The organism is Streptomyces sp. NPDC058864, from assembly GCF_042742985.1.
Classification (GTDB): domain Bacteria; phylum Actinomycetota; class Actinomycetes; order Streptomycetales; family Streptomycetaceae; genus Actinacidiphila.
Map to the genome: position 1 here is coordinate 1 of NZ_JBHYMQ010000002.1, position 42,276 is coordinate 42,276.

The 42,276-nt window shown below is 73.2% G+C and carries 42 protein-coding genes and 1 pseudogene; 17 read left to right on the forward strand and 26 right to left on the reverse strand.

The annotated features are described in order from the left end of the window. Window positions 1-74: 74 nt before the first annotated feature. Complete coding sequence (locus tag ACFW3D_RS01650) at window positions 75-1,457, reverse strand: glycine--tRNA ligase (RefSeq protein ID WP_500500194.1); 1,383 nt, start codon at window positions 1,455-1,457, stop codon at window positions 75-77. 182 nt (window positions 1,458-1,639) lie between these two features. Here ACFW3D_RS01650 and ACFW3D_RS01655 point away from each other — a divergent pair, with 182 nt between their 5' ends. Genes ACFW3D_RS01655 through ACFW3D_RS01670 form a run of 4 tightly spaced genes read left to right on the forward strand, consistent with a single transcriptional unit; the run spans window position 1,640 to window position 4,780 of the window. Next, window positions 1,640-2,611, forward strand: a complete 972-nt coding sequence (locus tag ACFW3D_RS01655) for a metal ABC transporter solute-binding protein, Zn/Mn family (protein WP_500500196.1) — start codon at window positions 1,640-1,642, stop codon at window positions 2,609-2,611. A gap of 34 nt (window positions 2,612-2,645) precedes the next feature. Continuing rightward, window positions 2,646-3,407, forward strand: a complete 762-nt coding sequence (locus tag ACFW3D_RS01660; protein WP_500500198.1) for a metal ABC transporter ATP-binding protein — start codon at window positions 2,646-2,648, stop codon at window positions 3,405-3,407. Then, a complete protein-coding gene (locus ACFW3D_RS01665; RefSeq protein WP_500500200.1) occupies window positions 3,407-4,300 on the forward strand; it encodes a metal ABC transporter permease in 894 nt (297 codons plus the stop codon). Before ACFW3D_RS01660 ends, ACFW3D_RS01665 begins: the two co-directional genes overlap by 1 nt. A gap of 51 nt (window positions 4,301-4,351) precedes the next feature. Continuing rightward, window positions 4,352-4,780: a Fur family transcriptional regulator gene (locus tag ACFW3D_RS01670; protein WP_500500202.1), complete on the forward strand. Its 429-nt coding sequence runs from the start codon at window positions 4,352-4,354 to the stop codon at window positions 4,778-4,780. An 11-nt stretch (window positions 4,781-4,791) separates the two neighbouring features. On the opposite strand, the gene ACFW3D_RS01675 is transcribed toward ACFW3D_RS01670, so the two are convergent. From ACFW3D_RS01675 to recO, 3 genes are read right to left on the reverse strand one after another with little or no spacing between them, the layout of a single operon-like run. Continuing rightward, entirely contained in the window at window positions 4,792-5,163 is a 372-nt protein-coding gene (locus ACFW3D_RS01675) for a hypothetical protein (protein ID WP_500500204.1), read from the reverse strand. Between the two features lie 54 nt (window positions 5,164-5,217). Further along, complete coding sequence (locus ACFW3D_RS01680; protein ID WP_500500206.1) at window positions 5,218-6,057, reverse strand: isoprenyl transferase; 840 nt, start codon at window positions 6,055-6,057, stop codon at window positions 5,218-5,220. A 60-nt stretch (window positions 6,058-6,117) separates the two neighbouring features. Next, window positions 6,118-6,864 carry a DNA repair protein RecO gene (gene recO / locus ACFW3D_RS01685; protein ID WP_319162673.1) on the reverse strand — a complete coding sequence of 249 codons (747 nt, stop codon included), beginning with the start codon at window positions 6,862-6,864 and terminating at the stop codon, window positions 6,118-6,120. Window positions 6,865-6,920: 56 nt separating this feature from the next. Between recO and ACFW3D_RS01690 the strand changes: the two genes are divergently transcribed. Together ACFW3D_RS01690 and ACFW3D_RS01695 are read left to right on the forward strand one after the other, a co-directional pair. Next, the gene (locus ACFW3D_RS01690; protein ID WP_500500209.1) at window positions 6,921-7,283 is read left to right on the forward strand and encodes a DUF1304 domain-containing protein; all 363 of its coding nucleotides are present in this window, start codon (window positions 6,921-6,923) and stop codon (window positions 7,281-7,283) included. Then, window positions 7,283-7,597 carry a hypothetical protein gene (locus ACFW3D_RS01695; protein ID WP_500500211.1) on the forward strand — a complete coding sequence of 105 codons (315 nt, stop codon included), beginning with the start codon at window positions 7,283-7,285 and terminating at the stop codon, window positions 7,595-7,597. Before ACFW3D_RS01690 ends, ACFW3D_RS01695 begins: the two co-directional genes overlap by 1 nt. Here the strand turns inward: ACFW3D_RS01695 and ACFW3D_RS01700 are convergent. The 5 genes from ACFW3D_RS01700 to leuA all read right to left on the reverse strand — a co-directional run bounded on the left by ACFW3D_RS01700 (window position 7,587) and on the right by leuA (window position 14,555). Then, window positions 7,587-8,222, reverse strand: coding sequence for a response regulator (locus tag ACFW3D_RS01700; protein ID WP_500500697.1), 636 nt, complete (start codon window positions 8,220-8,222; stop codon window positions 7,587-7,589). The two genes, ACFW3D_RS01695 and ACFW3D_RS01700, sit on opposite strands and share 11 nt — an antisense overlap. A 50-nt stretch (window positions 8,223-8,272) precedes the next feature. Next, a complete protein-coding gene (locus tag ACFW3D_RS01705; protein ID WP_500500213.1) occupies window positions 8,273-9,553 on the reverse strand; it encodes a sensor histidine kinase in 1,281 nt (426 codons plus the stop codon). Between the two features lie 43 nt (window positions 9,554-9,596). Further along, a complete protein-coding gene (locus ACFW3D_RS01710; RefSeq protein ID WP_500500215.1) occupies window positions 9,597-11,708 on the reverse strand; it encodes an MMPL family transporter in 2,112 nt (703 codons plus the stop codon). Window positions 11,709-11,871: 163 nt separating this feature from the next. Continuing rightward, complete coding sequence (locus ACFW3D_RS01715) at window positions 11,872-12,609, reverse strand: TerB family tellurite resistance protein (protein WP_500500217.1); 738 nt, start codon at window positions 12,607-12,609, stop codon at window positions 11,872-11,874. Window positions 12,610-12,791: 182 nt separating this feature from the next. Beyond that, on the reverse strand, window positions 12,792-14,555 hold the full coding sequence (gene leuA, locus ACFW3D_RS01720) for a 2-isopropylmalate synthase (protein WP_500500219.1): 1,764 nt from the start codon (window positions 14,553-14,555) through the stop codon (window positions 12,792-12,794). Between the two features lie 306 nt (window positions 14,556-14,861). Between leuA and ACFW3D_RS01725 the strand changes: the two genes are divergently transcribed. Beyond that, a complete protein-coding gene (locus ACFW3D_RS01725; protein ID WP_500500221.1) occupies window positions 14,862-15,980 on the forward strand; it encodes a M4 family metallopeptidase in 1,119 nt (372 codons plus the stop codon). 9 nt (window positions 15,981-15,989) lie between these two features. Next, complete coding sequence (locus tag ACFW3D_RS01730; RefSeq protein ID WP_500500224.1) at window positions 15,990-16,256, forward strand: protealysin inhibitor emfourin; 267 nt, start codon at window positions 15,990-15,992, stop codon at window positions 16,254-16,256. A 63-nt stretch (window positions 16,257-16,319) separates the two neighbouring features. On the opposite strand, the gene era is transcribed toward ACFW3D_RS01730, so the two are convergent. Continuing rightward, on the reverse strand, window positions 16,320-17,273 hold the full coding sequence (era, locus tag ACFW3D_RS01735; RefSeq protein ID WP_500500226.1) for a GTPase Era: 954 nt from the start codon (window positions 17,271-17,273) through the stop codon (window positions 16,320-16,322). Between the two features lie 232 nt (window positions 17,274-17,505). Here era and ACFW3D_RS01740 point away from each other — a divergent pair. Then, a pseudogene (locus ACFW3D_RS01740) lies at window positions 17,506-17,781 on the forward strand (LysR family transcriptional regulator); the annotation flags it as partial. Window positions 17,782-17,833: 52 nt separating this feature from the next. Here ACFW3D_RS01740 and ACFW3D_RS01745 read toward each other — a convergent pair. From ACFW3D_RS01745 to ACFW3D_RS01760, 4 genes are read right to left on the reverse strand one after another with little or no spacing between them, the layout of a single operon-like run. After that, window positions 17,834-18,181, reverse strand: a complete 348-nt coding sequence (locus ACFW3D_RS01745) for a cytidine deaminase-like protein (RefSeq protein WP_500500228.1) — start codon at window positions 18,179-18,181, stop codon at window positions 17,834-17,836. 60 nt (window positions 18,182-18,241) lie between these two features. Further along, entirely contained in the window at window positions 18,242-19,576 is a 1,335-nt protein-coding gene (locus ACFW3D_RS01750) for a hemolysin family protein (RefSeq protein ID WP_500500230.1), read from the reverse strand. A gap of 5 nt (window positions 19,577-19,581) precedes the next feature. Next, the gene (gene ybeY, locus ACFW3D_RS01755) at window positions 19,582-20,079 is read right to left on the reverse strand and encodes an rRNA maturation RNase YbeY (protein WP_361797091.1); all 498 of its coding nucleotides are present in this window, start codon (window positions 20,077-20,079) and stop codon (window positions 19,582-19,584) included. A gap of 13 nt (window positions 20,080-20,092) precedes the next feature. After that, window positions 20,093-21,106 carry a PhoH family protein gene (locus ACFW3D_RS01760; protein ID WP_500500234.1) on the reverse strand — a complete coding sequence of 338 codons (1,014 nt, stop codon included), beginning with the start codon at window positions 21,104-21,106 and terminating at the stop codon, window positions 20,093-20,095. A 136-nt stretch (window positions 21,107-21,242) separates the two neighbouring features. Between ACFW3D_RS01760 and ACFW3D_RS01765 the strand changes: the two genes are divergently transcribed. Genes ACFW3D_RS01765 through ACFW3D_RS01775 form a run of 3 tightly spaced genes read left to right on the forward strand, consistent with a single transcriptional unit; the run spans window position 21,243 to window position 22,428 of the window. Next, the gene (locus tag ACFW3D_RS01765) at window positions 21,243-21,758 is read left to right on the forward strand and encodes a GNAT family N-acetyltransferase (protein WP_500500236.1); all 516 of its coding nucleotides are present in this window, start codon (window positions 21,243-21,245) and stop codon (window positions 21,756-21,758) included. A 53-nt stretch (window positions 21,759-21,811) separates the two neighbouring features. Further along, window positions 21,812-22,039, forward strand: coding sequence for a FitA-like ribbon-helix-helix domain-containing protein (locus ACFW3D_RS01770; RefSeq protein ID WP_089221494.1), 228 nt, complete (start codon window positions 21,812-21,814; stop codon window positions 22,037-22,039). Between the two features lie 5 nt (window positions 22,040-22,044). Next, a complete protein-coding gene (locus tag ACFW3D_RS01775) occupies window positions 22,045-22,428 on the forward strand; it encodes a type II toxin-antitoxin system VapC family toxin (RefSeq protein WP_500500239.1) in 384 nt (127 codons plus the stop codon). A gap of 19 nt (window positions 22,429-22,447) precedes the next feature. Here the strand turns inward: ACFW3D_RS01775 and ACFW3D_RS01780 are convergent, their stop codons facing one another. Beyond that, window positions 22,448-23,545, reverse strand: a complete 1,098-nt coding sequence (locus ACFW3D_RS01780; RefSeq protein WP_500500241.1) for a carbohydrate kinase family protein — start codon at window positions 23,543-23,545, stop codon at window positions 22,448-22,450. A 126-nt stretch (window positions 23,546-23,671) separates the two neighbouring features. Here ACFW3D_RS01780 and ACFW3D_RS01785 point away from each other — a divergent pair, with 126 nt between their 5' ends. Together ACFW3D_RS01785 and ACFW3D_RS01790 are read left to right on the forward strand one after the other, a co-directional pair. After that, a complete protein-coding gene (locus ACFW3D_RS01785; protein ID WP_500500243.1) occupies window positions 23,672-24,523 on the forward strand; it encodes an FHA domain-containing protein in 852 nt (283 codons plus the stop codon). A 301-nt stretch (window positions 24,524-24,824) separates the two neighbouring features. Beyond that, window positions 24,825-25,640 carry an HAD family acid phosphatase gene (locus tag ACFW3D_RS01790; RefSeq protein WP_500500244.1) on the forward strand — a complete coding sequence of 272 codons (816 nt, stop codon included), beginning with the start codon at window positions 24,825-24,827 and terminating at the stop codon, window positions 25,638-25,640. On the opposite strand, the gene ACFW3D_RS01795 is transcribed toward ACFW3D_RS01790, so the two are convergent. From ACFW3D_RS01795 to hrcA, 8 genes are all read right to left on the reverse strand, one after another. Further along, complete coding sequence (locus ACFW3D_RS01795) at window positions 25,628-26,143, reverse strand: hypothetical protein (protein WP_500500246.1); 516 nt, start codon at window positions 26,141-26,143, stop codon at window positions 25,628-25,630. The genes ACFW3D_RS01790 and ACFW3D_RS01795 overlap by 13 nt on opposite strands. 70 nt (window positions 26,144-26,213) lie before the next feature. Continuing rightward, window positions 26,214-27,203 (reverse strand): adenosine deaminase, encoded by a 990-nt coding sequence (locus tag ACFW3D_RS01800; RefSeq protein WP_500500249.1) that lies wholly within the window; start codon window positions 27,201-27,203, stop codon window positions 26,214-26,216. A gap of 292 nt (window positions 27,204-27,495) precedes the next feature. Further along, a complete protein-coding gene (locus ACFW3D_RS01805; protein ID WP_500500251.1) occupies window positions 27,496-28,410 on the reverse strand; it encodes a ribonuclease Z in 915 nt (304 codons plus the stop codon). 6 nt (window positions 28,411-28,416) lie between these two features. Further along, window positions 28,417-28,776 carry a histidine triad nucleotide-binding protein gene (locus tag ACFW3D_RS01810; protein ID WP_499511824.1) on the reverse strand — a complete coding sequence of 120 codons (360 nt, stop codon included), beginning with the start codon at window positions 28,774-28,776 and terminating at the stop codon, window positions 28,417-28,419. 108 nt (window positions 28,777-28,884) lie between these two features. Beyond that, window positions 28,885-32,160, reverse strand: coding sequence for a S41 family peptidase (locus ACFW3D_RS01815; RefSeq protein ID WP_500500253.1), 3,276 nt, complete (start codon window positions 32,158-32,160; stop codon window positions 28,885-28,887). An 87-nt stretch (window positions 32,161-32,247) separates the two neighbouring features. After that, a complete protein-coding gene (locus ACFW3D_RS01820) occupies window positions 32,248-32,985 on the reverse strand; it encodes a 16S rRNA (uracil(1498)-N(3))-methyltransferase (protein ID WP_500500255.1) in 738 nt (245 codons plus the stop codon). A gap of 128 nt (window positions 32,986-33,113) precedes the next feature. Further along, on the reverse strand, window positions 33,114-34,253 hold the full coding sequence (dnaJ, locus tag ACFW3D_RS01825; protein ID WP_500500257.1) for a molecular chaperone DnaJ: 1,140 nt from the start codon (window positions 34,251-34,253) through the stop codon (window positions 33,114-33,116). Then, window positions 34,253-35,269, reverse strand: coding sequence for a heat-inducible transcriptional repressor HrcA (gene hrcA, locus ACFW3D_RS01830; protein ID WP_361797130.1), 1,017 nt, complete (start codon window positions 35,267-35,269; stop codon window positions 34,253-34,255). Before hrcA ends, dnaJ begins: the two co-directional genes overlap by 1 nt. Before the next feature lie 207 nt (window positions 35,270-35,476). On the opposite strand from hrcA, the gene ACFW3D_RS01835 reads away from it, so the two are divergent. Both ACFW3D_RS01835 and ACFW3D_RS01840 read left to right on the forward strand, forming a co-directional pair. Then, window positions 35,477-36,211 carry an MBL fold metallo-hydrolase gene (locus ACFW3D_RS01835; protein WP_500500260.1) on the forward strand — a complete coding sequence of 245 codons (735 nt, stop codon included), beginning with the start codon at window positions 35,477-35,479 and terminating at the stop codon, window positions 36,209-36,211. Between the two features lie 30 nt (window positions 36,212-36,241). Next, on the forward strand, window positions 36,242-37,069 hold the full coding sequence (locus ACFW3D_RS01840) for a DUF3097 domain-containing protein (RefSeq protein WP_500500262.1): 828 nt from the start codon (window positions 36,242-36,244) through the stop codon (window positions 37,067-37,069). Here the strand turns inward: ACFW3D_RS01840 and ACFW3D_RS01845 are convergent. From ACFW3D_RS01845 to ACFW3D_RS01855, 3 genes are all read right to left on the reverse strand, one after another. Continuing rightward, window positions 37,053-37,445: a Uma2 family endonuclease gene (locus ACFW3D_RS01845; RefSeq protein WP_500500699.1), complete on the reverse strand. Its 393-nt coding sequence runs from the start codon at window positions 37,443-37,445 to the stop codon at window positions 37,053-37,055. The two genes, ACFW3D_RS01840 and ACFW3D_RS01845, sit on opposite strands and share 17 nt — an antisense overlap. An 18-nt stretch (window positions 37,446-37,463) precedes the next feature. After that, a complete protein-coding gene (gene hemW / locus ACFW3D_RS01850) occupies window positions 37,464-38,696 on the reverse strand; it encodes a radical SAM family heme chaperone HemW (RefSeq protein ID WP_500500264.1) in 1,233 nt (410 codons plus the stop codon). A gap of 570 nt (window positions 38,697-39,266) precedes the next feature. After that, window positions 39,267-41,243 carry a SpoIIE family protein phosphatase gene (locus tag ACFW3D_RS01855; RefSeq protein ID WP_500500266.1) on the reverse strand — a complete coding sequence of 659 codons (1,977 nt, stop codon included), beginning with the start codon at window positions 41,241-41,243 and terminating at the stop codon, window positions 39,267-39,269. Between the two features lie 239 nt (window positions 41,244-41,482). Here ACFW3D_RS01855 and ACFW3D_RS01860 point away from each other — a divergent pair. Further along, the coding region (locus ACFW3D_RS01860) for a HAMP domain-containing protein (protein WP_500500701.1) at window positions 41,483-42,276 on the forward strand (794 nt) is incomplete at its 3' end.

The following is a 42,276-nucleotide window of genomic DNA, read 5'->3' on the forward strand; positions in this document are numbered from 1 at the left end:
GGCCATCCCCGAGGGGGTGGCCGGGCGCCTTTCGCGTACGTCCGGGTCGGGGTCCGGACCCGGGCCGTGTCGCCCTAGCAGCCGAGCAGCCGGCCGCCGAGGTAGGCCTCGACCTGGTCCAGCGAGACGCGCTCCTGCTTCATGGTGTCCCGCTCGCGCACGGTGACCGCGTTGTCGTCGAGGGTGTCGAAGTCGACGGTCACACAGAACGGGGTGCCGATCTCGTCCTGACGGCGGTAGCGGCGGCCGATGGCGCCGGCGTCGTCGAACTCGATGTTCCAGTGGCGGCGCAGGTCGGCCGCGAGGCCCTTGGCCTTCGGCGAGAGCTGCGGGTTGCGCGACAGCGGCAGGACGGCGACCTTGACCGGCGCCAGGCGCGGGTCGAGGCGCATGACGGTGCGCTTCTCCATCACACCCTTGGCGTTGGGGGCCTCGTCCTCGTTGTACGCGTCGAGCATGAAGGCGAGCATGGCGCGGTTGAGACCCGCCGCGGGCTCGATGACGAACGGGAAGTAGCGCTCGCCGGCCTCCTGGTCGAAGTACGACAGGTCCTGGCCGCTGGCCTGGCTGTGGGCCTTGAGGTCGTAGTCCGTGCGGTTGGCGATGCCCTCGAGCTCGGAGTACTCGGTGCCGCCGAAGTTGAAGCGGTACTCGATGTCGACGGTGCGCTTCGAGTAGTGGGACAGCTTCTCCTTCGCGTGCTCGTACCAGCGCATGTTCTCCTCGCGCATGCCCAGGCCCCGGTACCAGTCCCAGCGCTGCTGCATCCAGTACTCGTGCCAGGTCTCGTCCTCGCCCGGCTTGACGAAGAACTCCATCTCCATCTGCTCGAACTCACGGGTCCGGAAGATGAAGTTGCCGGGGGTGATCTCGTTGCGGAAGGACTTGCCGGTCTGGGCGATGCCGAACGGCGGCTTGCGGCGCGAGGTCGTCTGCACCTGGGAGAAGTTGGTGAAGATGCCCTGCGCGGTCTCCGGGCGGAGGTAGGCGACCGAGCCGGAGTCCTGGGTCGGGCCCAGGTGGGTGGCGAGCAGCCCGGAGAACTGCTTGGGCTCGGTGAAGGTGCCCTTGTTGCCGCAGTTGGGGCAGTTGAGGTCGGACAGGCCGTTGGCCGGCAGGTGGCCGTGCTTGGCCTCGTACGCCTCCTCCAGGTGGTCGGCGCGGTAACGCTTGTGACAGGAGGTGCACTCGGTGAGCGGGTCGGTGAACGTGGCGACGTGACCCGAGGCCTCCCAGACCTCGCGGGCCAGGATCACCGAGGAGTCGAGGCCGACCACGTCCTCCCGGGAGGTGACCATCGCACGCCACCACTGGCGCTTGATGTTCTCCTTCAGTTCGACGCCCAGCGGCCCGTAGTCCCAGGCGGCGCGCTGACCGCCGTAGATCTCGCTGCAGGGGAAAACGAAGCCACGGCGCTTGCTCAGGCTGACGATGGTGTCGATCTTGTCGGCGGCCACGGTGCTCTCTTCAGACGACGAAGCGGTCGGTGAGGTCCGCCGGGGCGCGTGCGGTCCGGCGAATACCTCAGATTACCGGCGGGGGCGGGGCCCGTATCAAATCGGTTCCGTGGTCCGGGGGCACAGGGACCGGCCACAAAGCCAATTGACAATCGTTTCCAGTTTTGTTGAAAATGGGAGTCATGAACATAGGTCGCGCTCTGGTCCCCCTCGCCGCCGTCGCCGGCCTGGTCGCCGTGTCCGCCTGCTCCACCGCGGGCGCGAACGGGGCGGACGGCAGGCTGAGGGTCACCGCTTCCTTCTACCCGATGCAGTTCCTGGCCGAGCAGATCGGCGGCGGGTACGTCGACGTGACGGCACTGACCAAGCCCGGGACCGAACCGCACGACCTGGAGCTCACCCCCCGGCAGACCGGCGAGCTGGGCGAGTCCGACGTCGTCGTCTACCTCAAGGGGCTGCAGCCCGCCGTCGACGACGCGATAGCGCAGTCCGGCGTGGAGAACACCGTCGACGCCGCCTCGCTGACCCCGCTGGAGGACCACGGCACCGAGGTCGACGGCCACCACCACACCACCGGGGACAACCACACGGGGCACGAGGACGGCGAGGACGGCGAGGACGGCGAGGACGCCGGTGCCGACCCGCACATCTGGCTCGACCCGGTCCGCTACGCCGAGGTCGCCGAGGGCGTCGGCAAGGCCCTCGCCAAGGCCGACCCGGCCCACCGCGCGGCCTACGAGAAGAACGCCGCCGCGCTGGTGGCGAAGCTGGACGCGCTGAACACCGACTTCGAGGACGGGCTGAAGAACCGCACCTCGGACACCTTCATCACCACCCACGCCGCCTTCGGCTACGTCGCCGAGCGCTACGGGCTGGTCGAGGAGGCGATCAGCGGTGTCGACCCGGAGTCCGAGCCCAGCGCCGCCCGGATGAAGGCGCTGCACACACTCGCCCAGGACAAGGGCGTCAGCACCGTGTTCTTCGAGACCCTGGCCAGCGACCGGACCGCCAGGACCCTCGCCGGCGACCTCGGCCTGAAGACCGCGGTGCTCGACCCGATCGAGGGCATCACCGACAAGTCCGCGGGCCGCGACTACTTCGAGGTCCAGCACAGCAACCTTCAGGCCCTGCGCACGGCGCTCGGCGCGAAGTGAGGCGATGATGACGGAGCCAGGTACGGAGGCCGGAATGGACACGGTCATAGCGATGCGGGGTGCCACCGCCACGCTCGGCCCACGCCCGGTGCTGCGCGGCGTCGACCTGACCGTGCGGCGCGGCGAGGTCGTCGCGGTGCTCGGCGCCAACGGTTCGGGCAAGTCCACCGCGATCCGCGCCGTGGTCGGCCAGGTGCCGCTCACGTCGGGCGGACTGGAGCTGTTCGGCACCCCGCTGAACCGGTTCCGCGAGTGGGCCCGGATCGGCTACGTGCCGCAGCGCACCACGGCGGCCTCCGGCGTCCCCGCCACCGTGCGCGAGGTCGTCTCAGCCGGGCGGCTGGCCCGTACGAGGCTGGGTCTGCCCCGCAAGGCGGACCGCCGGGCGGTGGAGCGTGCCCTGGAGCTGGTCGGGATGGCCGACCGGGCCGGCGACCCGGTCGAGGCGCTCTCCGGCGGCCAGCACCAGCGGGTGCTCATCGCCCGCGCGCTGTCCGTCGAACCCGAACTGCTGATCATGGACGAGCCGATGGCCGGCGTCGACCTCGCCAGCCAGGAGGTGCTCGCCGGAACGCTGCGCGAACAGGTCTCGCTGGGCACCACCGTGCTGCTGGTGCTGCACGAACTCGGCCCGCTCGAGCCGCTGATCGACCGCGCGGTGGTGCTGCGCGACGGCTGCGTCGTGCACGACGGGCCCCCGCCGAAGGCCCAGGGGCAGCACGCGCTGCCCGGCCACGACCATGTCCACCCGCACGCGGACCACGCGGCCGAGCCGATCCGGACGGGGCTGTTCTGATGGAGCTGTTCTCCTACGCCTTCATGCAGCGGGCGCTGATCGCCGCCGTCCTCGTCGGCATCACCGCCCCCGCGATCGGCATCTACCTCGTCCAGCGCCGCCAGGCCCTCATGGGCGACGGCATCGGGCACGTCGCCCTCACCGGTGTCGGCCTCGGCTTCCTGCTCAGCGCCAACCCGGTGTGGATGGCGACGGCCGTGGCGGTCGCGGGCGCGGTCGTCATGGAACTCATCCGCTGGTACGGCAGGACGCGCGGCGACATCGCGCTGGCCATGCTCTTCTACGGCGGCATGGCGGCGGGCGTGCTGTTCACCTCGCTCGCGCCCAACGGCTCCAACGCCAATCTGCTCACCTATCTGTTCGGCTCCATCACCACCGTCTCCCCGCAGGACATCACCGCGATCTGTCTGCTGGCCGGCTTCGTGGTGCTGGTCACCGTGGGCCTGCGGCGGCAGCTGTTCGCGGTCTCCCAGGACGAGGAGTTCGCCCGGGTGTCCGGCCTGCCGGTGCGGCTGCTCAACCTGCTGGTCGCCGTCACCGCGGCGGTCACGGTCACGGTCGCCATGCGGGTCGTCGGACTGCTGCTGGTCAGCGCGCTGATGGTGATCCCGGTCGCCGCCTCGCAGCAGATCGCCCGCAGCTTCGCCACGGCCTTCGCGCTGTCGGTCGTGATCGGCGTGGCCGTCGCCTTCTCGGGGACGGTGACCTCGTACTACGCCGACGTGCCCTCCGGGGCGACCATCGTGCTGCTGGCCATCGGCGTCTTCGTCACGCTGACGCTGCTGGCCGCGCCGCTGGCGAAAAAGCGTGCACGCCGTGCCCCGGTGGACGGAACACGGTGCACTCTGGAAGTACCCGCGGCGCGTCCCACCGAGGACGACGTCCGGGTCTGAGCGCCCGGCCTGGCAGAATGACCGACCAACCGACCGAGTAGGAGGCCACCGGTGACGACCGCCAAGCCCCCCGTCCGCGGACGATCGACACGGCAGCGTGCCGCCGTCGCCGCGGCCCTCGCCGAGGCCGACGAGTTCCGCAGCGCCCAGGAGCTGCACGACCTCCTGAAGCACCGGGGCGATTCGGTCGGCCTCACCACGGTCTACCGCACGCTGCAGTCCCTCGCCGACGCCGGCGAGATCGACGTGCTCCGCACCGGGGACGGCGAGTCCGTCTACCGGCGCTGCAGCAGCGGTCACCACCACCACCTGGTCTGCCGGGTCTGCGGCAAGGCCGTCGAGGTCGAGGGTCCGGCGGTCGAGAAGTGGGCCGACACCATCGCCGGGGAGCACGGCTTCGTCGACGTCGCCCACACCGTGGAGATCTTCGGCACCTGCGCCGACTGCGCCGGCTGCGGCGGCGGCGCCGCGCAGGCCTGAGCCCGCGCCGGTCAGCGGTCGTAGCAGCGGTACGAGCCGTCGCCGGCCCGGCCGACGCTGTTGTGGGACCAGCAGTGCAGGGCGGGGGCGACGGTGCACATCCGCCACGCGAGGAGCGCGGCCAGACACAGGGCCGCGCCGCGCGCCGCCCTTGAGCCCCGGACCGCCACCGCGACCCCGCCCGCGGCCGGCAGGGCCGCGAGCGCGCACAGGTAGACGACCAGGGGAGCGGTGTTGTCGCGCAGGCCCGGACCCGACTCCATCTCCATCGTGGCGAGGAAACCGAGCATCACCAGGCAGGCGCAGGCCGCGAAGAGCACCGCCGCGCCGCAACCGCGCCCGGCGGCCACAGCTCGGGCCGCGCCACCGCGCCGTCCGTCCATGCCCCTCCCCCGTGTCCCGCGGTCGCCGGTGGGCGACCGCGGGGTGACCACTGACTACTCGGTGTCCGCGCCGCTCCGCGCGCCCTGCGGCTGCTCGTTGGGGATCGCGCCGCCGAAGCGGCGGTCGCGGGAGGCGTACTCCAGGCACGCGCGCCACAGGTCGCGGCGGTCGAAGTCCGGCCAGAGGACGTCCTGGAAGACCATCTCGGCGTAGGCGGACTGCCAGATCAGGAAGTTGGAGGTGCGCTGCTCGCCGGAGGGGCGGACGAACAGGTCCACGTCCGGCATGTCCGGGTGGTACATGTACTTGGCGAGGGTCTTCTCGGTGACCTTGGAGGGGTCGAGGCGACCCGCCTTTATGTCCTCGCCCAGGCGCGCCGCCGCGTCGGCGATCTCGGCACGGCCGCCGTAGTTGACGCACATGTACAGCGTCATCGCGTCGTTGTCGCGGGTCATCTCCTCCGCGACCTGGAGCTCCTGGACGACCGACTTCCACAGCCGGGGCATGCGCCCGGCCCAGCGGACGCGGATGCCCATCTCGTGCATCTCGTCGCGGCGCCGGTGGATGACGTCCCGGTTGAAGTTCATCAGGAAGCGGACCTCGTCGGGGGAGCGCTTCCAGTTCTCGGTCGAGAAGGCGTACAGGGAGAGGTTCTTGACCCCCAGCTCCAGACAGCCCTTGAGGACGTCCAGCACGACGGACTCGCCGACCTTGTGCCCCTCGGTGCGGGGCAGCCCGCGCTCCTTGGCCCAGCGGCCGTTGCCGTCCATCACGATGGCCACGTGCTGGGGGACCAGTTCACCTGGGATCTTGGGGGGCTGCGCGCCGGACGGGTGCGGGTCGGGAGCCCGGTACTCGCGCCGGGGACGGCTCAGAATCCCGCGTACTGCCATGACCTTGCTCTCCACTTCCTGTGCCTCACGACTTGGTGCTGCAGGGTCCGCCGGGTACCGCTACTTCTCGATGAAGCGCAGACTGCGCAAGCCGCGCTCCAGGTGCCACTGCAGATACGCGGCGACCAGTCCGCTGCCCTCCCGGCAGTGGCGCGGCTCGCACGCGTCGGCGGTCTCCCAGTCCCCTCCGAGCAACGCGCCGAGGAGTTCCAGTGACTCCAGTGAGGGTACGACGCTTCCGGGCGGGCGGCACTCGCCGCATACGACTCCTCCCGCGGCGACCGAAAAGAACCGGTTCGGGCCGGGCATCCCGCACTTCGCGCAGTCCCCGAAGCTCGGCGCGTAACCGTTGACCGCCAGCGAGCGCAGCAGGAAGGCATCGAGCACCAGGCGCGGGTCGTGCTCACCACCGGCGAGCGTGCGCAGGCCGCCGACCAGCAGCAGGTACTGCTGCACGGCCGGTTCGCCCTCGTGGTCGGTGAAGCGCTCGGCGGTCTCCAGCATCGCCGTGCCCGCGGTGTAGCGGGCGTAGTCGGTGACGATGCGGCTGCCGTAGGGGGCGATCGTCTCGCCCTGGGTGCACAGCGGCAGTCCGCGGCCGACCAGTTCCCCCCCGCGCGCGAAGAGCTGCACGTCCACGTGGGAGAAGGGCTCCAGCCGCGCCCCGAACTTGGACTTCGTGCGCCGCACGCCGCGGGCCACCGCCCGCACGCGGCCGTGCCGGCGGGTGAGCAGGGTGATGATCCGGTCCGCCTCGCCCAGCTTCTGGGTGCGCAGCACGATGCCGTCGTCGCGGAACAGACTCATGCGCCCATTCTCCCGTACGGAGCGACCGGTCCGGCCCGGGTCGTACGCTACGGCCCATGTCGATCACAGCGACCGTCGCCGTGCTGCTCATAGCGGCCCTCCACGTCTACATCCTGGTCCTGGAGATGTTCCTTTGGACCACCCCCCGTGCCAGGGGAGCCTTCGGCACCACCGCGGAGTTCGCGGAGGAGAGCAAGGCTCTCGCTGCCAACCAGGGGCTCTACAACGGCTTCCTCGCCGCCGGGCTGGTGTGGGGCGCCCTCGCCGCGGACCCGGTGGGCTTCCAGGCGAAGGTGTTCTTCCTGGTCTGCGTGGCGGTCGCCGGGCTGTACGGCGCCGCGACCGCGAGCCGCCGGATCCTGTTCGTGCAGACCGTGCCGGCGCTCGTCGCCCTGGCCCTGGTGCTGCTCGCCCGCTGATGGACTCCGTCACCCACCGCATCACGGCGACCGGCCCCGACGGCACCGGACCGGAGGTGCCGTACGGCTACGCAGACCGGCAGCGGCGGATGCTCGAGTGCCGGCACTGCGCATGGCGCGAGCCGATCACCTGGGGCGGCGCCGAGGACAAGGCGCCGGCTCATCTGTCGCGGGCCCATCTGTCGCAGGCCCACGGCGCCACCGGGGCACCGGCGACGGCCGCGGACCCGCGGACGCGGGTCACGACGCTTGGGACGATGCCCGCCTGCTTCGCCGTCGCTGCCGTGGTCCTCCTCCGGGCGGTCAGCCGCTGAGCCCCGGCGTCCCGCCGGGCGCGACCAGCCCCGACTCGTAGGCCGCGATCACCAGCTGCGCGCGGTCGCGGGCGCCGAGCTTGCCCATGATCCGGCTGACGTGCGTCTTGGCGGTGAGCGGGCTGAGGCCCAGCGCCTCGGCGATCTCGGTGTTGTTCAGGCCTCGCGCGACGAGGGTGAGCACCTGCCGCTCCCGTTCGGAGAGCGCGGCGAGCCGTTCCGGCGCCGGGCCGCCCGGTGACGGGCTCTCGGGCAGGCGCAGCACCCGGGCGATGAGCCGCGCGGTCGGCCCGGGCGAGAGCAGCGCCTCGCCGGAGGCGACCGTGCGGATGGCGTCGAGGAGGTCGGCGGGGCGAGTGTCCTTGACGAGGAAGCCGCTGGCCCCGGCGCGCAGTGCGGGCAGGACGTGGTCGTCCGTGTCGTACGTGGTGAGCACCAGCACCCGGACACCGGCCAGGTCCTCGTCGGCCGCGATGAGCCGGGTGGCCTCGATGCCGTCGAGGTCCGGCATGCGGATGTCCATGATCACCACGTCGGCGCGGCCGGTGCGGGCCGCCGCCACGGCCTCCCGGCCGGTGGCCGCGTGCCCGACGACCCGCATGTCGGGGGCGGACTCGACGAGCATCGCGAACGCCTCGCGGACCAGGGTCTGGTCGTCGGCGAGCAGGACCCGGATCACGCCGCGCCTCCCGGGAGCACGACACCGCCGCCGCCCAGCGGGAGAACGGCCGCGACGGCGAAGCCGCCCTCCGCGGAGGGACCGGCCGTCAGGGTGCCGCCGACGCTGCGGGCCCGCTCGCGCATGCCGATGAGGCCGTAGCCGGCCGGGGCGGGTTCCTCCTGAGGCGGCCTGGCCGGCACCATGGCCCGCCAGGGACGCCATCTGCCGTCCTGCTGCGGCGGGAGGGGCGCCTCCGCCCCCGTACAGCGGGGACCGTCGTCGGTGACGGCGATGCGCAGCGCCGCCGCCTCGGCGTCCAGCAGGACGCCCACCCGGACCCGGGTGCCGCCGCCCGCGTGCCGGACCGCGTTGGTCAGGGCCTCCTGCACGATCCGGTACGCCGCCGCGCCGATGGCCGGGGGCACCCCGTCGGCGCCGGGCTCCACCGCCAGTTCCACCCGGGCCCCGGCGGCCTCCGCCGACCGGGCCAGGTCGGTGACCCCGGCGAGGCCCGGCAGCGGCCCGCGCTCGTCGTCGCCGCGCAGCACCTGCAAAGTGGCGCGCAGTTCCGTGCGGGCGTCGCGGCAGGTCTCCGCGATGTTGTCCAGGGCCCCGGCGACGGCCGTGCGGTCCAGCCGGTCCGGGTCGGCGAGCAGCACATGGGCGGCGACCGAGGTCTGCACGCCGATCACGGTGATGCTGTGGGCCAGCAGGTCGTGCAGGTCGCGGGCGATCCGCAGGCGCTCCTCGGCGACCCGGCGGGCCGCCTCCTCCTCGCGGGTGCGCTCCGCGCGTTCGGCGCGCCCGACGATGGCGGCCACGTACTTGCGGTGGATCCGCACCGCCTCGCCGGTCAGTGCCACCGCCACCACCCAGCCGCCGCTGCGCAGCATGTCGGTCGCCGCGTGCCGGTCGGGCGTCGCCGACATCACGCCGACCATGATCGCGACGACCGCCGCCACGGTGAGGTACGTCCGCGGCGGCGGCCCGGCGACCGCGAGCGAGTAGATCGCCACCATGCTCGCCGGGACCACGGCCAGGTGGAGGTTGTCCATGGCGTGGTACGGGGCGACGGCCGCGACCATGACGAGCATCACGGTCATCGGCCACCGCCGCCGGGCGGCCAGCACCAGCGCGGTGACCACCAGCAGCGCCCAGCCCGCCGCGTCCGGGCGGTGCCCCTGCCCGGACGGCAGGAGGGCGCCCATGGCGCTCTGGAGCGCGAGCACGCCCACGGCGAGCGCGGCGTCCTGGTGGGCGCGGACGGCGGGCGGGAGGGGCGGCGGCTTCGGCACGGCTCCATCTTCCGTTACGGGGTAGGCGGCGTGACAGACCGGTTCACGGGCCCGTTCGCAGACTCGTGCGCGGCCGGCTCAGCCGGCCCGGCCACCAGACGCGCTCGCGCAGCGCCACACTCGCGGAGGTCACCAGGTAGGTGCGGACGAGGAAGGTGTCCAGCAGGACCCCCACGGCGATGACGAAGCCCATCTCCACCAGTGACACCAGCGGCATGTTGACCAGGACCGAGAACGTGGCCGCCAGCACCAGCCCGGCCGAGGCGATCACCCCGCCCGTGGTGCGCAGCGCGGTGACGGCTGCGGCGGCCGGCGCGGCCCCCGCCAGCGACTCCTCGCGCATCCGGTGCATGAGGAAGATGCCGTAGTCGACGCCGAGCGCCACGAGGAAGACGAACGACAGCAGCGGCAGCCCCGGGTCCGTGCCCTCGAAGCCGAAGAGCGGCCCGAAGACCAGCCCGCCGATGCCCAGCGCGGCTCCCCACACCGCGATCACGGCCGCCACGAGCAGCAGCGGCGCGACCAGGCTGCGCAGCAGCACGACGAGGATCAGCAGCACGGCCGCCAGGACGAGCGGCACGACGACCCAGCGGTCGCGGGAACTGGTGCCGGCCAGGTCGGTCTGCTGGGCACTGGGCCCTCCGACGTGGGCGCCGTAGGGGCCGTCCAGTTCCGCGCGCAGGGCGTGGATGGTCGCGGTCTCGCCGGGCGACTCGGGCGGCGCCTGCGCGGTCACCGACACCTCCGTCCAGCCGCCGCCGCTGCGCCCGCGTTCGGCGGATGCGACGCCTTCGGTGCCCCGGACAGCGGCCAGCACCTCGTCGGCCCGGCCGGTGGGCGCCATGACCGTGATCGGCTGGGCGGAGCGGCCGGGGTCGGCCTCGGCGAGGATGCGCATGGCGGCGACCGACTCCGGGGCGCTGGTGAAGGCGTCGTCGCTCTTCAGGCTGCCGGGCAGCGCCAGGGTCCCGAGCGCGAGCGCCCCGAGCAGCACCGCGCCACCCGTGAGCACGGCCGGCGGACGGCGTGCCGCCGAGCCGCCCATCGCCGCGAACAGCCCGCGCGGACGCGGCACTTCGCTGCCGTACGCCGGGACGAGCGGCCAGAAGACCCGGCGGCCCAGCAGCACCAGCAGCGCGGGCAGCAGCGTCGTCATCGCCAGGAGCGCGCACAGCACCCCGACCGCGGCGATCGGGCCCATGCCCCGGCTGCTGTTGAGGTCGGCGGCGAGCAGGCAAAGCAGGCCCGCCGCCACCGTCGCGGAGGAGGCCAGCACCGCGGGCCCGCAGCCGCGCAGCGCGGCGCGCATGGCGTCGTACGGGCGTGGCACGCGCCGGAGTTCCTCGCGGTAGCGGGAGACGATCAGCAGCGCGTAGTCGGTGCCGGCGCCGAAGACCAGGATGGTCATCACGCCCTGGCTCTGTCCGGTGACGGTGATGCCGAAGGCCTGGTGGAGTCCGTAGACCCCGGCCATCGCGGCGGCGTCGGCGACGCCCGCGACGAGCAGAGGCAGCAGCCACAGCAGGGGGCTGCGGTAGATGAGGATCAGCAGGACGGCGACGACGGCCACCGTGGTCCACAGCAACGGCCCGTCGAGGGAGGAGTACACCTCCTTCATGTCGGTGTTGAGCGCGCCGGGGCCGCCCACGTGGGCGGTCAGCCCGTCGCCGCCCTCGGCCCGGTCGCGGACGTCGGCGACGAAGGCGTTCCTGGCCGCGTCGTCCTGGCCCGGCCCGGTGCTCGCCACGGGGTACATCAGTGTGTCGCCGTGCGACAGGACGGCGTGCGGCGTGCCGCCGGTGAGCCGGTGCGCCCGCGCGATGCCGGCGATCTGGGCGGCGGCCTTGTCGCGGTCGGCGGCGGTCAGCCCGCCGTCGCGGTGGTAGACGACCACGAGTTCGGTGGCCTCGCCGCCGGGCAGCGCGTCCTGGAGCCGGGCGACCTGCGTGGAGTCGGCGCTCACCGGGAGGTAGTCCACCGCCCGGTTCTGCTGGGCGTCGGCGAGCTTGCCGGCCAGTGGGCCGGCCAGCGCCAGGACGGCGATCCACAGGGCGAGCACCGCCCAGGGGAGCGCGCGGGCGCCCCGGCTCCTTTCCCGTCCTCGCGTCCGCGGCGGCACGGCCGCCGGTGTGGTCTCAGTGGTCGGGGCCCCCATCTCGGGCCTCCCTCCGGGCCGGTGGTCTGGTCCCTTCCAGACTTCCGGCGCGGGGGCGCCTTTTCGTCGGGCCCGGGACCGAGCCCGGCGTTACTGCCCGGGGTGCGGTGCGGGCCCCGTTACTCCCCGGGGAGTACGCCCGGGGGTGGTCAGGGGGCGACCGTCAGGACGGCGTGCGGGCCGCGGCCTCCAGGATGCGTTCGGTGTCCTCGCCGACCAGGCCGAGGCAGCGGCCGACGGCACCGAGGACCTCGCGCTCGGCGGGCAGGTAGGGACCGTCGGCGAGGGCGATGTGGGCGCCCTGCAGCAGGATGTGCTCGCGGCCCTGGGGGGCGAGGTGGCGGGAGAGGGGTTCCAGGGCCTCGTGGAGCTCGATGGACAGCCAGCTCCCGCAGCCGTCGAGGGCGTCCGCGAGCCCGTCGGCGTCCAGGGCGTCGGAGGCACCGGGGAACCGGCCCTCGTCGGCGACGATCGCGGCGAGCAGGCCGAGCAGCTGGTCCTCGGTGCAGTCGGTGAACCCGGCCGAGCGGACCGCGCCGACGGCGGCCTCGCGGGCGCCGCGTCCCATCGCGCCGCCCGCGGTGAGCACGGCGAGGGCGACGGTGTGGACGGCGTCGCGGAGCATGGCGGAGAAGACGGTGGTGGTCGGCTGCTCCAGGACCTCCGGGCCGTGGTGCGCGCGGCACACCACGCACTCGACGACCGTGCCGGCCGAGCCGCGCGGCAGGAGGGGCAGGCCCAGCAGGGTCAGCCGCCGGGTGCCGGTGCGCCGCCGGTAGCCGCGGTCGCCGCCGCAGCCGGCGCAGAAGAACTCCCCGTCACCTTCGGTGTGCCAGACCGTCCGCACGCCCAAGATGCACAAGCCCTTGATCTGGAGCACTTCGCACCCTCCGGCCGCCATCCCGATTACACCGGTTCGTCCCATTACGCGCCGTACGCGTGGGTAACGCTCCGGCAACGGCGCCGTAATGACGTGATGTTAGCCACATGAGCGACGCGCAGTCAGTACCACGAGAGGGCCTAATACAAGAATCGGCCACGGCGCCCGGGCGGGCGCCGTGGCCGGTTCACCGTCCGCGGTGACTAGCGGGCCGCGCGGTTGACGGCGGAGACGACCGCCTTCAGCGAGGCGCGGGTGGTGTTGGCGTCGATCCCGATGCCCCACAGGACCTTGCCGTCGATGGCGCACTCGATGTACGAGGCGGCCTGGGCGCTGGCGCCCTCGCTCATGGTGTGCTCGGTGTAGTCCAGCAGGCGGGCGTCGACCCCGACCGAGGCCAGCGCGTCGAAGAACGCCGAGATCGGGCCGTTGCCGGTGCCGGTCAGGACCGTCGCGGTCCCGTCCACGACCGCCTCGACGGTCAGGGTGTCGGTGCCGTCGCTGCTGGTCGAGGTCTGCGCCGAGCGCAGGGCGACGCGGCCCCAGGCGTTCTCCGGGGTGGGCAGGTACTCGTCCTCGAAGATCGCCCAGATCTCCTTCGGGGTGACCTCGCCGCCCTCGGCGTCGGTCTTCGCCTGGATGATCTTCGAGAACTCGATCTGCATCCGGCGCGGCAGGTCCAGCTTGTGGTCGTTCTTCAGGACGTACGCGACGCCACCCTTGCCGGACTGCGAGTTGACGCGGATCACGGCCTCGTAGGAGCGGCCGACGTCCTTGGGGTCGATCGGCAGGTACGGGACCGCCCACTCGATCTCGTCGACCGTCTTCCCCCGGGCGGCCGCGTCGGCCTCCATGGCGTCGAAGCCCTTCTTGATGGCGTCCTGGTGGGAGCCGGAGAAGGACGTGTAGACCAGATCGCCCACGTACGGGTGGCGCGGGTGGACCTCCATCTGGTTGCAGTACTCGGCGGTGCGGCGGATCTCGTCGATCTGCGAGAAGTCGATCATCGGGTCCACGCCCTGGCTGAACAGGTTCATGCCCAGGGTGACCAGGTCGACGTTGCCGGTGCGCTCGCCCTGGCCGAACAGGCAGCCCTCGATCCGGTCCGCGCCCGCCATCAGCGCCAGTTCCGCGGCGGCGACGGCCGTGCCGCGGTCGTTGTGGGGGTGGACCGACAGGCACACGAACTCGCGGCGCGACAGGTTCCGCGACATCCACTCGAAGCGGTCCGCGTGGGTGGAGGGCGTGGAGCGCTCCACGGTGGCCGGCAGGTTCAGGATGATCTCGCGGCCCTCCTCGGGCTGCCAGACGTCCATCACCGACTCGCATACCTCCAGCGCGAAGTCCAGCTCGGTGTCGGTGAAGATCTCCGGGCTGTACTGGTAGCCGAAGACGGTCCCGTCGCCCAGGATCTTGTCCGCGTACTCCATGACCAGCCGCGTGCCGTCCACGGCGATCTGCCGGATCTGCTCCTTGGAACCGCGGAAGACCACCCGGCGGAAGGTCGGGGCGGTCGCGTTGTACAGGTGCACGGTCGCGCGCGCCGCGCCGCGCAGCGACTCCACGGTCCGCTCGATCAGTTCCTCGCGGGCCTGGGTCAGTACGGAGATGGTGACGTCATCGGGGATCGCGCCCTCCTCGATGATGGAACGCACGAAGGCGAAGTCGGTCTCGCCCGAGGCCGGGAAGCCGACCTCGATCTCCTTGTAGCCCATCTTCACCAGCAGGTCGAACATCGCGCGCTTGCGGGCCGGCGACATCGGGTCGATCAGCGCCTGGTTGCCGTCGCGCAGGTCGGTCGACAGCCAGCGGGGGGCCTTGGTGATGCGCCGGTCGGGCCAGGTGCGGTCCGGGATCTCCACGGCCTCGTACGGCTTGTACTTGTGGACCGGCATCGCGGTCGGGCGCTGGCGCCCGGTCGCGGCGGTGATGGGCGTGGGTCGGCCGACGGCGTTCGGGGTGGACATCTGCGGGGGTGCTCCTCGGTTGCGGCTGTGGAGGCGGCCGACCGGCGCTGGTGCAACGCCAAACCCCGCGGGGAGGGAGTCGACCTGGACTACAGGCCCTCGCCGCGGCAGCTAAGAAGAAGCAGCCCGAAACGCATGATGCTGTCGACCATAACCGAGCCCCCGGGGACGGTGCAGCCGCTGCGGCGTTCTTCTCAGTATGCAAGACCGCCCGTGATGACATGAAAAACGTACATCTTCCCCCCTTTTCGTGGATCATGGTCACACCTAGTGACAGACAGTGAGCACCGTGCCACATTGCCCTGCATGGAGCAGACACCTGTTTTCTGCACGATCGTGCCGCCGCACGTCCTCGACAAGGTCGCCCGCAACGAGGACCGCGCGCTCGCCGAGCCCGCCCGCCGCACCCTGGAACGCGACGCCGCGGAGCGCACCCGCCGACGGCTGACCACCGTCATCGGCGCCCTCCCGGTGATCGGGGCGGAGCCGTCGGACCGGCCGCGCCGCACGATCGGCGACGCCGAACACGGCACGGACCTGCCGGGGCGCACGGTCCGCGGCGAGGGCGACCCGGCCCTCGCCGACCACACCGTCAACCGGGCCTACGACGGACTGGGGGCGACGTTCGAGCTCTACCTGACGGCGTACGGCCGCCGTTCCATCGACGACGCCGGGCTGCCGCTGGACGCCACCGTCCACTACGACCGCGACTACAACAACGCCTTCTGGAACGGCGAGCAGATGGTCTTCGGGGACGGCGACGGGGAGCTCTTCCTCGACTTCACGCTCCCCCTCGACGTCATCGGCCACGAACTCACCCACGGCGTCACCCAGTACACCGCCAACCTCGACTACTTCGGCCAGTCCGGCGCCCTCAACGAGTCGATGTCCGACGTCTTCGGCTCCCTCATCAAGCAGTACTCGCTCGGCCAGACCGCCGACGAGGCCGACTGGCTGATCGGCGCCGGGCTGCTCGCCCCGCGCGTCACGGGGGTGGCGCTGCGCTCCATGAAGGCCCCCGGCACGGCGTACGACGACGACGTCCTCGGCAAGGACCCGCAGCCCGGCCACATGGACGCCTACGTCCGCACCTCGCGGGACAACGGGGGCGTGCACATCAACTCCGGCATCCCCAACCGGGCGTTCCACCTGCTCGCCACCGCACTGGGCGGCCACGCCTGGCAGCGGGCCGGGCTGGTCTGGTACGACGTGCTCACCGGCGGCGCGCTGTCGCCGCGGGCGACGTTCGCCGAGTTCGCCCAGGCGACGGTCGCCGCGGCCGCCGGGCGCTTCGGCGAGGGCGAGGAACACGCGGCGACGGTGAAGGCGTGGTCGGAGGTCGGCATCCCGGCTTCCGTCAACGGCACCGACGTGCCACGCCAGTCCCCCGTCCCGGAAGGTGCGCGACCGCCCGCCCAGGGGTAGACGTCCGCCATGCGCATACAGGTGATCCGCTCCGGCGGTTTCGCGGGGATCGAGCGCCGGGCCGTACTGGACACCACCGGCCGGCCCGACGCCTTCCGCCTGCACGCCCTGGCCCGCGACGTCCTCGCCGCGGACCCGGGCGGGGCCCCGCAGGGCGTACCGGACGGCTTCCGGTACGAGATCACGGTCGACGGCCGCACGATGCACTGCGCCGACCCGTGGCTGACGGAGGAACAGCGCGAACTGGTCGGGCTGGTGCTGAAGGAGGGCGCTTAACCGCGCGGTGCCGTCCGGCTTTCACGGGGTCTTCGGCCCGGGGCCGGGCCCCGGGCCGGGGGGTCAGAAGCCGAGCTTGCGCAGCTGCTTGGGGTCGCGCTGCCAGTCCTTGGCGACCTTCACGTGCAGGTCGAGGAAGACCGGCGTCCCGAGCAGCGCCTCGATGTGGCGGCGGGACTTGGTGCCGACCTCCTTCAGCCGGGCGCCCTTGGGGCCGATGATGATGCCCTTCTGGCTGGGGCGCTCGATGTAGATGTTGGCGTGCACGTCCAGCAGCGGCTTCTCCGCGGGGCGGCCCTCGCGCGGCAGCATCTCCTCCACCACGACCGCGATGGAGTGCGGCAGCTCGTCCCGTACGCCCTCGAGCGCGGCCTCCCGGATGAGCTCGGCGACCATGACCTGCTCGGGCTCGTCGGTGAGGTCGCCCTCCGGGTAGAGGGCCGGGCCCTCCGGCAGCAGCGGGACGATGAGGTCGGCGAGGAGGGAGACCTGCTTGTCGCCGACCGCCGAGACCGGGACGATCTCGGCCCACTCGAAGCCCAGCTCGGCGCCGAGCTGGTCGATGGCCACCAGCTGCTCGGCGAGCCGCTTGGAGTCCACCAGGTCGGTCTTGGTGACGATGGCCACCTTGGGGGTCTTGCGGACCTCCGCCAGTTCCTTGGCGATGTAGCGGTCGCCGGGGCCGAGCTTCTGGTCGGCGGGCAGGCAGAAGCCGATCACGTCGACCTCGGCCCAGGTGGTGCGGACGACGTCGTTGAGCCGCTCGCCGAGCAGGGTGCGCGGCTTGTGCAGACCGGGCGTGTCGACGAGGACCAGCTGGGCTTCGGGGCGGTGCACGATGCCCCGCACGGTGTGCCGGGTGGTCTGCGGCCGGTTGGAGGTGATGGCCACCTTCGTGCCGACCAGAGCGTTGGTCAGGGTGGACTTGCCCGCGTTGGGGCGGCCCACGAAACAGGCGAAGCCGGCCCGGTGGGCGGGGGCGGGGGTCGTCTCGGTGCGAACGCTCATGGCGACCATTCTCCCTGATCCACCGGGCGCGGCTGACGCGCCGGGGCGGCGGCCGGAACGGCCCGTGCCCGATGCGGGGCCGCCCACCGCGTGCGCGGACGACGGCCGGCGGCGTGTCCTCCGCGCTGACCTGTGCTTTTCCGGCGGGTCCCCGCGCCGGGGCGACGTTTCCCGGGCCGTCGTCCGGCGTTCCGCCGGGGGCACGGGAACCGTCCAGCGGGCCCTGCTATGACCGGTGGCCATGGACGTCCACCTGCGTGACCTCCGCTACTTCTCCACGGTCGCGGACGAGCTGCACTTCACGCGTGCCGCCGAGCGGCTCCGCATCTCCCAGCCCGCGCTCTCCAAGCAGATCCGGGCCCTCGAACGGCAGCTCGGCTTCAGCCTCTTCGACCGCGGGCCGCGCGGTGTCGCGCTCACCGCGCGGGGCGAGGCGCTGCTGCCCGTCGCACGCGCCCTGGTCGGGGACTGGGAGCGCGCCCTGCGCGCGGCCCGCTCGGCGGGGCCGGCTTCGCGCTGACCGCCGCCCGCCGGACGGCCCCGCCGCGGCCGGTTCAGCCGCGGCCGGTTCAGCCCGCGGTGACGGTCGCCCTGACGGCACCGTCGGGCCCGGCCAGCAGGACGGGGGTGTCGGCGCCCCCCAGGTCGCGTACGGCCGCGCGGTCCGCCTCCGGCACCGCGTCCGCCTCGGACACCACGGCCGCCGCCTCCAGCGACCTGGCGCCGCTCGCCACGGCCATGGCGACCGCGGTCTGCAGCGCGCTCAGCGACAGCGACTCCAGGGCGACGGTGCCCGCCACATAGGTGCGGCCGGTCTCGTCGCGGACCGCCGCGCCCTCGGGCACGCCGTTGCGCGCCCGGGTCGAACGGGCCAGCGTGATGATCTTGCGGTCTTCCGGGTGCAGCTCGTCGCTCATGGCGGTCAGCGTAGCCGTCCCGTCCATCCGGCCCGCCACGGCTCCGAGGGCCTGCCGGCACTACCCGCCGTGCATCGCCCCGTCCGGCTCCGGGCCGGCCGGGTCCTCGTCCTCGACAGCCGCGACCGGCTCGACGAGGACCGCGCCGATGCGGTTGCGGCGCCCCGACGGGGCCTCCGCGGTGAGCCGCAGCGCGGCCGGCGCGTCCGGGGCCGAGGCGGTCTCGGGGAGCCCGACGACGGCGGAGGCGCCGGGGATCGGCACCCGGCCGAGGGTCTTGGCGAGCAGCCCGCCGACGGTCTCGACGTCCTCGTCGTCCAGGTCCACGCCGTAGAGCTCGCCGAGGTCGCCGAGGTCGAGGCGGGAGGTGACGCGGTAGCGGCCCTCGCCGAGCTCCTCGACCGGCGGCAGCTCGCGGTCGTACTCGTCGGTGATCTCGCCGACGATCTCCTCCAGGATGTCCTCGATGGTGACGATGCCGGCCGTGCCGCCGTACTCGTCGATGACGACGGCGACGTGGTTGTGCTCGCGCTGCATCTCGCGCAGCAGGTCGCCGGCGTTCTTGGTGTCGGGGACGAAGAAGGCGGGGCGCATCAGCGAGGAGACGGGGTCGGTCTCGGCGTCCCGGTTGATGTGCACCCGGCGGGCGAGGTCCTTGAGGTAGACGATGCCGACGATGTCGTCCTCGCTCTCGCCCGTGACCGGGATGCGCGAGAAACCGCTGCGCAGGGCGAGGGTCATGGCCTGGCGGATCGTCTTGAAGCGCTCGATGGCGACGAGCTCGGTGCGCGGCACCATCACCTCGCGCACCAGGGTGTCGCCGAGCTCGAAGACGGAGTGCACCATGCGGCGCTCCTCGTCCTCGATGAGGGACTCGCTCTCGGCGAGGTCCACCAGCGCGCGCAGCTCCGCCTCGGAGGCGAACGGGCCCTGGCGGAAGCCCTTGCCGGGGGTGAGGGCGTTGCCGAGGAGGATCAGCAGCGCCGGCACCGGGCCCATGACCCGGGCCAGCGGCAGCAGTACGTACGCCGCCGCGGTGGCGGTGTTCAGCGGGTGCTGGCGGCCGATGGTGCGGGGCGAGACGCCCACCGCGACGTACGAGACCACGATCATGACGGCGACCGCCACCAGGACCGCCTGCCAGGTCCGCTCGAAGTGCCGGACGCACACGACGGTCACCAGCACCGCCGCCGCCATCTCGCAGGCCACCCGGACCAGCAGCGCGACGTTGAGGTACCGCGTCGGGTCCGAGGAGACCGCCAGCAGCTTGTCCGCGCCGCGCCGGCCGGCACGCACCGCGGCCTCCGCCCGGAAGCGGGAGGTGCGGGCGATGCCGGCCTCGGCGCAGGCGGCCAGCCAGGCGACCACCACGAGCAGGACGGCGAAGACCACCATCGCGATCAGTGGGTGGTCGTCGGGGCCGGCGACGGCCCCTCGATGCCGCGCTCGGCGCGCCAGCCGTCGAGGATGGCCTTCTGCAGGCCGAACATCTCGGCCTTCTCGTCGGCCTCCTCGTGGTCGTAACCGAGCAGGTGCAGCACCCCGTGGACGGTGAGCAGCTGCAGCTCCTCGTCCATGGAGTGCTTGGTCACGGCCGCGTCGCCCTGCTTCTTGGCCACCTCGGGGCAGAGCACGATGTCCCCGAGCAGGCCCTGCGGGGGCTCCTCGTCGTCCTTCCCGGGACGCAGTTCGTCCATCGGGAAGGACATGACGTCGGTGGGGCCCGGTTCGTCCATCCACTGGATGTGCAGCTGCTCCATGGCGTCGGCGTCGACCGCGATGACGGAGAGCTCGGACAGCGGGTGGATGCGCATGTGCTGCAGTGCGTAGCGGCTGATGTCGAGCACCGCCGCCTCGTCGAAGTCCCAGCCGGATTCGTTGTTGACGTCGATCGCCATAGTGCTTCGGTGGCTACTTTCGGTTGCCGTTGAGGTCGTCGTAGCGCTCGTAGGCGTCCACGATGCGCCCGACCAGCTTATGGCGTACGACATCCGTGCTCGTCAGTCGCGAGAAGTGCACGTCCTCGACGCCGTCGAGGATGTCCACGACCTGGCGCAGCCCGCTCTTCGTGCCACCGGGGAGGTCGACCTGCGTGACGTCGCCGGTGATGACGATCTTGGAGTCGAAGCCGAGCCGGGTGAGGAACATCTTCATCTGCTCGGCGCTGGTGTTCTGCGCCTCGTCGAGGATGATGAACGCGTCGTTGAGCGTGCGTCCGCGCATGTACGCCAGAGGAGCGACCTCGATCGTGCCGCTCGCCATGAGGCGGGGGATCGAGTCGGGGTCGATCATGTCGTGCAGCGCGTCGTACAGCGGACGCAGGTACGGGTCGATCTTCTCGTAGAGCGTGCCCGGCAGGAAGCCGAGCCGCTCGCCCGCCTCGACGGCGGGGCGGGTCAGGATGATCCGGTTGACCTGCTTCGATTGCAGCGCCTGGACGGCCTTGGCCATGGCCAGGTAGGTCTTGCCGGTACCGGCGGGACCGATGCCGAAGACGATCGTGTGCTTGTCGATCGCGTCGACGTAGCGCTTCTGGTTGAGGGTCTTGGGGCGGATGGTGCGGCCCCGGCTGGACAGGATGTTCTGGGTGAGCACCTGGGAGGGGGTCTCCTCCAGGCCGTCGGCTCCGCTGTCCTTGCGGAGCATGGCGATCGACCGCTCCACTGCGTCCTCCGTCATCGGCTGGCCTGTGCGCAGTACCAGCATCATCTCGTCGAAGAGGCGCTGGACCAGCGCGACGTCCGCGGGTTCGCCGCTCGCGCTGATCTCATTGCCTCGTACATGGATGTCGACGGCCGGGAACGCCTGCTCTATCACGCGCAGGAGCGAGTCGCCGGACCCCAGGACCGTCACCATGGGGTGCTTGGCCGGCACGACGAAGTGGGCGCTCGCCCGCGGTTGCTGCGTTGTCGGTGTCTGAGTCATGGGCCAGGCTCGACGGCCTGCTCATCCCGCCTTCTGCTGTTCGACATGCCACTGGGCTTGGGGTTCAAGGGTACGTCGGTGCGGCTGGGGTGCCGAGAGGTTTTACGCTGCGTCACGCGCCGGGTAGGACTGGGGAATGGAGATCCGCACCGGAGGACCCGAGGACCTGCCCGCGACGCTCGCCCTGCTCGACGGGGCCATCGCGTGGCTGACCGCACGCGGCCGCACCGGCCAGTGGGGCACCCGCCCCTGGTCCTCCCGGCCCCCGGCGGTGGAACGTGTGACCCGGTACGCCGAGGAGTACCTGCTGCGCGCCGCCGAGACCGACGGCCGGCTGGTGGGCGTGTGCGTGCTGGCCGAGGAGAAGCCCGACTACGCCCCGCCCGTCGACGAGCCCGAGCTGTACCTGCGGCTGCTGGTCACCGACCGGTCGCTGTCCGGCAGCGGCATCGGCGCCGCCCTGGTGGAGGACGCCGTCGCCGAGACACGGCGGCGCGGCATCCAACTGCTGCGCGTCGACTGCTACGCGGGCGACGACGGCCGCCTCGTGCGGCAGTACGAGGCCCTGGGCTTCACCCGCGCCCAGCCCTTCACCGTCGCCCGGGCCGAGGGCGCCCACTGGCCGGGCCAGATCCTGGAGCGCAGGGTCTGACGCTAGCATGCGAAACGCATGCTAGCATGCGTTTCGCATGCTAGCGTAACGACATGGCGAACATCCAGATCAAGGACGTCCCCGACGACGTGCACCGCACCCTCAAGCACCGCGCGATCGAGGCGCACCAGTCCCTGAACGAGTACCTGCGCCAGAGGCTGATCGAACAGGCGAGAACACCGACGGTCGACGACATACTGGCCAGCGCGCGGAAGTCGGCGACGGCCGACTACTCCGTGGCGGACCTGCTCGGACACATCGACGAGGGGCGCCGCGGGTGATCGTCGTGGACGCGTCCACACTCGTCCTCGCGCTCACCCACGCCGGCCCACTGGGCGATCTCGCGCGCAAACGGATGGCCGGCGAGACCCTGCACGCGCCGGCCCTCATCGAGTTCGAGGCCGCCCATGCGATCCGCGGCCTGTCGCTCGGAGGGAAGCTGGGCCAGGCCGCGGCGGAGACGGCGATCTCCCTGCTGTCCGCACTGCCGATCCAGCGCATGCCGGGATACGCCCTGCTCGATCGGATCTGGGAGCTGCGCGCCAACCTCTCCGCGTACGACGCTTCCTACGCAGCGCTCGCCGAACACCTGGGGTGCGCCCTGGTCACGGGCGACGCCCGCATCGAGCGCGCGAACGCGGCCCGTTGCCCCATCGACGTGATCGCCTGACGCCGGCTCCGCCACCGCGTCAGCGGAAGGGCGGCGGGCGGAAGCCGATCGTCGGCACGGCGCGGCGCAGGGGCCAGCGGCGGGTGCCGGTGGGCAGCAGGTCGTCCAGGAAGGCGTAGCGGCGCAGTGCGGTGCGGTCCTGGTCGTCGTAGGCCTTGGCGTGCTGCCACCAGGCCGCGATCTCGATCCAGCCGGGCGCCGACAGCGAACCGCCGAACTCCTGCACCGACAGCGCGGCCGTGAGGCACGCGAAGGCCAGCCGGTCGGCGAGGGCCCAGCCGGCCAGGGTGCCGGTCAGGAAGCCCGCGACGAAGACGTCCCCGGCGCCCGTGGGGTCCAGTGCCTCCACGGAGAGCGCCGGGACCTCGGCGGCCTGCCCGGCCGCGGAGTCCACCGCGTACGCGCCCTCGGGGCCGAGCGTGACCACCGCCAGCGGGACCAGTTCGGCCAGCTTGCGGGCGGCGGCCCGGGGACAGTCGGTGCGGGTGTAGCGCATGGCCTCGGCGGCGTTCGGCAGGAAGGCCTCGCAGTGCGCCAGGTCGGCGAGGTCGGCGCGGTCCCAGCGGCCGCTGTCGTCCCAGCCGACGTCGGCGAAGATCCGGCTGCCCCGCCCGGCGGCCGTGCCGATCCACTCCTGCTGCGGGACCCCGGGCACCAGGGAGGCCACGCACGCCCGGCTCGGCGGCGGGCACGGCGGGGCGGGCTCCTCCGGCGGCGGGGCCTCGTGGCCGTGGCTGATCATGGTGCGCTCGCCCTCGTACGCCATGGAGACCGTGACCGGGGAGTGCCAGCCGGGGATCTTGCGGGACAGCGCCAGCTCGATGCCCTCACCCTCGGAGAGGGAGTCCCAGCAGTAGTCCCCGTACACGTCGTCGCCGAAGGCGGCCGCGAGCGAGGTGCGCAGGCCCAGCCGGGCGAGGGCGGTCGCCATGTTGGCCACGCCGCCGGGACTCGACCCCATGCCCCGCGCCCAGGACTCGGTGCCGCGCACGGGCGCGCTGTCGAGACCGGTGAAGATGATGTCCAGGAAGACCGTGCCGGTCAGGTACACGTCGGTCTCCGGGTCGTCCGGCCCGCGCACCGCCGCGAGCGGATCGAGGACGGGCTGGTCTTCCACCCGGGCTCCTCCCGACCTGGTGTCGTTCCGACCGATCGTACGCGCGCCCGGGGCCGTGACCAGCGTTTGTCCGCGCGGGGACGCGGACGGATGCTGAGGGAAAGCGGATGACCCCAGGGGCTGGAGATGCCCGGACACTCGGCCGCACCGCCGCAACTGATCGTGACCACGGGGCCGGACGCCGGACGGGCCTACCCCGTGCCGGCCGGCTACTGCGAGATCGGCAGGCTCGCCGGCAGCGGGATCCGGATCGACGCGGAGGGCGTGAGCCGGCGGCACGCCGCGATGAACCGCGCAGGGAGCCACGTCGTGCTGAGCGACCTCGGCTCGACCAACGGCACCTACCTCAACGGGACCCTGATCGACGCGCCGCATCCCCTCCACGACGGGGACCTGCTCCGCATCGGCCACGTCGAACTGCGGCTGTCGGTGGAGTCGGCCCGGCAGGTGGGGCCGGACCCCGCGAACGGCGCGGAGCCCCCGGGGGCCGGGGAGATCCCCGGCGGTGCTCCCCCGCCGCTGACCGTCCTCCACGACCTCGGGGACACCCGGGCCCGGTCCGGGCCCGGCGACACCCGCCGCTACCCGTCCGGGCGCGCGCAGTACCTCGCCGGCCGCCGGCGCTACGGCGGCGGAGGGCGCGAGGCGGACCCCGGAGCCGCCGAGGAGGCCTGCACCGGGCTGCTGCGGGTGCGGGGGCCGGGACGGGTGCTCATCGCCGCCGGGGTGGTGGTGGCGCTCGCCGGGTTCGCCGTCTGGGTGTCCCTGATCCTCAGCCTGCTGGGCGGAGTCGGCAGTGCGCAGGCCCCGCCGGACCCCTTCGCGGAGACCCTGTGGGGGCTGCCGAAGGCACCGCTTGGCTTCACCGCGTTCGCGGCCGGCGCCGTGCTCTGCGCGGGCGGCGCGGCCCTGTCGAGGCACGCCCGCGGGAGGGGCGCCGCGCCGGGGCGGCGGCGTCCGGGACGGCACCGCCACTGACCGCGCGGCCGTGGCGGTGCGCGGGCCCCGCGGCCCTGGCGCCGGCCCCGGTCCTGACCCGGTCCCGGCCCCGGTCCTGGCGGCATACCAAAGCTTTGCCGGTCCTTTCCGCACGTGGCGACCTGGGCTGATCCGTCCTCGGGCGGCGATTCGGGGTCATCGCGCGTAGACAGCCCTTGACCAGCAGGATCGGGGCCTCTAGCGTCGCCGCGTCAACGAGCCCCGCAGGGCCGGGCGTTCCCCCCGAAGCGCGTGGGCCCGGCCGTGCGTGCCCTCCGGCCGGATCGAAGGAGCCTCCCCGATGCCCGCAGCCAGACCGTCCGTGTTCACCCGTGGGCGCACCCGCACCCTCGCCGCCGCCGTCGCCGCGGTGGCTGCCGCCGCCACCCTCTACGGGGTCGGCGCGGCGACCGCGGACACCTCCGTGCCGCGCAGCGACAAGCAGATCCCCAACCTGACCGACGTGGTCAACGACATCAAGGCGTACTACGGCGACACCGTCGACGCCTCCGGTGAGCACCAGGCCGCGGCCGACGGCAACTACGCCAAGCAGGTCGCCGGCGTCGAGGAGAAGGCCCGGGACTACCTGCGGGACGCCCTCGCGAAGTCCGCGCACCACCGCCACGGCAAGCCGGCCATCGTCCTCGACGTCGACGACACGTCCCTGCTGACGTACAACTACGAGCTGGAGGTGGGCTTCAACTACACGCCCGCGTCCAACGACGCGTACATCCAGAACAAGGACATGGCCCCGGTCTTCGGCATGCCGCAGCTCGCCGACTGGGCCGCCGAGCACGGCGTGACGGTCTTCTGGATCACCGGCCGTCCGGAGACGCAGCGCGCCGCGAGCGTCCGCAACCTCGGGACCGCCGGCTACACCTCCACCGCCGACCCGGCCCACTTCTTCCTGAAGAACAAGGTCGCCACCGACTACCTGCCCTGCTCCGCCCCGACGTGGACCTGCTCCACCGTGGACTACAAGGCGGGCACCCGGGCCCACATCGAGGCGCAGGGGTACGACATCCTGGCCAACTTCGGCGACCAGTACAGCGACCTGAACGGCGGGCACGCCGACAAGTCGTTCAAGCTCCCCAACCCGATGTACTACGTGCCCTGACCGGCGGCGGGCCGCCAGCCGGCGGTGCCCGTCCCCCCGCGCGGGGGGCGGGTGCCGCGGCGCCGCGAGCGGGCCAGCCACAGGCCCCGGCCCAGCGACCACAGCACCAGCCCGGCCACCAGGGGCCCGCCGAGCAGGATCGCCAGCCCGGCGCCGATGTTGGCGCCGATGACCCCGGCGGTCACCGCCCGCCAGATCGCGCCGATGAGCAGCCCGGCCGCGAGCAGCGGCCCGATGACCTCCCACCACCGGCCGTCGAAGCGGTCCGGCCCGGGACGGGAGGCCCGGCCCAGCACCACGGCCGCGCCGGTGGCCAGCACGGCCGCCGCCGCGCCGATCGCGGTCTCCGCCCCCTCCGGGATGGCGAAGGGCCGCACCAGGTAGTCCAGTTCCGCGGGTTCGAAGCCGGCCACGTCCTGCCGGCCCATGAGCCCCCAGGTGGCGACGGGCGTGGTCACGATCAGCGTGACGGCCGCTGCGGGCCGCATCAGGTGCCTTCGCATGACTCCATGCTCCGCCCGCGCGGCACGGCCCGCATGAGTGCGCGTACTCAGACGGCACGCGCGGCCGCACTCAGAACGTGTACGCGTCCACCTCGGCGAGGTACCGGGCGCGCAACTCCTCCTCGTCGTCGAGGAAGGCGGCCAGGAAGGAGTTGCGGGCGAGCCGGCGCAACTCGTCCTCGCCGAGCGGGAGCGCGCCGGCCACGGCGTCGAAGGTGTCGCCCGCGTAGCCGCCGAAGTAGGCGGGGTCGTCGGAGTTCAGGGTGACCATCAGCCCCGCGTCGAGCATGGCGGGCAGCGGGTGGTCGGCGAGGGTGTCCACGCAGCGCAGCCGTACGTTGGACAGCGGGCAGACGGTCAGCGGCACCTGGTCGCGGACCAGCCGGGCCACCAGGTCCGGGTCCTCCATGCTGCGGATGCCGTGGTCGATCCGGTCGACGCCGAGCACGTCCAGCGCCTCCCGCACGTACTCCGGCGGCCCCTCCTCCCCCGCGTGCGCCACCCTGCGCAGGCCCGCCGCCGCGGCCGCCTCGTACACGGCGCGGAACTTCGACGGCGGATGGCCGACCTCGGCGGAGTCCAGGCCGACGGCGCTGATCCGGTGCAGGTACGGCCGCGCGGCCTCGAAGGTCTCCAGCGCGGACTCGGCGGACTCGTCGCGCAGGAAGCACATGATCAGGCGCGTGCTGACGCCGTGCCGCTCCCGGCTGCCGTCCAGGGCCCGCGCCAGGCCCTCGACGACGGTGCCGAGCGGGACGCCGCGTGCGGTGTGCGCCTGCGGGTCGAAGAACACCTCGGCGTGGCGCACGCCCTGCGCGGCGGCGCGGGCGAGGTAGGCGTCGGCGAGGTCGGCGAAGTCCTGCTCGGTGCGGAGCACCGCCATGAGCGCGTAGTACAGGTCCAGGAAGGACTGCAGGTCGCTGAAGGAGTACGCCTGCCGCAGCTCCTCGGTCGAGGCGTAGGGCAGGTCGACCCCGTTGCGCTCGGCGAGGGCGAAGGCGAGTTCGGGTTCGAGGGTGCCTTCGATGTGCAGGTGCAGTTCGGCCTTCGGAATGCTCACCCGGCAACCGTACAGGTCAGAGGCGTGCGGAGGGCTCCGGCCGGGCCCTGTCGGCAAAGGCGCTCCGCCGGCTGCCGCTGGGGGGGTGTGCCCCCACCGCCCGGAGGGCGGGCCCCGCGCCGTCCGGTGCCGTGCACCGCCGGGCGGAGAGTCGTCCGCGTGGTGGGCCGCTCGGACGATTCGACCACTCCCTCGCGGAGGGCCGGGGGAGTGCCGTGCCCGGGGGCACCTGCCGGCGCCGAGTGGGGGCACCCCCGGCCGAAGGCTGCGGGAGGGACCGTGACGGCAGGGACTACGCCTGGCGGCGCTTCGGCACGGCGACCCTGCCGAGGTCCTTCGCGACGGTCAGTTCGCCCTCGAAGCCCGCGTCCCGGGCCTGGCGCTCGAAGTCCGCCGGATCGGTGTAGCGCTGCGAGAAGTGCGTGAGCACCAGGTGCCGGACGCCGGACTCCGCCGCCACCGCGGCCGCCTGACCGGCCGTCAGATGCCCGTGCTCCTCGGCCAGCGCCGCGTCCTCGTCCAGGAAGGTCGACTCGATGACCAGCAGGTCGCAGCCGTCCGCGAGGGCGTACACGGCGTCGCAGAGCCGGGTGTCCATCACGAAGGCGAAGCGCTGCCCCGGGCGAGGCTCGCTCACGTCGGCGAGCGTCACCCCGTCCGCCTCGCCCTCGCGCTGCAGCCGGCCCACCGCGGGACCGGTGATGCCGTGCGCCGCGAGCCGCTCCGGCAGCATGCGGCGCCCGTCGGGCTCGACCAGCCGGTAGCCGTACGCCTCCACCGGGTGCGACAGCCGGCGCGCCTCCAGCAGGAAGGCGTCGGAGTCGACCAGCACCACCGCCTCGCCCGCCACCGGCTCCTCGCGCAGCCGCACGGTCTCGCGGTAGGCGGTCGCGTACCGCAGCCGGTCGAAGAAACGGCGGCCGGACTCGGGGTAGTGGGCCGTGACGGGGTGCGGCACCCGGTCGAGGTTGATCCGCTGGATCACCCCGGCGAGGCCCAGGCTGTGGTCCCCGTGGAAGTGGGTCACGCACAGCCTGGTCAGGTCGTGCGCCGCCACACCGGCCCGCAGCATCTGGCGCTGCGTGCCCTCCCCCGGATCGAAGAGGATGCCCTCGGCGTCCCAGCGCAGGAAGTAGCCGTTGTGGTTGCGGTGCCGGGTCGGGACCTGGCTGGCCGTGCCGAGCACGACCAATTCACGTGCGGACACCGGTGGTTATCCGGGAGGCCACTCGAGGCCACGGCCGCCCAGCACGTGGGCGTGCGCGTGGAAGACGGTCTGGCCCGCGCCCGCGCCGGTGTTGAAGACGACCCGGTAGCCGGTGCCGTCCACCTTGTCCCCGGCGGCGACCTCGCCCGCCTCCCGCAGCACGTCCGCGGCGAGCTGGGGCGCCTGGGCGGCAAGCGAGGCGGCGTCCGGGTAGTGCGCCTTGGGGATGACCAGGACGTGCGTCGGTGCCTGGGGGTTTATGTCGCGGAACGCGACCGTCGTCTCGGTCTCCCGCACGACGGTCGCGGGGATGCTGCCCGCGACGATCTTGCAGAACAGGCAGTCCGCCTGCGGTTCTCCCGCCACCTGACGCCTCCGTCCAGGGGTTGATCAGTACGTCCCGCATGCTACCGGTGGCCCTCGCGGCGGCGTGCCGTCGCGGGGCCCGGGTCGCGCCGGGCCCCGCTCCCGCCGCTACGGCAACGGGGGCGCGGTACGGGCCGGATCGGCCTCCAGCGCCTCCAGCGCGAGACGGACGGCCTCGTCCAGCTGCGGGTCGCGCCCGGCGGCGTGGTCCTGCGGGGTGTGCACGACCTCGACGTCCGGGTCGACGCCGTGGTTCTCCACGTCCCAGCCCACGCCCTCCAGCCACGTGGCGTACTTCGGCTGGGTCACCAGCGTCCCGTCGACCAGGTGGTAGCGGGAGTCGATGCCGATGACGCCGCCCCAGGTCCTGGTGCCCACCACGGGCCCGATCCCCAGCGCCTTGATCGCCGCGTTGACGATGTCGCCGTCGGAGCCGGAGAACTCGTTGGCGACGGCCACGACCGGCCCGCGCGGCGCGTCCAGCGGGTAGCTGAAGGCGGGCAGCCCGCGCGGCAGGTCCCAGCCCACGATCCGCCGCGCCAGCTTCTCCACGACCAGCTGAGAGGTGTGGCCGCCGCGGTTCTCCCGCACGTCCACGACCAGTCCCTCCCGCACCACCTCCACGCGCAGGTCGCGGTGGAGCTGGGCCCAGCCGGAGCCCACCATGTCGGGCACGTGCAGGTACCCCAGCCTGCCACCGGACAGCTCGCGCACGTACGCCCGGCGTCCGGCGACCCAGTCGTGGTAGCGCAGCGGCTCCTCGTCCGCGATGGGCACGACGACGACGTGGCGCGCCGGCCCGCCGTCCGCCGGGCCTATGGTCAGCTCGACCGGCTTGCGCACGGTGCCGATCAACAGCGGGCCGGGGCCGGTCAGCGGGTCCACGGGCCGTCCGTCGACCGCGAGGATCGCGTCGCCGGCCCGGACCGCGACGCCCGGCGCGGCCAGCGGGGAGCCGGCCCGCGGGTCGGAGGTCTCCGAGGGCAGCACCCGCGCCACGCGCCACGCGCCGTCCGCGTCGCGCGCGAGGTCCGCGCCCAGCAGGCCCTGGCGGTGCAGCCCGTCGCCGCGGCCGCCGGCCGGCATGACGTATGCGTGCGAGGTGCCGAGCTCGCCGGCCACCTCCCAGAGCAGGTCGACGAGGTCGTCGTGGGTGGCGACCCGGTCCAGGACGGGCCGGTAGCGCTCGCGCACACCGTCCCAGTCGACGCCGCCCATGTCGGCGCGCCAGAAGTTGTCCCGCATCAGGCGGTGCGACTCGTCGTACATCTGGCGCCACTCGGCCTGCGGGTCCACGGTGACGCGGACCCGGGAGAGGTCGACGGTGACGTTGCTGTCGGTCTCGTCGTCGGACGGGGCCGACTTGTGGTCGGCCGCGGCCACCCGCAGCCGGTGACCGGACGTCACCAGCACCTTGTTGCCGTCGCCGCTGACGGCGAAGTCGTCGGCGTCGTCGGCGATGTCCTCCACGCGCAGCTGCTTGAGGTCGTAGCGCTCCAGCGCGGTGGACGGCGGCTCGGCCTCGGGCGAGGCCAGGCTCGCGCCCAGGACCCCGCGGACGGGGTGACGCAGCCACAGGACGCCGTCCTTGGCCGCGCGCAGCGTGGAGTAGCGGGCGGCCTCGACCGGGAAGGGCACGATGCGGTCGGCCAGGCCCTCGGCGTCCACCTTGGTGACGGGGGTGCGGGGCCGGTCCTCGCCGTCCTCCTTGCGGGAGTCCTTCTTGCCCTCGTCCTGGCCGCGGTCGTCGCCGTCCTTGTCCTCCGCGGAGGAGTCGACCGGACGCCCGTGGCGCTGCGGGCCGAAGGGCGAGGGCGTGGTGGCGGCGAGCGTGATCAGGTGGGGGCGGCAGGCGCCGAGGAAGGCCATGTCGAAGACGTGGTCGTCGTAGACCGGGTCGAAGGAGCGCTCGGAGAGGAACGCCAGGTGCTTGCCGTCGGCGGTGAAGGCGGGCGAGGAGTCCCGGAAGCGCAGCGGGGTCGCGTCGACGACCGTGAGGTCGGCGGTCGAGGCGAGCTTGAGCTGGCGCAGCGGGTCGGGCCCGGCGTGCGACCAGGCGAGCCAGGCCGAGTCGGGCGAGAAGGCGAGGCCGGTGGCGTGGCCGTGCTCGCCCTCCACGACGGTGCGGACCTCGCCGGTCTGGGCCTCGACGAGCAGCACCCGGCCGTCGTGCGAGGCGACGGCGATCCGGTGGCCGTCCGGGGAGACCGTCATCCCCAGCACCCGGCCGAGCCGCCCCGCGGCCAGCCGGCGGGGCGCGGCGGTGCCGGTGCCCGCCGCGGGGGCGATCTCCAGCGCGTCCTCGCCCTCGGCGTCGGTGACCCAGACGACCTGCTGGTCGCCCTCGCCGCCGAACACCCGCGGCAGTCGCGTGCGCACCCCCGGTTCGGCGGACAACGCCCGTGCCGGGCCGCCGCGGTGGGTGACCCAGTGCGTGGTGCCGCGGATCTCCACCGCGCTGCCCCGGCCGGTGTGGTCGGGCCGCGCGTCGCCGAGGTGGTGGGCCGCGTGGACCGGGTGCGGCTGCAGGTCGGCGCGCTGGCCCCCGAGGCGCACCTCGACCGGGCGGGCCTGCGCGCCGTCGAGGTCGTCCAGCAGGAACAGCCGGCCGGTGCTGGTGTAGACGACGCGGGTGCCGTCGGTGGCGGCGTGCCGCGCGTAGAAGCCGCCGTCCTCCACGGCCGTGTGCCGGCGCAGGTCCGCGCCGTCGGGGAGGCTGGAGTAGACGGCGCCGACGCCCTCGTGGTCGGAGAGGAAGGCGATCCTGTCCCCCACCCACATCGGGTACTCCAGGTTGCCGTCCAGGTCGGCGTGGATCCGCTCGAACTCCCCGTCACCGGTGCGGTCGATCCACAACTTGCCCGCGGTGCCGCCCCGGTAGCGCTTCCAGGCGGCCGCCTCCCGGCCCATCGTGGCCGACAGCAGCAGCACGGCCCCGTCCGGCCCGTGGGCGACGTCCCCGACCGGTCCGTACGGCAGCGTCGAGGCGGGGCCGCCGTCGACCGGGATCGCCCGCGCCCAGCTGCGGCGCAGCGACGCCTGCCCGTACGTGCTGATGGCCAGCACGTCGCCGCCGGGCGTCCAGCCCCGGACGGAGGTGCGGCCGCTGCCCCAGTACGTCAGCCGTTTCGACGGCCCGCCGTCGGTGGGCGCGAGGTGCACCTCGGGTGCGCCGTCCCGCGTGGAGGTCCACGCGATGAGCGTCCCGTCGGGCGAGAACCGTGGATGGCCGACGGGCATGTTGTCGGCGCTGACCCGCCAGGCCCGGCCGGTGCCGTCCAGAGGGGCGGCCCAGACGTCGTCCTCGGCGGTGAAGGTGATCAGGTCACCGTGCAGGTGCGGGAAGCGGAGGTACGCGGGGTGCGAAGGCTGCGGCTGCGTCACGTCGTCACATTAACCACCCGGCGCCGTGCTGGTCAGGGGTTTTCGATCTCATTGCCCGCCGGGGGGGGTTCCGGCCCGGCGGCCGCGTCAGCCCCAGCGTCCGGTGCGGCCCAGCAGGAGGGCGGTGGCGGCGACGCCGGCGGTGGAGGTGCGCAGCACACTGGCGCCGAGGCGGTACGGCCTGGCACCGGCCGCGGCGAAGGCGTCGAGCTCCTCCGGGGAGACCCCGCCCTCGGGGCCCACGACGAGCACGATGTCGCCCTCGGGCGGCAACGGGGCGGTGGCGAGCGGCTCCGAGCCCTCCTCGTGGAGGACCGCCGCGAACGCGGCACCGGAGAGCAGCCCCGCGAGTTGACGGGTCGTCAGCAGATCGGCGACCTCCGGGAACCGCAGCCGCCGGGCCTGCTTGGCCGCCTCACGGGCGGTCGACCGCCATTTGGCAAGGGACTTGGCGCCCCGCTCGCCCTTCCACTGGGTGATGCAGCGGGCGGCGGCCCACGGCACGACGGCATCGACGCCGACCTCGGTCATGGTCTCGACGGCGAGTTCCCCGCGGTCGCCCTTGGGCAGCGCCTGGACGACCGTGATCCGCGGGCGCGGCTCGGCCTCCTCGCGGACCTCGGCGACGGCGACCTCCAGGGTGTCCTTTCCGTCGACGGCCGCCACCGTGCCGTACGCACCGCGGCCCAGGCCGTCGGTGAGCACGATCTCCTCGCCCGCCCGCAGCCGCCGCACGGAGACCGCGTGCCGCCCCTCGGGGCCGGAGAGCGTGATGCGGCCCGGGCCCAGCGCACCGGGTTCGACGACGAAGACGGGCGCGGTCACGGCGCGGTCCTCGGGGAGCGGGGGGTCAGGGCGGCCATGCGCCCATCGTTTCACGGCACACGACGGCCCGCGGTCCAGGGTGTCGTGCACCCCGGCCGCGGGCCCCCGGGCGGCTGGGCCGTGCCGGCCTAACGCCCGTTGAACGCGTCCTTCAGACGGGAGAACAGCCCCTGCTGGCCCGGCTGGAACTGCCCCAGGGGCCGCTCCTCGCCGCGCAGCTTCGCCAGGCGGCGCAGCAGTTCCTCCTGCTCCGGGTCGAGCTTGCCCGGGGTCTGGACCTCGACGTGCACGATGAGGTCGCCCCGGCCGCCGCCCCGCAGGTGCGTGATGCCGCGCTGGTGGAGCGGGATCGACTGGCCGGACTGCGTACCGGGCCTGATGTCGATCTCCTCCAGGCCGTCCAGGGTCTCCAGCGGGACCTTGGTGCCCAGCGCCGCGGCCGTCATCGGGATGGTGACGGTGCAGTGCAGGTCGTCGCCGCGCCGCTGGAAGACCGCGTGCGGCAGCTCGCGGATCTCGACGTACAGGTCGCCGGCGGGGCCGCCGCCGGGGCCGACCTCGCCCTCGCCCGCGAGCTGGATGCGGGTGCCGTTGTCGACACCGGCCGGGATCTTGACGGTCAGCGTGCGCCGCGACCGGATCCGGCCGTCGCCCGCGCACTCCGGGCACGGGTTGGGGACGACGGTGCCGAAGCCCTGGCACTGGGGGCAGGGGCGCGAGGTCATGACCTGGCCGAGGAAGGACCGGGTGACCTGGGAGACCTCACCGCGGCCGCGGCACATGTCACACGTCTGCGCGGTCGTGCCCGGGGCGGCGCCCTCGCCGTGGCAGGTGTTGCAGACGATGGCCGTGTCGACCTGGATGTCCTTGGTCGTGCCGAAGGCCGCCTCGTCCAGCTCGATCTCCAGCCGGATCATCGCGTCCTGGCCGCGCCGGGTGCGCGAGCGCGGGCCGCGCTGGGACGCCGTGCCGAAGAAGGCGTCCATGATGTCGCTGAAGTTGCCGAAGCCCTGGCCGAAGCCGGCGCCCGCGCCGGCACCGCCGCCGTTGGCGGACAGCGGGTCGCCGCCGAGGTCGTAGACCTGCTTCTTCTGCGGGTCCGAGAGCACCTCGTAAGCGGCGTTGATCTCCTTGAACCGCTCCTGGGTCTTCGGGTCCGGATTGACGTCCGGGTGCAGCTCACGCGCGAGACGGCGGAATGCCTTCTTGATCTCGTCCGGTCCTGCGTCGCGGCGCACGCCGAGCACGGCGTAATAGTCCGTGGCCACTACGACTCCGCCAGGATCTGTCCGACGTAACGTGCCACTGCGCGTACCGCTCCCATCGTTCCGGGGTAGTCCATGCGGGTCGGTCCGACCACGCCGAGTTTCGCCACCGCCTCGTCGCCCGAACCGTAGCCGACGGAGACGACCGATGTGGAGTTCAGGCCCTCATGGAAGTTCTCATGACCGATTCTCACCGTCACACCCGAGTCCTTGGCCTCGCCCAGCAGCTTGAGGAGCACCACCTGCTCCTCGAGCGCCTCCAGCACCGGGCGGATCGTCAGCGGGAAGTCGTGCCCGAAACGGGTCAGGTTGGCCGTGCCGCCGAGCATGATCCGCTCCTCGGTCTCCTCGACCAGGGTCTCCAGGAGTGTGGCGAGGACCACCTGGACGGAGGGCCGGTCGTCGGGCTCGAAGCCCTCGGGGAGTTCCTGCACCAGCGGCGGGACGTCGCTGAACCGGCGTCCCACCACCCGGCTGTTCAGCCGGGCGCGCAGGTCGGCCAGCACGGTCTCGCCGACCGGTGCGGGGGCGTCCACCAGCCGCTGCTCCACCCGTCCGGTGTCCGTGATCAGCACGAGCATGATCCGGGCCGGGGCGAGCGCGAGCAGCTCGACGTGGCGCACGGTCGAGCGGGTGAGCGACGGGTACTGGACGATCGCGACCTGCCGCGTGAGCTGCGCCAGCAGCCGGACCGTACGGGCCACCACGTCGTCGAGGTCGACGGCGCCGTCCAGGAAGTTGCCGATGGCCCGGCGCTCGGCACCGGACAGCGGCTTGACACTGGTGAGCCGGTCGACGAAGAGCCGGTAGCCCTTGTCGGTCGGCACGCGGCCGGCGCTGGTGTGGGGCTGCTGGATGTAGCCCTCCTCCTCCAGCACGGCCATGTCGTTGCGGACGGTCGCCGGGGACACGCCGAGGGCGTGCCGCTCGGTGAGCGCCTTCGAGCCGACCGGCTCCTCGGTACCCACGTAGTCCTGGACGATGGCACGCAGTACTTCCAGCCGTCGTTCACTGAGCATCGCGCACCTCCAGTCGCTCGGTCACCGTGCGGGTCGTGTCGCCCCCGTGGCCTGGCACTCCTCTTACCTGAGTGCCAGTTTTCCCCAAGTCAGTGTACGGCGGGGTGGCAAGACCTCGGCAAGGGCCGTCCACGGGTCAGGCCCCGGGACGTCCTTGACCGGCCACCGTAGCGGGCGCGGGGCACGTCGCGGGGATACCGTCACGTTGTGGAGACCACACCGACCGCGCCGGGCTCCCCCGGCGGCTGGGAGCAGCTCGCACCGGGGGTCGCGCGGCGGCGGCTGCCCTTCCTCGACGTGACCGTCGGGGTCGTCGTCGGCGACGGGGGCGTGCTGCTGATCGACACGGGTTCCTCCGTGCCCGAGGGAGCCGGACTGCGCCGGGAGGTCCACGAACTGACCGGGCGGGACGTGACGCACATCGCACTCACCCACGGCCACTTCGACCACGTCTTCGGCACGGCCGCCTTCGAGGGCGTCCAGGTCTTCGGGGAGATGACCCTCGACACCTACCTCGACCGCGAACGCTTCTCGCTCGGCGTGGACGCGGTCAAGCACGGCGCCGGCCAGGCCGAGTCCGCACGGGCGGCGGAGGCCCTCGTACGCCCCGGCCACCTCGTGGACGGCTCCTACGAACTCGACCTCGGGGGCGACCGCCAGGTCCTGCTCGTCCACCCGGGTGAGGGGCACACCACGCACGACCTGGTGGTGGTCGTGCCGGGCACGCCGGCCGTGGTCTTCTGCGGCGACCTCGTCGAGGAGTCCGGCGAGCCCCAGGCCGGGCCGGACGCCGCCCCGCAGGCCTGGCCCGCCGCCCTGGACCGGCTGCTGCATCTGGGCGGCGAGACCGCGCTGTACGTGCCGGGCCACGGCGCCGTCGTCGACGCCCGCTTCGTCCGCGCCCAACGGGACGCGCTCGCCGCCCGGTTCGGATCCGCCTGAGCGGCGCGCCGCGCGGATACGATCCCTGGCATGCGCAGCCGCAGCTACGACCCCGACCTCACCCCGCCCTGGAAACGGCCCGCCACGCCCGCGCCCGAGGTCGCGGCCGAGCGGGACCTGGTGGTGGAGGAGGTGTCCACCGGCTTCTGCGGCGCGGTCGTCCGCTGCGAGAAGACCGCCGAAGGCCCCACGGTCACCCTGGAGGACCGCTTCGGCAAGCACCGCGTCTTCCCCATGACGCCCCGCGGCTTCCTCCTGGAGGGCCGCCTGGTGACCCTCGTGCGCCCCTCCGCCGCCCCTGCGGCCGGCCCGCGGCTGACCGCCTCCGGCTCCATCGCCGTCCCCGGCGCCCGCGCCCGGGTCGCCCGGGCCGGCCGGATCTACGTCGAGGGCCGCCACGACGCGGAACTGGTCGAACGCGTCTGGGGCGACGACCTGCGCGTCGAGGGCGTCGTCGTCGAGTACCTGGAGGGCGTCGACGACCTCCCCGCCATCGCCGCGTCCTTCGCCCCCGGCCCGGACGCCCGCCTCGGCGTCCTCGTCGACCACCTCGTGCCCGGCAGCAAGGAGTCCCGCATCGCCGCGGAGGTCACCGGGGAGCACGTCCTGGTCGTCGGCCACCCCTACATCGACGTCTGGGAGGCCGTGAAGCCCTCGTCCCTCGGCATCCCCGCCTGGCCGGCCGTCCCCCGCGGCCAGGACTGGAAGACCGGCGTGTGCCGCGCCCTGGGCTGGCCGGAGAACACCGGCGCCGCCTGGCAGCGCATCCTGGGCGCCGTCCGCTCCTACAAGGACCTCCAGCCGGAGCTGCTGGGCCGCGTGGAGGAGCTGATCGACTTCGTCACGTCCCCGGGCTGAGCCCCGGCAGGACCCCGAACTCCGACGTGTCCAGGACGACGTCCACCACGGGCAACCGCACCGCCTCACCGAACTTCCAGGTGCGCTCGGCCCGGTAGTCGGCCTGATCGCCCGTGCCGGCGGGCTCGGTGAGGACGACGCACTTGGCCGCCAGGGGGTCGACGATCACGTAGACCGGCACTTTCCCGGCGGCGTACAGCGACCGCTTGACGACGTGGTCCCGGTGGGCGCTGGTCCTGGAGACGACCTCGACGACGAGGGTGACGGCCTCCGGCGGCAGAAGGCGTCCCGACGCGGGCCCCGCTCCGCGCTCGAGGATCACGAGGTCCGGCTGGGGTTCGCTCGCCTCCTCCGGAATCGCGATGTCCTGCGTGATCGGCCCGGCGCGAGGGGTTCAGTCGACCAGGTCCCTGACCACCGCGTCCGCCAGCAGGCGGCCGCGCAGGGTGAGGACGGCCCGGCCCTCGCGGTAAGGACCGGACTCCAGGAGGCCGTCCCTTACCGCGCGCTCCGCGGCCCCGGCACCCGCCGGGGCCAGCACGTCGAGCGGACAGCCGTCGGACAGCCTCAGCTCCAGCAGGATCCGCTCCACCCGGCGGTCCTCCGCCGCGAGCACCTCACGGCCCGCCCCGGGACTGCGGCCCTCGGCGAGCGCCGCCGCGTAAGCCGCCGGGTGCTTCACGTTCCACCAGCGCACCCCGCCCACGTGGCTGTGCGCGCCCGGTCCGGCACCCCACCAGTCCGCGCCGGTCCAGTACAGCTCGTTGTGACGGCACCGGGCCGCCTCCGAGGTCGCCCAGTTCGACACCTCGTACCAGCCGTAGCCGGCCGCCGCCAGGCGCTCCTCCGCGATCAGGTAGCGGTCCGCGTGCACGTCGTCGTCCGTCATCGGCACCTCGCCGCGCCGGATCCTGCGCGCCAGCTGCGTGCCCTCCTCCACGATCAGCGCGTACGCCGACACGTGGTCCGGCCCCGCGCCGATCGCGGCGTCCAGCGACGCCCGCCAGTCGTCGTCCGATTCCCCGGGCGTGCCGTAGATCAGGTCCAGGTTGACGTGCTCGAACCCCGCCGCCCGCGCCTCCGCCACGCACTGCTCCGGGCGGCCCGGCGTGTGCCGCCGGTCCAGCACCTGCAGCACGTGCGGGCGGGCGCTCTGCATCCCGAACGAGACCCGCGTGTACCCCCCGGCCCGCAGCTCCTCCAGGTACGCCGGATCCACCGACTCCGGGTTCGCCTCCGTCGTGACCTCCGCGCCCTCCGCCAGGCCGAACTCGTCCCGGATCGCCCCCAGCATCCGGGCCAGGTCCGCGGCCGGCAGCAGGGTCGGCGTCCCGCCGCCGACGAACACGGTCTCGACCCGGCGTGGGTCGTCGCCCAGCACCTTGCGGGCCAGCCGGATCTCGTCGACCAGGGTGTCCGCGTAGTTCTCCCGGGAGGCGAGCACGCCGCCGGTGCCGCGCAGCTCGGCGGCGGTGTAGGTGTTGAAGTCGCAGTAACCGCAGCGGGTCGCGCAGTACGGGACGTGCAGGTAGAACCCCAGCGGGCGGGAATCCGCGCCGGTCAGCGCGGTCGGCGGGAGCGCGCCGTCCTCCGGCATGGGCTCCCCGTCGGGCAGTACGGATGGCATACCCCCCATTGTCCGCCATCCCCTCCGGGCCGTTTGTCCGTGTGCGGGTGCGTTGTGGTTGCGGTTGGGGTTCTTTTCCCCACCGCCCGCCCTCCCCCAGCCTTCGGCCGGGGGGACCCCCATCCCGGGGACGGTTTGGTGCGGGTCTCGCCCGGTTCGGTGGGTGGGCCGGGGGTGGGGCCTCCGGGGTGGGCATTCTGTACCGCATATTTATGTGCATGGCGGGCAATCCGGGTTCGGCACCGCTCTGCCGCACAACAAATACACGTCAGCGTCCAGAACGCCCACCCTCCCCCAGCCTTCGGCCGGGGGTGCCCCCAACTCCCCCACCCCCTCCGTATCGCGAGCGACCAACGCCCGCTGGGGGTGAGAAGGCGAACCGGGGTGACCCCGGATTGCCTCTTCACCCCCCTCCGGCCGTCAGTCGCCCATACGACGGGAGGGGGTGTGGCGGGGTGCGCCCGGAAGCGACGAGCGGTGATGCCGGTGACGAAATGATCCGGCGAATCCGCGAGCGCTGAGGACGTGCGCCGGCGCGCCACCGACCCACCGCCGCACGCAGCGAGGCGGTCACTGACCGACCGGGGCCACGGGCGGGCGGCGGGGAAAAACCCCCGCCGCAGGCGCAAACAACCCGCACACGAACAACCGACCGCAACCACGACCAACCGGCAATCCGCGAAGCGCCCCGCACTGGGCCTGAAGCACAAGCACCGCAAGATCGTCATCCGGCGGCGCCACGTCGTACTCGTGCACCGCCCGCCGGATCCGCTCCGCCACCCCCGCCGCCCCCAGCCCGGCGCAAGCCGCCAGCACGGTCGCGAGCCCGTAGTCGTCGTCGAACTGCCGGCTCCCGTTGCGCCGCTCCGTCACCCCGTCCGTGACGCACAGCAGCGTGTCCCCGGGGGCCAGCCGGAACGATTCGCTGCGGTACCGCGCGTCGTCCGTGATCCCCAGCAGTATCTGCGGCACCGCCGCGGGCCGGACCGCGCCGCCGCTCGTGAGGAGGAGCGGAAGGGGGTGCCCGGCGCTGGCCAGGGTGCACAGGGCGCCGCCACCTGAACCGGCGCCCGGGACTCCCTTCCCGGGCCCCCCCGGGCCCTCCCCCACCCCCTCCGGCACGATCTCCCCGTAGAGGAGGGACAGGAACCGCGGCCCGACGTCCCACCCTGGCCCGAGCGCGTCGCCGAGCGTGGCCGCCGCGGCCTCGTCCGCAAGGGCGCGGTTGAGCCGGTCGAGGACCTCCGCGACGCCGTAGCCCTCGCGCGCGAGGAGCCGCATGACGGGCCGGGCGAGCCCGGTGACCGCGGCGGCCTCGGGGCCGTTGCCCTGGACGTCGCCGAGGGCGAAGCACCACCGGCCGCCGCCCGCCGGGAAGAGGTCGTAGAAGTCGCCGCCGACGACGTCCGCACGCGTGGGCTCGTAGACCACGGCCGTGTCGACGCCCGGCACCGCGCCGAGCCCCGCGGGCAGCAGGCCGCGCTGCAGGACCCGGCTGATCATGGCCTGCCGGGTGTACTGGCGGGCGGTGCCCACCGCGAGCGCGACACGGCGCGCGAAGTCCTCGATGAGGCCGATGACCTCGTCGGGGAAGCGCGTCAGCCCGGTGCGCCCGAGCAGCAGCGTGCCGTGGCAGCGGCCGCCGGTGACCAGGGGGCAGGCGAGCGCCGCGCCGAACGCGTCCGTGCCCTGGTCGGTGGCGGGCCACGGCCAGGGCACGGCGCCGGCGCGGGAGCCGGGCGGCGGCGGTTCCTTCTCCAGCACCATGCGCAGCCCGTCGATGCGGCTCTCCGCGGCGTGCCAGACGCGGGCCAGGCGCGGCTCGGTGCCCTCCGGCCCGTCCCCGGAGAGCCAGACGGCGCACCAGTCGGCGAGCCGGGGCACGAGCAACTGCCCGGCGAGGGAGGCGACCATGTCCTCGTCGAGCTGCCCGGCGAGGAGGTCGGAGGCCTCGGCGAGGAAGGAGAGCGAGCCGCGGTTGATCCACTCGCTGTCGTGCCGCCGCGGCAGGCGGTGGGCCGTCGCCGCGAGGATGTCGGTGGCGCGCAGTCCGCGCAGCAGGTCACGGTCTGCCTCGGGGGCCGACGGCAGCGCCTCCTCGGGTTCACCGGCGGCCAGCCGGCACCAGATGGTCTTGAGGTCGCGCCGGTAGGTGATGCCCCACTCCTCGGAGAGCGCGGAGACGAGCTGCAGTCCGCGCCCGCCGTCGCGGCCCTCGCGGGCGAGTTCGGCCCGGTCTCGGACGACCCGGGCGGGGTGGTGGTCGGAGACCTCGACGACGAGGCCGCCCTCCTCGTGGCCGCCGGGTGCCGCGCCCTCCAGCCGGCAGAGCAGTTCGACGGTGGTGCCGGCGTGGATGACCGCGTTCGTGACGAGCTCGCTCACGAGCAGCACCGCGTCGTCCGCGAGGCGGTCACCGACGCTCCCGTCCGGCCAGGGCTCCTCCGCGGTCCACTCGGCCAGGACGGCGCGGACGAACTTCCGTGCCGCGGAGGCCGCCAGCTGGTTGCCGGGCAGGCTGGTGCGGGAAACGAACTCCCGTGGCATGGAATCTGGCCCCACTGTGCGGCTCCCGAGCAGATCCGGCATTGCGCCCTTAACGGCACGCACAGCGTGACAGACTGAGCGCGCTCATAAGCGCCGAGTCACCGAAGAAGGCCGTCATGGCTCTTAAATCGGCTGTTCCCGCCCCGAAAACCGCGACTCCCGCGCGTCCGCGTGTCGTCGACCCGCCCCCGGACGGTGAGTGGATACGCGTGGCGGAACTGCGGCCGCTGCTCACCGCGATGCGCTCGCTGTGCGACGGCGACTTCCGGGTGCGGCTGGCCGACGGGACGGAGGGGGTGCTGGCCGAACTCGGCGGAACGTTCAACCGGATCGTCGCCCGGGAGCAGCACTTCTCCGCCGAACTGGGCCGGGTCAAGCGGGAGGTCGTGCGCCGGGGCAGGCTGGACGAGCGGCTCGCGGAGAGCCCGGGGCAGGGTTCCTGGGCGGTGAGCGTGCAGGCGGCGAACTCCCTGATCGACGCGCTGGTCATCCCGGCTGCGAACGCCACCCGTGTGCTGGACGCCGTGGCGGGCGGGGACTTGACGCAGCGGGTGGACCTGCACGACGGCAGCCGGCCGCTGCGCGGAGACGTGCGCAGGCTCGGCCGGGCGGTCAACCGCATGGTGGACCAGTTGTCGCTGTTCACCGGCGAGGTGACCCGGGTGGCCCGCGAGGTCGGCACCGACGGCCGGCTGGGCGGCCGGGCGAAGGTGCGCGGGCTGTCCGGCAGTTGGCGGGACGTGACCGAGGCGGTCAACACGATGGCCGCCCGGCTGACCGCACAGGTCCGCGACATCGCGCTGGTGACGACAGCGGTGGCGCGTGGCGATCTGACCCGCGAGGTGACCGTCGAGGCGACCGGCGAGCTGCTGGAGCTCAAGCTCACCGTGAACACGATGGTGGACCAGCTCTCGGCCTTCGCGGACGAGGTGACCCGCGTGGCCCGCGAGGTCGGCACCGAGGGCCAGCTCGGCGGCCGCGCCCAGGTCCGCGGCGTCTCCGGCGTCTGGAAGGACCTCACCGACAACGTCAA

Bases quoted from the DNA above. Each gene is read 5' to 3' on its own strand.
- ACFW3D_RS01655 (WP_500500196.1), top strand. From the start codon at position 1,640: ATGAACATAGGTCGCGCTCTGGTCCCCCTCGCCGCCGTCGCCGGCCTG.
- ACFW3D_RS01660 (WP_500500198.1), top strand. From the start codon at position 2,646: ATGGACACGGTCATAGCGATGCGGGGTGCCACCGCCACGCTCGGCCCA.
- ACFW3D_RS01665 (WP_500500200.1), top strand. From the start codon at position 3,407: ATGGAGCTGTTCTCCTACGCCTTCATGCAGCGGGCGCTGATCGCCGCC.
- ACFW3D_RS01675 (WP_500500204.1), bottom strand. From the start codon at position 5,163: ATGGACGGACGGCGCGGTGGCGCGGCCCGAGCTGTGGCCGCCGGGCGC.
- ACFW3D_RS01680 (WP_500500206.1), bottom strand. From the start codon at position 6,057: ATGGCAGTACGCGGGATTCTGAGCCGTCCCCGGCGCGAGTACCGGGCT.
- recO (WP_319162673.1), bottom strand. From the start codon at position 6,864: ATGAGTCTGTTCCGCGACGACGGCATCGTGCTGCGCACCCAGAAGCTG.
- ACFW3D_RS01690 (WP_500500209.1), top strand. From the start codon at position 6,921: ATGTCGATCACAGCGACCGTCGCCGTGCTGCTCATAGCGGCCCTCCAC.
- ACFW3D_RS01695 (WP_500500211.1), top strand. From the start codon at position 7,283: ATGGACTCCGTCACCCACCGCATCACGGCGACCGGCCCCGACGGCACC.
- ACFW3D_RS01700 (WP_500500697.1), bottom strand. From the start codon at position 8,222: ATGCTCGTCGAGTCCGCCCCCGACATGCGGGTCGTCGGGCACGCGGCC.
- ACFW3D_RS01710 (WP_500500215.1), bottom strand. From the start codon at position 11,708: ATGGGGGCCCCGACCACTGAGACCACACCGGCGGCCGTGCCGCCGCGG.
- ACFW3D_RS01715 (WP_500500217.1), bottom strand. From the start codon at position 12,609: ATGGCGGCCGGAGGGTGCGAAGTGCTCCAGATCAAGGGCTTGTGCATC.
- leuA (WP_500500219.1), bottom strand. From the start codon at position 14,555: ATGTCCACCCCGAACGCCGTCGGCCGACCCACGCCCATCACCGCCGCG.
- ACFW3D_RS01725 (WP_500500221.1), top strand. From the start codon at position 14,862: ATGGAGCAGACACCTGTTTTCTGCACGATCGTGCCGCCGCACGTCCTC.
- ACFW3D_RS01730 (WP_500500224.1), top strand. From the start codon at position 15,990: ATGCGCATACAGGTGATCCGCTCCGGCGGTTTCGCGGGGATCGAGCGC.
- era (WP_500500226.1), bottom strand. From the start codon at position 17,273: ATGGTCGCCATGAGCGTTCGCACCGAGACGACCCCCGCCCCCGCCCAC.
- ACFW3D_RS01745 (WP_500500228.1), bottom strand. From the start codon at position 18,181: ATGAGCGACGAGCTGCACCCGGAAGACCGCAAGATCATCACGCTGGCC.
- ACFW3D_RS01750 (WP_500500230.1), bottom strand. From the start codon at position 19,576: ATGGTGGTCTTCGCCGTCCTGCTCGTGGTGGTCGCCTGGCTGGCCGCC.
- ybeY (WP_361797091.1), bottom strand. From the start codon at position 20,079: ATGGCGATCGACGTCAACAACGAATCCGGCTGGGACTTCGACGAGGCG.
- ACFW3D_RS01760 (WP_500500234.1), bottom strand. From the start codon at position 21,106: ATGACTCAGACACCGACAACGCAGCAACCGCGGGCGAGCGCCCACTTC.
- ACFW3D_RS01765 (WP_500500236.1), top strand. From the start codon at position 21,243: ATGGAGATCCGCACCGGAGGACCCGAGGACCTGCCCGCGACGCTCGCC.
- ACFW3D_RS01770 (WP_089221494.1), top strand. From the start codon at position 21,812: ATGGCGAACATCCAGATCAAGGACGTCCCCGACGACGTGCACCGCACC.
- ACFW3D_RS01785 (WP_500500243.1), top strand. From the start codon at position 23,672: ATGCCCGGACACTCGGCCGCACCGCCGCAACTGATCGTGACCACGGGG.
- ACFW3D_RS01790 (WP_500500244.1), top strand. From the start codon at position 24,825: ATGCCCGCAGCCAGACCGTCCGTGTTCACCCGTGGGCGCACCCGCACC.
- ACFW3D_RS01795 (WP_500500246.1), bottom strand. From the start codon at position 26,143: ATGCGAAGGCACCTGATGCGGCCCGCAGCGGCCGTCACGCTGATCGTG.
- hrcA (WP_361797130.1), bottom strand. From the start codon at position 35,269: ATGCTCAGTGAACGACGGCTGGAAGTACTGCGTGCCATCGTCCAGGAC.
- ACFW3D_RS01840 (WP_500500262.1), top strand. From the start codon at position 36,242: ATGCGCAGCCGCAGCTACGACCCCGACCTCACCCCGCCCTGGAAACGG.
- hemW (WP_500500264.1), bottom strand. From the start codon at position 38,696: ATGCCATCCGTACTGCCCGACGGGGAGCCCATGCCGGAGGACGGCGCG.
- ACFW3D_RS01855 (WP_500500266.1), bottom strand. From the start codon at position 41,243: ATGCCACGGGAGTTCGTTTCCCGCACCAGCCTGCCCGGCAACCAGCTG.